A 56799-nucleotide genomic window follows, 5' to 3' on the forward strand; every position below is an offset into this window, starting at 1 on the left:
GGGCCTCGGGCTGAAGGTTCGTGTCCGTGTTCGTTGTCATGGTGACGACGCTACGAATCGCCGGTCCGGCGCGGTATGCGTCTGGGCGCACAGGGGGGGTGGGTCCAGACCCACTCCTCGCCCGAACAGCGCCTCCGCGCCCGCCGCGCGGTGCAGAGTGGGTGCATCGGGACGGACGCGGGGAGGCAGCGGGCGATGAGAGTGCTGGGGTCGTGGGCGGCGGGGGCGGGCGCCGGCTTCGTACGGGCGTGCGCCGTCGCCGCCACCACGATGCTGATCCCCGCCGTGTGGGCGGGCGCGGTGGCCTGGGGCATCGGGTGGGGCGCGTCGAACCCCTGGTCGTGGGTCGGGCCGTTCGTGCTGGTGTGCGCGGGAACGGCCGCCCTGACGCGGCCCGTGTGCCGGGCGGTCCGCGCGCTGGTCGCCCGCTGGTCCGGGACCGACGTCCCGTCCGGCTACCGGACCGCCCCGCCGGTGACGCGCATGGCCACGGGCTTCTGGTGGAACGGCTTCGACTACCACCGCACCCGGCGGGACGCCCTCATGGACCAGCGGTGGCGGCTGCGCTGGAAGGACCCGGCCAACTGGCGCGACCTGCGGTTCACGATGATCGCCCCGTTCACGGCGGGGATCGTGGCGTGCGTGCCACCCGCGGGGGTGGTGTGGGGTGCCGTCGGGCTGGGAACGGGCAGGCCGGTCCGGCTCCTCGGCCTCCTCGTGACCGCCGCCTCTTCCCCGTACGCCTGGCGGGCGGTCACCCCGGTCGCGGTCCGCTTCCTGCGGCCGTCCGCCAGGATGGCGCTCGCCGACCGGGTGGACGAACTCACGGGGCAGCGGGCCGACGCGACGGTGGCCCAGGCCGCCGAGATCCGCCGGATCGAACGGGACCTGCACGACGGGGCGCAGGCCAGGCTCGTCGCGCTCGGGATGTCCCTGGCCACGGTGGAGAAGCTGATGGAGACCGACCCGGACCGGGCCAGGGCGCTGATGCGTGAGGCGCGGGCGGGCGCCACCGCCTCGCTGGCCGAACTGCGGGACCTGGTGCACGGGATCAACCCGCCCGTGCTCAACGACCGGGGTCTGGTCGACGCCGTACGCGCCCTCGCCCTCGACAGCCCGCTCGAAACGGAGGTCGTCGCGGACGTGCCGAAGCGGCTGGACGCGCCCGTCGAGTCGGCCGTCTACTTCGGCGTCGCCGAGTTGCTGGCGAACGCGGTCAAGCACGCCCGTGCGACACGGATGCGGATCACCCTCGCCCAGGACGGGACGGGTCTGGTGGTGGAGGCCGAGGACGACGGGCGCGGCGGTGCGGTGGTCCGGGACGGCGGCGGTCTCGCGGGGCTGCGGCGGCGCCTCGCGGTGTTCGACGGCCGCCTTGAGGTCACGAGTCCGGCCGGCGGGCCCACCCTCGCGAGGATCATGGTGCCATGCGAATCGTTGTAGCCGAGGACCTGTACCTCCTGCGGGACGGCATGGTGCGTCTCATCGAGGCGTACGGACATGAGGTGGTGGGTACGGCCACGACCGGGCCGGAGACGCTGGCCGCGCTGCGCGGGTTTCGCCCGGACGTGGCGGTGGTCGACGTCCGCATGCCGCCGACGCAGACCGACGAGGGCCTGCGCGCGGCCCTCGCCGCCCGCGCGGAGATGCCGGGGCTGCCGGTCCTCATCCTGTCCCAGTACGTGGAGCAGCTGTACGCCCGCGAGTTGCTGGCCGACGGGTCGGGCGGCGTCGGCTACTTCCTGAAGGAGAGCGTGTTCGACGCGGACCAGTTCATGGACGCGGTGGAACGGGTCGCGGCCGGCGGCACGGCCATGGACCCGGTGGTCATCGCGAAGCTCCTGTCCAGCGGCTCGTCGCACCGCCGCCTCGACGGCCTCACCGAGCGCGAGCACGACATCCTGGCCCTGATGGCCGAGGGCCTCTCCAACCAGTCCATCGCGACACGCCTGTTCCTCAGCGAAAGCGCGATCAGCAAGTACACGACCTCACTGTTCGGCAAGCTGGGCATCACGGACGACGGCACGACCAACCGCCGGGTGCTGGCGGTACTGGCGTATCTGAACCACCCCTGACTAAAGCCGGTGGCGCAAATACGTCAACTGCCTCCCACGGGAGCTGACTCGGCGGTCCGAGCCCTAGGCTGACCCGCACAGCCCGACGGAGCGCCAACCACTCGATTCACCTTGAAGAATTCCACGCGCCCGGAGAGAAAGGGACCGTCGTGAAGGGATGGTTCATGCCCTCCTCCGCAGACGAGATCGCCGTCCAGGAGGCGCGGGACATTGCGGATACCCCGTACACACGCCGGTGAGATCTGGTCCGACTGAAGAAGACGCTGAATACGAGCGGGGGCGCCCGGCCCGTACACCGATCCCTGTATGCCGATGGCCCGGCCGGGCCATCGGCATACGACGGATATTTCTACCGGTAGACGTCCACGACCAGACGGTCGGGCTGGGTCAGGGTGAAAACGTTGTAGCGGGTGGAGGGACCGAGCGAGATACCGAACTCGGAGACGCCCGCGTGGTAGCTCGTCAGCTGGACCCCCTTGATCGTGGGCAGGCCCATGTCCTGCACGGGCGGATTCTCGTAATCCCCGCTCACGATGGCCGGATCCATCCTGACGAAAAGATAGGAATCACCGACGGTGACGAGGTGCTCGGTCTGACCGCTCATCGAGAGGTACTCGCCCGTCGTATTCGTCAGCGTCGTGTACTGCGTCTTGTTGGTGAGATCGAACACGAGGCGGTCATATCCCGTGTGCGTCGCGACGCGGATTCCTTGGAGGCACGTCGTCGGGCACGTGGTGATGACCCCGGAGTCTGCCGCGCTTCCCGGGCCGGTCGCGGCGGTCGCTGCGGTGGCCGCGGGCAGGATGAGTGCCGGGACGGTGGCAAGCAGCACAGCGAATCGGACCCGCATGTTTCGAGTGGTGAGCATATCCAGCTTGACCTTTGCGTAGAAATCGATGGACGCATGGCACAAACCCCGTCCCGGGTGACGAGGGTTCGCATTTCGCGGGATCTTCGCTGGATAACGTAATGCCTCCGCGTGCTCACGTAAAGATGAATCCGGAAGCCGGTGCGACAGAATCCCGGAGCCGCCGCACGGAGGAAATTCGACACCGATAACCCACGGGGACGGGTTCGGGGGCATTCCCTTCCGCGATGTACGCGAATCCCGTGGCTTCCGCGAGCGGGATGCCAGGGGGTGTCCAACAATGGCGGGGTCACGTCCGCACACAGAGGGAGGCGTCGCTGGATGCGTGCCGGGCCTGGTGAGAGGAGCGTCCGTGGCGGAGGTGACGGGCGGGACAGCGCACCGGCCACGACGGGCCGCCCCAGGGCGGCGGTGCTGGGCACGGCCCTGCTGCTGTGCGTCGTGGTCGTGGTCCTGCAACTGAGCACCCCGCCCTCCTCGCACATCGCCTCGGTGCTGGTCGCGGTGCCCGCCGTCATCGCGTTCGGGTTCGGGTCGTCGGTGATCATCGGTTCGGCGGTGGTGGCCGCCGGGATCCGCTGGCTGCTCCTGCCCACCGAGCCGCAGCGGATCGGCTCCGCGATCGGCACCACCGTGGTGATCTGCGTGATCGCCGCGCTGACCTGCTTCGTGGTCCGCCGCGGCGAGCGGCAGTCCGCGCAGCTGCGGAAGGTGGTGTCCGTCGCCGAGACCGCGCAACGGGCGGTCCTGCGCCCACCGCCCGGGACGGTGCGCCACTTCCGCACGGCCGCGAGCTATCTGGCCGCCGCGCAGTACGCGCGCATCGGGGGCGACCTCTACGCCGTGGCGGACACCGATTTCGGGGTCCGCGCGCTCATCGGGGACGTACGCGGGAAAGGGCTCGACGCCGTGTCCACCGCCTCAGTGGTCCTCGGCTCGTTCCACGAGGCGGCCTACGAGGAAGAGACGCTGGGCCGCCTGGCCGGGAGGCTCGACACCGGCCTGAACCGCTTCCTGCGCGACGACGAGGCGTTCGTGACCGCTCTCCTGGTCCAGATCGCGCCCGACGGCCACACGGAGGCGTACTCCTGCGGCCACCCGCCCGCACTCGTACTGCGCGACGGTACGGCCCGGGAGCTTCCGGCAGACACCGGCCTCCCCCTGGGGCTCCGCGCCCTCACGAGCGCCCCCGCCGACACGGACGGCCCGCGGTCGGCGGGGGCGCTTCTACGCCCCGGTGACACGCTCCTGCTGTACACGGACGGCATCGCGGAGGCCCGGAACGAGGCCGGCGCCTTCTACCCGCTCACCGGCCGCCTGACGGCCTACCAGCGCGACCGTTCCCCGCCCATGGACCCGCAACACCTGCTCGCCTGGCTCCAGGAGGACGCCCAGGCCTACAACCGCGCCGACACCTACGACGACGCGGCGCTCCTCGCCCTCGCCTGGCCGCCCGGTCCGGGTGAGGGAACGGGCGGCGGCTGAATCACGAGGGCGGCGGGTCACAGGGACGTCGTCGTGGCCCGCCCGCGCGGACCCTCCTTGCCGGAGCGCCCCAGGCGCAGCGCCGAGACGAGGAAGAAGATGCCGCCGGGAACGGCGTAGCCGATCGCACTGGAGAGCGTGGGGTCCTCGGCGCCCGCCGCCCCGACGAACGACGCCCCGGCCAGGACCGAGATGCCACCGCTGAGGATCATCGGCCACTGCCCGCCCATCCGGCGCCGCGGGAGGGCCACGACCAGCTGCACCACCCCCGCGACGACCGCCCACGCCCCCCACACCCGCAGCACCGCGGGAATCCCGGACGCCGAGGCGATCCCCACCCCCACCGCCGCGGCGAGGCTGACCGCCATGTTGACGTAGAGCAGCACCGGCGAACGGGTGGCGCGGGAGGCGTTGGCGTCCACCACGGCCGCGCCCACGTCGAACAGCGGATAGAGCACGAGCAGCGCGGCCACGAACGGGCTGATCCCGTCGGCCGTCGCGAACGTCACGAGGGCCCAGAGGACGGCGAACGCGGCACGGACGAAGTACAGCCGCCGCAGCGCGGAAGCCGTGTTCGTGATGCCCGACGGGGCGGCAACGGTGGTCATGGCGAACCTTTCGACGGGGGTACGGGAACGCGGCGGACCGCCGCCCCGGGCACGTGCGGGCACGGCCTTACCGCCACCCCGCACGAGAACGAACGTTCTGTGCACCAGACTGGCAAGGCCGCACCCCGCTGTCAAGACCGAACGTTCTACCTAGGTGCCACGTAGGCTGAGGCCATGGCGCACAACGAACCCGAGAGCCGCCCGTCCGAAGCCCGGGACCGGCTCCTCAGCACGGCCACCCGGATCTTCTACTCGGAAGGCATCCACTCCGTAGGAGTGGATCGCATCGTCAAGGAAGCGCAGGTGACCCGGGCGACCTTCTACCGCCACTTCCCCAGCAAGGAGACCCTGGTCGTCGCGTACCTGACCGCGGCGGACCGCGCCCTGCGAAGCCAGGCCGAAGCGGTCGTCGCCGCCGGGCTCCCCGCGCCCGACACGCTCCGCGCCATCGGCGCGTCCATCGCGGAGGGCATCCGGTCCCCCGGTTTCCGGGGCTGCGCCTTCCTCAACGCCGTCGCCGAGTACCCCGACCCCGCCGACCCGGTGCACCAGGTCGTCCTCGCACACCGCCAGTGGTTCCTCGACACACTCACCGGGCTCCTGCGCACGATCCGGGAGGAACCGGCGGACCGCGCGGCCCGCCACTTCGTCATGCTGCGCGACGGCGCGATGGCGGCCGGCTGCCTCTTCGACCCGGAGCTGGTGTGCGAGACCTTCCTCAACGGAGTGGAAGGACTCCTCAAGGCCCAGGCGTCGGCATCGTTCACCTGACGACCCGTCCGCCCGCGTCACAGCGGGCCCGGAACGGCGAAATCCCGCCCAGCCAGAGGCTGGACGGGATTTCCCTTGTGCAGTGGACCTGTGGGGATTTGAACCCCAGACCCCCTCGATGCGAACGAGGTGCGCTACCAGACTGCGCCACAGGCCCTTGCGACGTGTGAAACTCTAGCACCCTCCAGGGGGTGCTCGGAAATCCGTTCCGCGCTGGTCAGCCGTGGCGTGGCTCACGACCGTGCGGCGCGGTGTCACTCGTTGGCCGCGCGGGGGCGGTCGCCGCCCTCGTACTGGTCGAAGAGCGGGGTGCGGCCCCGGTCGCGGGAGCGGCGGGACTGCGGGGACCGCTGGCGCGGCGCCGGGTCCACCGGGGGCGCGGCGGGGTCCGGCTGCGCCGGCTCGGCGGCGCTGGAGCGGGCCGCGCTCCAGGTCTCCGGGTTGCCGACCTCGACCCCGCCCGTGGCGCGCGGGGCGACCGGGGCGGTGACATAGGTGGGCAGCGGCACCGGGACCGGCTCCCAGCTGTCGCCCTGGACGCGGCCGCGCTCGCGCTGCTGGTCCACCCACTCCGCGTGGTCCGTCTGCTCGACCAGGGCCCGTCGCCCGGCCTCCTGCGGGGAGACCGTGGGCGTCGGCTCGGGGACCGGGTGGCGCGGCTCGGAGTCCTCGTCGGCCTCGGCCGACGCCGTGGTGGCGGGCTGGTGGCGGCGGGGCCGGTTCTCGCGGAGCCGCTGGGCCGCCACCTCGGCGCGCCGCTGGTCCATGGTGAAGACGAACCGCCGCCGCTCGTGCGCCCTCAGGTGCGCGATGTACGCGCTGAGGAGCACGGCCGGGACCGCGGGCGCCCAGAGGAAGCGGAGCCCGCCGACGGCCGCGACGATCGCACCGAGCGTGAAGCCGAGGAAGAGGATCACGGTGGTGCGCCGACGGCGCGCGAGGACCTGGAGGCGCTGTGCGCGCCGGGCGCGTTCCGCGTCGATGCCACCGGGGCGCGCGCGCCGGGCGGGACCGGGGACGGCGGGCTCGGCACCGCGCCGCTTACGGGGGGCGCGCTCCGGCGTACCGGCCGGGTCGTGCATCCGGGCCTCGGTGTGCGCCGGGGGCGCGGCGAAGGCCCGGACGTCGACGGGGTCCATTCGGTCCGTGTTCGCGTCCGGGTCGGTGTCGGGTGCCGCCTCGTCCTCGGTGCGCTCCTGGAGCCCCTTGGCATACCGGCGCTCCATCGCCGCCCGGCCGGAGAGCAGCCGGATGGCGGTGCTGAAGCGCTCGGTCGGACGCTCTTCGTTCAGCTCGTCCTGCCTGCGGAGCCACATCGGCACCAAGTAGGCGGCCCAGGCCCCGACGATGACTGCGTAGATGAGGCCGCTGCTGCTCACATCTCACACCGTAGAGGGGTTTGCGCGGAGGGATCCGCCAATTGGCGCGGTGTGTCGCGCGATCCGGCCGATATCACGGACTTTTTTGTAAGAGCGCGGATCATCCGATCGAGAGCAATTCGAACAAACTTTTTATTATGTGGGAGGCTCCGGCTGATCCGTACGGGGAAGCGGCCGCGAGCGGTGCCATCTCCGCACCATCCCGTCCGGCACTTCCTCCGCCGTCAGCGCGTAGATCAGGTGGTCGCGCCACGCCCCGTCGATGTGCAGATAACGAGGCCGCAGCCCCTCCTCGCGGAATCCGAGTTTCTCCACGACCCGTCGGCTCGGCCCGTTCTCCGGCCGAATGCACACCTCGATGCGGTGGAGGCCCACCACCTGGAAGCAGTGGTCGACGGCGAGCGCGACGGCGGTCGGCATCACCCCGCGCCCGGCCACCTCGCGGTCCACCCAGTAGCCGACGTGCCCCGAGCACATCGAGCCCCAGGTGATCCCGGCGACGGTCAGCTGCCCGACCAGCCGGCCCCGGTACTCGATGGCGAACGGCAGCATCCGGCCCGCGTTCGCCTCGGAGCGCAGATGGCGGATCATCTGGCGGTACGTGGGCCGCTGGGCGACCGGGCCGCCGGGCGCGGGCGGCGGGACCGTCGCCTCCCAGGGGCGCAGCCAGTCCCGGTTGCGCCGGTTGACCTCACGCCAGTCGCGCTGGTCGCGCAGCTTGATGGGCCGGAGGGCGACGTCGCCGTCCACCAGGATCACCGGCCAGGTCGGGACGTTCAGCTCGGGCTCCCGGGTCGGGCGTGGTCGCCGCCGCGCAGCTGGTCCACCGCGTGCACCAGGAGCCGTCCGAGGACCGCGAGTCCGTCGCGCACCCCGCCGGTCGAGCCGGGGAGGTTGACGATCAGGGTGCGCCCGGCCACGCCCGCCAGGCCGCGCGAGAGGGCGGCGGTGGGGACCTTGTCGCGGCCCTCTGCCCGGATCGCCTCGGGGATGCCGGGCACCTCGTGGTCCAGGACGCGCCGGGTGGCCTCGGGGGTGCGGTCGGTGGGCGAGATGCCCGTACCGCCGGTGGTGACGACCACGTCGTACGCGGATGCCACGGCGGTCCGCAGCGCCCGCTCGACCGGGTCGCCGTCGGGCACGACCTCCGGGCCGTCGACGGTGAAGCCGAGGCCCGTCAGCGCCTCGGCGATCAGCGGCCCGCCCTTGTCCGCGTAGACCCCGGCGGACGCGCGGTTCGACGCGGTCACAACGAGGGCGCGGTACGGGGCGGAGGCGCCGGGGGCGCTCACGCGTCGGTCCCGGGTACCTGGGCGCGTACGTAGTCGCCGGACTTGCCGCCCGACTTCGCCTCGACCCGGATGTCCGTGATGACCGCGGCCTTGTCGACCGCCTTGACCATGTCCACGACGGTGAGCGCGGCGACGGACACCGCGGTCAGGGCCTCCATCTCGACGCCCGTGCGGTCGGTGGTCTTCACCGTGGCGGTGATCTCCACGGCGTCGTCGGCCACGCTCAGCTCGACGCCGACGCCGGAGACCGCCAGCGGGTGGCAGAGGGGGATCAGGTCCGGGGTGCGCTTGGCGCCCATGATCCCGGCGATCCGCGCGGTGGCGAGGGCGTCACCCTTGGGGACCCCCTCGCCCCGGAGCAGTTCGACGACACGCGGCGACACGAGGACCCGGCCGCTGGCCCGGGCGACGCGCGCGGTGACGTCCTTCCCGGAGACGTCGACCATGCGGGCGGCCCCCGCCTCGTCGATGTGCGTCAGCCTGTTCTGCGTACTCAACTCACTCCGCCTAGCGGTAGGGCGCCGGATTCCCCGGGCCGCACCGGGGCGCGGGTCCGGGAGCCGGGGGGTGTCCCCCGGACGGCACAGCGCCAGATACCGTACCGCCACCGGGGCCCGGTCAGCTGAGCAGGACCACCTCGGTGTCGGAGCCGGGTTCGGCGGAGGTGACGTCCTCGCGGAGCACGATCAGGGCGTCCGCCCGGGCGAGCGCGGCGATCAGATGCGAGCCGGAGCCGCCGACGGGCGCGACGGTGCCCGCCTCGGCGTCGTACGTCCCGCGCAGGAACTGGCGCTTCCCTGCGGGTGAGGACAGGGCCTTGTCCGCGACGAGGGCGGCCTTCACCGTCGGGCGGTCGATCGCGGGCAGGCCCATCAGGGCGCGGATCGCGGGGCGGACGAACAGCTCGAAGGAGACGTAGCTGGAGACCGGGTTGCCGGGGAGGGCGAGCAGCGGGGTGTGGTCGGGGCCGATGGAGCCGAAGCCCTGCGGTTTGCCCGGCTGCATGGCGAGCTTCCGGAAGTCCACGCCGCCGCCCGGCTCCTCCTCGTCGCCGACGGAGGACAGGGCCTCCTTCACCACGTCGTACGCGCCGACGCTGACGCCGCCCGTGGTGACGAGGAGGTCGGCGCGGATGAGCTGGTCCTCGATGGTGGCCCGCAGGGTCTCGGCGTCGTCGGCGACGGCACCGACGCGGTAGGCGATGGCCCCGGCGTCCCGGGCGGCCGCGGTGAGCGCGAAGCTGTTGGAGTCGTAGATCTGCCCGCCGGTCAGCTCGCCGCCGGGCTGTACGAGTTCGCTGCCGGTGGACAGGACGACCACGCGGGGGCGGGGCCGTACCTTGACGGTGGAGCGGCCGATCGCGGCGAGCAGGCCGATCTGGGGCGGTCCGATCACCGTGCCCGCCTTGAGCGCGAGGTCGCCGGGGCGCACATCGCTGCCCCGCTCGCGGACGTGGGCGCGGGCCTCGGCGGGGCGGTGGACGCGGACCTCTCCGGCGGCGCCCTCCGGGGCATCGCTGTGGGCGCGCATCGCGGCGGCGGGGCCCTCGCCCGTACCGCCGTCGGTCCATTCGACGGGGACGACGGCCTCGGCCCCCTCCGGGAGCGGGGCGCCGGTCATGATGCGGGCGGCCTCGCCCGCGCCGACGCGCCGGCCGGGGCCGAGGCCGTCGTCGCCGGCCGCGACGTCCCCGATGACGGTGAGGACGGCGGGGAACTCCTCGGTCGCGCCTTCGACATCGGCGACGCGGATCGCGTAACCGTCCATCGAGCTGTTGTCGAAGGGCGGCAGCGCGACCTCCACCACGACGTCCTCGACCAGGACGCAGCCCTGGGCCTCGGGCAGTTGCAGCTCGATGGGTTCGAGCGGCTTCACCGCGGCGAGGATGTCTTCCAGGTGCTCGTCCACCGACCAGATCGTGCTGCTCAACGTGCTACATCTCCTCGGTGACGTACCGGCGGAGCCAACTGCGGAACTCCGGCCCCAGATCATCACGTTCGCACGCGAGTCTGACAATGGCACGCAGATAGTCGCTGCGGTCGCCGGTGTCGTAGCGGCGGCCCTTGAAGACGACGCCGTGCACGGGGCCGCCGGCCTTCTCGTCCTCGGCGAGCAGTTGCAGGGCGTCGGTCAGCTGGATCTCGTTGCCCCGGCCCGGCTCGGTCCGGCGCAGTATCCCGAACACCGCGGGGTCCAGGACGTAGCGGCCGATGATCGCGAGATTGCTGGGCGCGTCGGCGGGTTCCGGCTTCTCGACCAGGCCGGTGACGCGTACGACGTCCGCCTCTGCGGTGGGCTCCACGGCCGCGCATCCGTACTGGTGGATCATCGCGGGCGGGACCTCCATGAGCGCGATGACGCTGCCGCCCTCGCGCTCCTGGATCTCCGTCATCCGGGTCAGCAGCGGGTCGCGGGGGTCGATGAGGTCGTCGCCCAGGAGCACCGCGAACGGCTCGTCGCCGACGTGCGGTGCGGCGCACAGGACGGCGTGCCCCAGGCCCCTGGGGTCGCCCTGGCGGACGTAGTGCATGGTGGCGAGGTCGGTGGACTCGCGGACCTTGCGCAGCCGGTCGGCGTCGCCCTTGCGGGTCAGGGCGCCCTCCAGCTCGTAGTTCCGGTCGAAGTGGTCCTCCAGGGGACGCTTGTTCCGGCCGGTGACCATCAGTACGTCGTGCAGACCGGCGGCCACCGCTTCCTCGACGACGTACTGGATGGCAGGCTTGTCGACAACAGGCAGCATCTCCTTGGGAGTGGCCTTGGTGGCCGGAAGGAAGCGGGTCCCGAGGCCCGCCGCCGGGATGACGGCCTTGCTGATCCTGGGGTTCGACTGGGTCATGCGCCGACCTTAGCGGGGCCACATGGGCGGAAGATGAGGCTCCGGTTAACTTTGTCCTCATATAGCCCTGCCTGAGAGGCCGGTGGATGCCCGTTGAACACCGACATGTCCGCAAAGGCCGGACTGCGGCGTGAACTGCTCGCCGCGCGCCGCCTCCTGACGGATCAGGACGCCGCACGCGCCGCCTCGGTTCTCGCCCGCCACGCGCTCGGGCTGCCGGAGCTGAGCGGGGCCCGCACGGTCGCCGCGTACGTCTCGGTGGGGCGCGAACCGGGCACCCGCGCGCTGCTGGACGCGCTGCGCGCGCGGGGCGTACGGGTGCTGCTGCCGGTGCTCCTCGCCGACAACGACCTGGACTGGGCACCGTACGAGGGCCCGGAAGGGCTCGCGAAGGCGGGCCGCGGGCTGCTCGAACCCACCGGCGGGCGGCTGGGCCCCGACGCCGTGCTGGAGGCGGACGCGGTGCTGCTGCCGGGTCTCGCGGTGGACGCGCGCGGCATGCGTCTGGGGCGCGGCGGCGGCAGCTACGACCGGGTGCTGGCCCGCCTGACGGCGGCCGGTGCCACGCCCGCGCTCATCGTCCTGCTGTACGCGAACGAGGTGACCGCACGGGTCCCGGCGGAGCCGCACGACTTCCCCGTGGACGCGGTGGTCACACCGGAAGGCCCCCGGCGCTTCGGCGTGAGCTGAAGCACCGGGGGCCCTGAGGGGCGCGCCTACGGTTTCAGGGTCAGCGTGTCCGTCGTCGTCCCGGCCACGGCGTTCGTGCCGTAGGCCCAGGGCAGCAGTTCACCGTTGACCCACTTGTCGGTCTGGTCGGTGTAGTGCGCGGCGAACGCGTGCCCGGAGGCTCCGGTGAGGTTGATCCAGCGGGACTTGTCCCAGTCGGCCACGTTGACGACCATCCGCATCGACGGCACCCAGACCACTTCGTAGCCGCCGGCCGCGTTCCAGCCGGTGGCGTCCACCGCGGCCTCGCCGCCGCCGAGGTTCCAGGGGCCCCGGTTCAGGAGCCGCTGGAGGAGTCCGGGGCCCTCGGTGCCCAGGGTCTGGTTCTTGAGGGTCAGCTGGTGGAGCCGGCCCCAGTTCCAGGTGGTGATGTCCTTGCCCATCTTGGCCGTCAGCTCCCAGCGCGCGTCCTCCATGGCGCGGGCGAAGAGCTGGTCGCGGGTCTCGGTCGCCTTGTCCTTGCGGCTCCTGGGCGACTTCCACCACTTGCTGTCCGGCTTGTCCATGAGGTTGGCGACGACCTGGTACCAGCGGTCACCGCCGTCCGGCTGCGCGGAGTCCGGGGAGCGCTGGCCGCATTCGCGCACGAGCCGGTCCTGCTCGTCGGCCGGGCCCGAGTTCTTCGCCGGGGGCACGTTCAGGCACTCGCCCTCGACGCGCATCTCCTTGGGCAGCTTGTCGCCGAAGGCGAGCTTGAGGATGTTGCGCCAGACGCCGTTGAAGTACGCGGCGGCGGCCGAGTCGGCCTCCTGGGTGTAGTCCCAGCCCTCCAGCAGCTTCTGCGCCTCGCGGACGTCCTTGTCGGCGATGTTGATCTTCAGCAGCTCGGGCACCAGCAGCGCGGCGATCTCGCTGGTGTTGTCCATCTGCATCTTCTGCATGTCTTCGGTCGAGATCTTGCCGCCGCCCTTGATCTTCGACTGGATGAGGTCGTTGATCCGCTGGCTGCGGCTGCCGTAGCCCCAGTCCTTGGTGAGCAGGTAGGGGTACTTGTCCTCGTCGATGACCGCCTGGTTGGCGGTGACGATGTAGCCGCGCTCCGGGTTGTACTCGTAGGGCAGCTCGGCGAACGGGATCGGGTCCTTCTTCCAGCCGTACGCCGACGTCCAGCCGGGGCTGGGCGTGGTGCCGTCGCCCTGCTTGCGCACCGGGATCCTGCCGGGGGCCTGGTAGCCGATGTTGCCCTTGGTGTCGGCGTAGATCAGGTTCTGCGAGGGCACCTCGAAGTGCTCGGACGCCTTGCGGAAGCTCGTGAAGTCGTTGGCGCGGTTCAGCTCGAAGACGGCGTCCATGGAGTGGCCGGGCTCCAGCGCGGTCCACTTCAGGGCGACGGCGTAACCGTCGGCGCGGTCCGGCGCCGAGTTGGTGACGGGGGCCTTCTGTCCGACCTTCTCCAGCTCGCTGCTGCGGTCGGAGACCAGCGGTCCGTTGTTGGTCTCGCGGACCGTGATGTGCCGGTCCTTGCCGCCCGCGACCTTGATGGTCTCCTCACGGGTGGTGAAGGGCTTGGTCTTGCCGTCGTACAGGTAGCCGTCGTCGGTGACCTTCTCCAGGAAGAGGTCGGTGACGTCGGCGCCGAGGTTGGTGAAGCCCCAGGCGATGTCCTGGTTGTGGCCGATGATCACACCGGGCATGCCCGAGAAGGTGTAGCCGGCCGTGTCGTACTTGCAGGTTTCGGAGACCTGCCGGCAGTGAAGGCCCATCTGGTACCAGAGGGACGGCAGCATCGGCGCCAGGTGCGGGTCGTTGGCCAGCAGCGGCTTGTTGGTCGTCGTGTACTTGCCCGAGACCACCCAGGAGTTCGAGCCGATGCCGGTGCCGTTCGGGCCGAGCAGCGCGGGGATCTCGTCCAGGGTGTCGGAGAGCGCGCCGAGCTGCGTGTTCAGGCCCTGGGTCGCGTCCGCCACGGTGTTCGCGCCGCTCGCGCCGGTGTCGGTCGCCTTCGGGTCGAACGTGCCGGTGACCGGGGAGATGCCGCCCTCGGTGACGATCGGCTCGTGCTTGTCGTACGGGTACGCGGGGTAGAGCTGCTTGATCTCGTCGGCGTCGAGGCGGCTCGCCATCAGCGAGCGGTCGATCTCGTCCTGCATGTTGCCGCGCAGGTCCCAGGCCATGGCCTTCAGCCAGGCGACCGAGTCGACCGGGGTCCACTCCGACGGCTTGTAGTCGTTGGTGAGGCCGAGCGCGGCGTACTCGACGGAGATGTCCTTGCCGTCGCGCCCCTTGAGGTAGGCGTTCACGCCGTCCGCGTACGCCTGGAGGTTCTTCTTGGTCTCGTCGGACAGGACGGTGTCGTACTCCTCCTGCGCGACCTTGCGCCAGCCCAGCGTCCTCAGGAAGGAGTCCGTCTCGACCTGTCCGGAGCCGAACATCTCGGAGAGCCGGCCGGCCGTCAGGTGGCGGCGTACGTCCATCTCCCAGAAGCGGTCCTGCGCCTGCACGAAGCCCTGGGCGCGGAACAGGTCGGCGTCCGAGTCCGCGTAGATCTGCGGGATCCCGTAGCCGTCGCGCTTGACGTCGACGTTGCCGGAGAGGCCGTCGATGTGGATGGTCCCGTTGGTCTGCGGGTAGGAGGCGCGCACGGTGGACACGGACCAGTACGTTCCGTAACCGATGCCCGCGACGAGCGCCAGCACCAGGACGATCAAGAGCAGGCGGGCGCGGCGCCCCTTCTTCTTCTTGCGCGGCCCGCCACCGGCGGTACCGGTGGATCCGGAAGAGGCGGTTGTTGTGGCGGGCATCGCTGTCCTTCGAGGGCAGGGCGGTCCTGGGAGTGCAGGAGCAACCATAGGCGCAGCGCGTCACCCACTCGGACGCGGTATCAGGATGGCTCGAATTGCGTAGCGATCGTACGAATACTCGAACGCATCAAGAAAACGTTAAAGATTAGGTAAGGTAACGAAGTACCGGCCGCCGGAAGACGATCCGGCAGGCGTACGCAGGGAAAGGACCGGCCACTGACTGTCCACACGCTCAACGAACTCCTGCTCGTCTGCTCACTCGTCCTGCTCGTCGCCGTCGTGGCGGTACGCGTCTCGTCCCGCAGCGGGCTCCCCAGCCTGCTCCTGTACCTCGGCATCGGCATCGCCCTGGGCCAGGACGGCTTCTTCGACGTCAAGTTCGACAACGCGGAACTGACGCAGGTCATCGGCTACGCGGCGCTCGTCGTGATCCTCGCCGAGGGCGGACTCGGCACGAAGTGGAAAGAGATCAGACCGGCGCTTCCGGCTGCCGCGGTGCTGTCGCTCGTCGGCGTCGGCATCAGTGTCGGCGTGACCGCGGCCGGGGCCCACTACCTGGTCGGTCTGGAGTGGCGGCAGGCGCTCATCATCGGCGCGGTCGTCTCCTCGACGGACGCCGCCGCGGTCTTCTCCGTGCTGCGCAAGGTCCCGCTGCCCGCCCGCGTCACCGGCGTCCTGGAGGCCGAGTCCGGCTTCAACGACGCCCCCGTGGTCATCCTCGTCGTCGCCTTCTCGGCCATCGGCGAGGTCGACAGCTGGTACGTGCTGGTCGGCGAGATAGCCCTGGAGCTGGCCATCGGCGTCGCCGTCGGCATCGCCGTGGGCTGGCTCGGCGCGTACGGGCTGCGCCATGTCGCGCTCCCCGCCTCCGGCCTCTACCCGATCGCCGTCATGGCCATCGCGGTGTCCGCGTACGCGGCCGGCGCCATGCTCCACGGCAGTGGCTTCCTGGCCGTCTACCTGGCCTCGATGGTCCTCGGCAACGCCAAGCTGCCGCACTGGCCGGCGACCCGGGGCTTCGCGGACGGGCTCGGCTGGCTCGCCCAGATCGGCATGTTCGTCCTGCTCGGCCTGCTGGTCACCCCGCACGACCTGCTGGACGACTTCTGGCCCGCCGTCGTCGTGGGCCTGGTGCTGACCGTGGTGGCACGGCCGCTGGAAGTCTTCATCTCGCTGCTGCCGTTCCGATTGCCCTGGCAGGAGAAGGCCCTCATGTCGTGGGCCGGGCTGCGCGGCGCCGTACCCATCATTCTGGCGACCATTCCCATGGTGTCCGGAATCGACGGCTCCACCCGGGTCTTCAACATCGTCTTCGTCCTGGTCATCGTCTACACCCTCATCCAGGGCCCGACCCTCCCCTGGCTCGCCAAGGCCCTCGACATCAAGGACGACCCGTCCGAGGCCTCCGACCTGGGCATCGAATCGGCGCCCCTGGAACGGCTGCGCGGGCACCTGCTGTCGGTGGCCATCCCCGCGGAGTCGAAGATGCACGGCGTCGAGGTCGGGGAACTCCGCATGCCCGCGGGCGCCGCGGTCACCCTCGTGGTGCGCGACGACAAGAGCTTCGTACCCGCCCCGTCGACGGTGCTCAGGCGCGGCGACGAACTGCTCGTCGTGGCCACCGACCCGGTGCGCGACGCGGCCGAGGCGCGGCTGCGCGCGGTCGCCCAGGGCGGCAAGCTGGCCGGCTGGCTCGGCACGCCCGGCGGGCACCCCGCCGGAGTGGAGTCCCCCGTGCCCCAGGTGGCCGGGGCGCTCAAAGCGGTGAAGAAGCGCGGCGGCAGAACGGACGAGGGCAAGAAGCGCAACGCGAAGGCACATCACTGAGCACACACAGTGATCACAGGCAGCAAGGGGCGGGGCGGACACAATCACAGGGCCCCCGCCCCTCCTGCCTGTAGCATGAAGGAAACCCAGCACCACCGAATGATCGACCAACTCTGCCTGACGCAGAGCTGGCGCGACCGTATGGCGGTCGTGGCGTCCTCCGCACCGGCTGTGCCCCGCACACCGGCCGCGAGCGCCCGGCATCTACCGCAGTTCCGCGCGAAGAGGACAGCTCTCGGCAGCCCGCCCGGGCCCGCACTCCTGTGCCGGCCGCCCCGGGGGCACGGCCACCAGGCGGCAGAAAGGCAAGGACCGTGGCGTCCACGGTCTCCGAACGCCCCGGATACGGGCAGCTGCTGCGCACCCCCGGGGCGTGGACCTTCGTCCTTCCCGGCTTCGCCGCTCGGCAACCCTTCGCGATGCTGACCATCGGCATCGTGCTGCTGGTCCAGCACACCACCGGCTCATACGGGAGTGCCGGCGCCGTCGCGGCCGTCACCGGGGTCTCCATGGCCCTGTTCGCGCCGCAGACCGGCAAGCTCGCCGACCGCTTCGGCCAGCGGGCCGTGCTGCTGCCCGGCGTCCTGGTCCACGCCGCCTCCGTCTCGCTCCTGGTGACGCTCGCCCTGGCGGACGCACCCCTGTGGGCCCTGTTCGCCGCGGCGGTCCCGACCGGCGCGTCCGTCCCGCAGATCGGCCCCATGGTGCGGGCGCGCTGGGCGGCGATGCTCGGTGCGGCACCGAGCCGCGAGGCGTCCCCGCTGCTGGCGACGGCCGCCGCGTTCGAGTCGGTGACGGACGAGTTCACCTTCGTCATCGGCCCGGTCATCGCCACCGCGCTCTGCACGGGCGTGCACCCGGCGGCCGGCCTGATCGCGGAGGCCGCGCTCACCCTGGTCGGCGGCCTGATCTTCGCCGCCCGGCGCGCCACGCAGCCGCCGGTCCGCGACCGCGCCCTCCCCGGCGCCGAGCGGCACGCCTCCGCCCTGTCCGTCCCCGGTGTGCGGGTGCTGGCGGTCGCCTTCCTCGGCATCGGCTCGGTCTTCGGCGGCATGCAGGTCTCGCTGACCGCGTTCGCCGAGGAGATCGGCAACCCGGGCGCCAACGGCGTGCTGTACGGGATCTTCGCCGCCGGCAACATGCTGGCCGGGATCGCCTGCGGGGCCATCGCCTGGAAGTCCGGCCCCCGTCGCCGCCTGCTCGTCGGCTACACAGCGCTGGCCCTGACCGCTTCGGGCCTGTGGGCCGTCCACTCGGCGCCGCTGCTCGCCGGGCTCGGCCTGCTGGTCGGGCTCTGCATCGCTCCGGCCCTGATCAGCGGCTACACGCTGGTCGAGGCGCTGGTGCCCGGCTCGGCGCGGACCGAGGCGTTCACCTGGCTGACGGGCGCGGTGGCGCTGGGCCAGGCCGCCGCGGTGACGGTGGCCGGCCGGCTCGCTGACGGGCACGGCGCGAGCGCCGGTTTCCTGGTCCCGCTGGTGGGTACGGTGCTCGCCCTGGCGACCCTGCTGACGCTGCGTTCGAGGCTCCTGCCGGCCGGTGCGGGGCGGACCGTGGCGCGTGGTATCGGTCACCGCGGGCCGGTCACGGTGGACTGATCCAGCGGAATACGTCACTATGGAGCGTCGTTAGCACTCATCGAGTCAGAGTGCCAGGAGGAACAAAGTGCCGACCTACCAGTACCAGTGCACCGAGTGTGGCGAGGGCCTCGAAGCGGTGCAGAAGTTCACCGATGACGCCCTCACGGTGTGCCCGAACTGCGACGGACGCCTGAAGAAGGTGTTCTCGGCGGTCGGCATCGTCTTCAAGGGTTCCGGCTTCTACCGGAACGACAGCCGCGGCTCCTCGTCGAGCAGCACGCCGGCCTCGGCCTCGAAGACCTCCGGTTCCGGATCGTCCGCCACCAGCTCCTCGACGTCGTCCGAGACGAAGTCGTCGGCCGCCCCGGCGTCCGCGTCGTCCTCCTCGTCCTCTTCCTCGACGAGCGGTACGTCGGCCGCCTGAGCAGCCGGCTCCACAGCCTTCACGAAGCCCCGCCGTTCCGCTCGGCGGGGCTTTCGCGTCCTCCCGCCCGCCTGAGGGGGCCGCGGGCCCGGCGCCTAGGGTGACCGCATGGCGAACGCAGAGATCGGCGTGATCGGCGGCTCGGGGCTGTACTCCTTCCTGGAGGACGTCACCGAGGTCCGCGTGGAAACCCCTTACGGAGACCCCAGCGACTCCGTCTTCATCGGCGAGACCGGCGGCCGCAGGGTCGCCTTCCTCCCCCGGCACGGCCGGGGCCACCACGTCCCCCCGCACCGCATCAACTACCGCGCCAACCTGTGGGCGCTGCGCTCGGTGGGCGTGCGCCAGGTGCTGGGCCCGTGCGCGGTGGGCGGCCTGCGCCCGGAGTACGGCCCGGGCACGCTGATCGTGCCGGACCAGCTGGTGGACCGGACGAAGACCCGCGTGCAGACCTATTACGACGGTGAGACCCGGGCCGACGGAGTCCTGCCGAACGTGGTGCACCTGGGCTTCGCCGACCCGTACTGCCCCGAGGGCCGCAAGGTGGCGCTCGCGGCCGCGCGGGGCCGGGACTGGGACGCGGTGGACGGCGGAACGCTGGTGGTGGTCGAGGGCCCGCGCTTCTCGACCCGCGCCGAATCGCGCTGGCACGCGGCGATGGGCTGGTCCGTGGTCGGCATGACCGGGCACCCGGAGGCGGTGCTCGCCCGCGAACTGGGCCTCTGTTACACCACGATGACCCTGGTCACGGACCTGGACGCGGGCGCCGAGGCGGGCGAGGGCGTCTCCCACGAGGAGGTGCTGAAGGTCTTCGCCGCCAATGTGGACCGGCTGCGTTCGGTCCTCTTCGACGCGGTGGCGGCGCTGCCGGCGACGGAGGACCGGGGCTGCCCGTGCGGGCATGCGCTGGACGGGCTGGACACGGGGATCGTGCTGCCGTAGGGGCCGTTCCCGCTGCCCGCGTTCCCGCCTGCGGGTGACGGAGTTTTCCACATGCTGTGGGCGGTCCACAGGCTCCGGCGGAATTCGGGGAGCTGGTGGATCGTGAGGGCTGTCCGGCGGCCGGGACCTCAGGGGTTCCGGTGGCCGGCCTGCCCCATCGGCCTCTGACGCAGGCGGTGTTCGCGATGCGCTCGTCCGGTTCCCCCTCCTTCCCCCGGGCCCCTTTCCCCGCTCCGTACGCGGGCGGGCCGCCGGGGCCGTTGCCCGCTCCCCCGCCGTGCGGGGTGCCCGCGTTTCCTCCGCTACGGGTGCGCGGGGGCGCCGGCCATCGGCTGCGCCGCGCGGTGTGGCGGCAGCGCCGGTCGATGGCGGCGGGCCTGGCGCTCACGGCGGCCGCGCTGGCCGTCTCCGGACTGGCCGGGGGCGGCGGGGGCGGGCAGGGCGGTGATACGGCGCGGGCGGTGTCCCGGGAGCGGGCTTCGCCTGCGGTACGCCTGGTGTCCGCGCCGGTACGGATCGCGGACGCGGAGACCGTGCGGCTGTTGCGGCCCGGCGACCGGGTGGACGTGGTCGCGTCGGGGCAGCCCGGGGCGGCGGAGGCCCGGGTGGTGGCGAGGGGCGCGCGCGTGGAGCGGGTGCCGTCGGCGGACGCCGGGGGGCCGTCGGGCGAGGGTGCGCTGATCGTGCTGGCGGTGCCCAGGGCGACGGCGGCGGGCCTGGCGGGGGCGGGGATCTCCGGCGGTTTCGCGGTGGTCCTGTGCTGAGCCGTGCGGCCCGGGCGGCAGGCCGCTGGGTCGCCGCCCGGCCTCAGATGTGGTGCGGGGGCTTCTCGTCCAGGAAGCGTGCGAGGTCCGCGGCGCTGCCGCCGGACGGGGCCCGCTCGCCCCACCCCTGGTCCGTGTCGTCCGCCGACTGCTGGTCCAGCGGATCGTCGAAGATCAGCGCCGGCCTGGGCCTGGGCCGGTCCGGCGTGGTGGGCTCCGCGTCTCGCGGTCCGGGGGCGGGGGCGGTACTCATGCCTCCAGGGTACGGCCGCCCCGCCCCGGTCGGCGGGTCAGCGGTCCTTGGGGTCGAGCAGCCAGAGCCCGAGGACGACGAGGAACGACAGGCAGAGGAAGCCGGCGCCCCACCACGCGGTGCCGGAGTTGCCCTCCATCCACTCGTCCACGATGACCGTCAGGCCCCACAGCTGCCCGATGACGACGGACATGGCCAGCACGAGGCGTGCGGTGAGCTTGGAGGACCGCTCGGGCTCCTGGTCGGTGCCGGCACCGGGCCCGGGCCCGGTGTGGCGAACGCGGGGGTCGCCGTAGCCGCTGGTGGGCCGGATCTGCGGATAGCGCTCGTGGACGGGCCTGTTGAGTTCGGCCCGCGCGCTGCCGGGGTGGTACTCGGGGTAGTGCGGGCCGGGGCGCGGCGGGGGGCCGGGGGTCAGCGGGTCGGGGGCGGGCTGCGGGCCCGGGGTCCCGGGGGGCCGGTGGTCGTCGCTCATGACGGGCTCCCGGGGGTGTCGGACGCGCCTGGTCCGGTGCGCGTACGGGCCGGGCCGGTGGCGACCGGTCCGGGGGCCACCGTGCGGCCGGTCCCGCCGGGGGCGGCGGGTGCTTCGGCGCCGTCGCGAACGCCGGGGCAGCCGAGGCGGGAGGCCAGGTCGGGGCGGTCCTCGCCGAACTGGCGGCACAGCCCGTGCTCGATGCTCTCGCCGGAGCGGGTGGTGCCGACGGCCCAGATGCTGCCGTCGGTCTCCTCGGTGAGCACCACCTTGGGCAGCCCCCGGGGCGGTGGTCCGGCGGTGACCTCGCCGCTGCGGGCGTCGAAGACGCCTTCGTGGCAGGGGCAGTACAGCTCGCCCTCGGTGCCCCGGTCCTTGCGCCAGAGGACCCCGCAGGCGAGGTGGGTGCAGATGGCGGAGTAGCCGACGAGTGTGCCGTCGTTGAGCCGGACGGCGACCGCGCGGTCCTCTTCGTCGGGGTAGTCGAAGGCGATGGACTCGCCGGGAAGGAGCTGGGCGGCGATCTTCTTGGGGGCGGGGGCCTTGCCGTCGTCGGGGTCGCCGTGGCGGGGCAGGATGCCGCCGGCGACGCCGAGACCGCCGATGGCGAGCCCACCGGACACGGTCGCGACGATGCGCAGGTAGTCGCGCCGGGTGGTGAGGGCGTCGGCGGCGATCCGGTCGTGCAGGGCCTCGCGGGGGTCGCCGGAGGACGGCTGCCCGGGGGCGCCGGGCGGCGTGCTGCCGGGGTCGCGGGGCGGGGGCTGCTTCGGGTCCCCGGGGGGCGGGTAGTCGGTCTCGGTCACCGTCGGACGTCCTTCCCGTTGATCTCCACGACGGGCAGGCCGCCGGGGACCGGCCACTGCACCCGGTCGGCGGGCACGACCATCGCGACGCCGGTGCGGACCTCGCTCTCGCCGAAGACGAAGGAGTCGGCGACCTGGACACCGGGCCGTTCGGCCTGGAGCTCCTCAACGGTGCCGTAGAAGAGCGCTCCGGTCGGGCAGACCGTGGCGCACATGGGGGCGAGGCCGTAGGCGGTGCGGTCGTAGCAGAGGTTGCACTTCATCTGCAGCTTCGCCTGGAGGTCGATCTTCGGTACGCCGAAGGGGCAGGCGTTGACGCAGTTGGCGCAGCCGATGCAGCGGGTGGTGTCGGCCTGCTGCACGACGCCGTCGGCGGTCACCAGGATCGCGTCGGCGGGGCACACCTCGGCGCACGGGGCGACGGGGTCCTCGCAGTGCATGCAGACGGTGGGAAGGGAGGCGACGGACTGGCCCTCGTCGGTGTAGTCGAGGTGGATCATGGACTTGCCGCGGTGCGAGTCGCATTCGCGGCAGGCGGAGACACACGCCTGGCAGCCGATGCAGCGGCCCGGGTCGATGAAGATCGTTCGGCCCATCATGCGGGCATCAGCTCCTCTCCGAGGTGCCGCGGCCCTGCGGGGACGTGGGCGGCAGCGGGTCGGTGCGGGAGACCTGGGCCTCCGGGTAGGCGACGTGGCCGGGGGCGACCGGGGGCGCGGGGACCTCGTCGATCCGCTCGGCGTGCTCGATGCGGCAGGCGCACACCTTGTACTCGGGGATCTTGGAACGGGGGTCGAGGGCGTCGATGGTGAGCGCGTTGGCGGCGGTGGGGACCGGCCAGTGGTACGGGATGAAGACGGTGTCGGGGCGGATCGCCTCGGTGACCAGGGCGGGGAAGACCTCGCTGCCGCGCCGGGTGACGACGCGGACCGGTTCACCGTTGCGGAAGCCGTGGGAGGGGTGGACCTCGGCCCAGGGGCGGGGGGTCTGCTCGACCAGGCCGCCGAGCCTGCGGGTCTGGTTGCCGGAGAGGAAGTGGGCGACGGTGCGTCCGGTGGTGAGCGTCATGGGGTGCTCGTCGTCGTACGGATCCATCGGCGGGTGCCACTCGACCACTTGGAGGTGGATCTTGCCGTCGGGGTGGTAGGTCCTGCCGTCCTCGAAGAGCCGGGGGGTACCGGGGTGGTCGGTGGACGGGCAGGGCCAGGAGATGCCGCCGGTCTCCTCCAGCCGCTCGTAGGTGATGCCGTAGTAGTCGTTGACGGTGCCGGCGGAGGCGATCCGCAGCTCGTCGAAGACCTGGCGCGAGTTCTCGAAGGCGAACTTGTCGCCGGCCCCGAGCCGGCGGGCGAGTTCACACATGACCCAGGTGTCCGTCCGGACTCCTGGGGGCGGGTCCTGGGCCTTGTTGTGCTTGACCACCCGGGCTTCGGCGTTGGCCATGACGCCGTCGTCCTCGGCCCAGGTGGTGACGGGGAAGACGACGTGCGCGTTGGCGGCGGTCTCGGAAAGGAAGAAGTCGAATTGGGCGTGGAACTCTGTGGCGTCGTACCCCTCCTTGACCACCTTGTAGTTGGGCAGGGAGACGAAGGGGTTGTTGCAGATGCCGATCAGACCGCGGATCTCGCGGCGTTGCATCTGCCAGACCATTTCCATCATCGACGTTCCGGCGGGCGGGAGTTCGGACTCCTCGATGCCCCAGATCTCGCAGATCTGACGGCGGTGCTCCGCGTTGTTGATGGAGCGTCCGCCGGGAAGGAGGTCGGACTTCTGGCCGTGTTCGCGGCCGCCCTGCCCGTTGCCCTGGCCGGTGATGGTGCCGTAGCCGGCGCCGGGTTTGCCGATGTGGCCGGTGGCGGTGCAGAGGTTGATCACGGTGAGGCAGTTCTCGACGCCCTGCGAGTGGTGTTCGATGCCCCGGGCGTGCCAGGCCATGGCCTTCGGGGCGCGGGCGAAGGTGCGGGCGACCTGGACGATCTGTTCGGCGGGGATGCCGCAGATCTCGGCGGCACGGGACGGCGGGTATTCGGCGACCTTGGCCTTGACCTCCTCCCAGCCGGTGGCGTGGGCGGCGAGGTACGCCTCGTCGGTGAGGCCCTCCTCGATGACGACGTTCAGCACGGAGTTGAAGAACGCCGAGTCGGTGCCGGGCTTGAGGGCGACGTGGATGTCGGCGGTCCGGGCGATGGCCGTCTCGCGGGGGTCGACCACGATGAGGCTGGCACCCCGGTCCCGGGCTCCCCACACGTACTGGGTCATGACGGGGAAGCACTCGCCGACGTTGGAGCCGGCGATGAGCAGGCAGTCGGTGAGGAGGATGTCCGAGAAGGGGTTGCCGGCCCGGTCGATGTTGAAGGCGAGCTTGTTGGCGCCGGCCGCGCTCACCATGCAGAGCCGGCCGTTGTAGTCGACGTGCCGGGTCCTGAGGGCGACCCGGGCGAACTTGCCGACCAGGTAGGTCTTCTCGGAGAACAGGCTCGCTCCGCCGAGCAGCCCGAAGGCGTCGTTCCCGTACGCCTGCTGGATGCGCCGGATCTCGGCGACGGTGAAGTCGAGCGCCTCGTCCCAGGAGACCTCGCGGAAGTCCTCGTCGCGGGAGCGGCGCATCAGGGGGGCGGTGAGCCGGTCGGGGTGGTTGATCTGCTGGTAGGCGTTGATGCCCTTGGGGCACAGGCGCATGCGGTTGATGTCGTGGTTGCGGGGTTCGACGCCGAAGACCTTGCCGCCGCGGTCGACGCGCAGATACATGCCGCACTGGACTCCGCAGAAGCAGCAGTGGGTGGGGACGAGGGTCTCGCCGTTCTGGTCGGCGTGCCACCGGTCGGCGGGGATGCCGCCCGCGTCGCGGAAGGCGCGGGTGCCCGGAGGTGCGAGGGAGGGATCGATGGGAACGACCGCATGCGGTTCGGGCGTTCGCGAGTCCGCGGTCAATTGAAGCCCTTCTTCACCTGGGAGAGGTAGGCGCTGCCTCGCAGCACCCGCTTACAGCGCGGGCAGTATTCGGCCCACTCGTCGAAACCGAGGCTGAGGTCGCGCATGGTGCCGCGAAGGTTGTCGACGTACGGGGCGGTGTCGATCGGTTCCTCGCAGCGGCGGCAGGCGAAGACCTCCTCGTCCTGCCGGCCGGTGTACTTGAACAGCTGCATGCCGACGGCGGCGGGCCGCTGGACGATGTGGAAGAACTTCCCGAACGGGATGTAGATGAGGGTGAAGACCACCGCGACCATGTGGAGGATCGCCAGGAACTCGTAGCCGCCGCCGTGCAGGAAGATCGAGGAGAAGGTGAGCAGCAGCCCGGTCACGGAGATGACGATGAGGGCGATCAGCGGCACCAGGTCGTAGGCGAAGCGCTGGCCGGTGATGGCGGCCCGGTCCTTCATCCGCCGCCACAGGAAGTAGGAGGCGCCGGGGATGACGAGGACGGCGGCGATGTCCAGGCCGTGGAACATCAGCCAGCCGAGGAAGTCGAGGGAGTCGAACCCGAGGATCTTGAAGCCCCAGATGCGCATCTCGTAGCCGGGTCCGGAGCCGGTGCCCGAGGTGAAGGTGAACCAGCCCCAGGTCAGCGGGAAGGTGATCAGGGCGGCGAGGACGCAGCCCCAGAAGATCAGCTGGTGGGCGGCCCAGCGGGCGTGCGAGCGGGCGCCGAGGAACTTCTGGAAGCCGAGGTAGGTGGCGATCATCTTCGGCAGGGCGGTGGGGGCGCGGCGGAAGTTGTCCACCGAGAAGAGGCTCCCCCAGCCCTTCTTGAACAGCCGCTTGGCGCCGGGGGCGGAGACCCACACGGTGTACCGGTACGCGACGCCGAAGGCCAGGAACACCGTGGCGACGGCGTACGGCAGCAGCGCGGAGTCGAAATGCTCCAGGAATCTGCTGCCGAGCACGATGGCCACGACGAGCAGAAGGGAGACGATGACGCCCGCCGCGGTCGCCCGCGCGGTGACGGACCGGGGAACGAGCCCCCCGGCCCGCCCGGACCCGCCCGGTACCGACGTACCGCCGGCCCCGTCGACGGCCCCGGTACGACCCCCGGGTGCGGGCTGCGCGGCTGCGCCTGCGGCTTCAGGTGGCTCGGTCACGGTGCCACGGTAGGTCGGTATAGGGCGATTGGGCCTGTTTTATGGAGCCAGGGGGTGAGCGAGTCGCGGGAGGGCGGGGAGGGGCGGGGGGCGGGGGGCGGGGGGGGCGGGGGGCGGGGCCCCGGGGAAGCCCTCGAAGCCGCAACGCCCCCTCGGCGGTACGTTGGCCGCCCCGCCCCCGCCCCGAAGGAGCCCTCATGACCCGTCAGGACGCCCTCACCGATGTCGCCGGGCTGCGCGTCGGGCACGCCCAGGTTCCCGGGAAGGGTGCTCTCACCGGGGTCACCGTGGTGCTCGCGCCCGAGGGCGGGGTGGTTGCCGCGGTCGATGTGCGTGGGGGCGGACCGGGGACGCGGGAGACGGACGCGCTGGATCCGCGCAACCTGGTCCAGCGCATCGACGCGGTCGTGCTCACCGGCGGCAGCGCGTACGGGCTCGACGCGGCGTCCGGGGTGATGGCCTGGCTGGAGGAGCGGGGGCGCGGGGTGCGGGTGGGCGCCGATCCGGCCCAGGTGGTCCCCGTGGTCCCGGCCGCCTGCGTGTTCGACCTGGGGCGGGGCGGCGACTGGCGGGCCAGGCCGGACGCGGCGACGGGCCGGGCGGCCGTGGCGGACGCCGCCCGCGCGGCGGAGGGCGCCGCGGTCGCCGAAGGGTGCGTCGGCGCGGGCACGGGGGCGGTGGCCGGGCAGCTCAAGGGCGGGGTGGGGACCGCGAGCGTCCTGCTGCCGTCCGGGCTCACCGTCGGCGCGCTCGTCGTGGTCAACGCGGCGGGCTCGGTGCTCGATCCCCGTACGGGCGTGCTGTTCGGGGAGTACGGCGGCGAGGAGCCGGCCGTCGCCCCGCCGGCCGAGGTCCACGAGGCGGCGGGACGGCACCTGGCGCAGGCGCGCGGGGCGGATGCGCGCCCTCCGCTCAACACCACGCTCGCGGTCGTCGCCACCGATGCCGCCCTCACCCGCGCCCAGGCGCAGAAGCTGGCGGGCACCGCGCACGACGGGCTGGCTCGCGCCATCCGGCCCGTGCACCTGATGACCGACGGGGACACCGTGTTCGCGCTCGCCACCGGCCGGCGGGACCTGGACGCGCAGGATCCGGTCGCGCTCAACCCCCTCCTCGCGGCGGCCGCGGACGCGGTGGCCCGGGCCATCGTGAAGGCGGTCCGGGCCGCGAAGGGCGTCGAGGGCCGTGACGGCGGGGGCACTTTCCCGTCGTACGGCGACCTCTACGGGCCGGTCCCGCCCGCGTGAGGAGGTCCGGGCCGCGTGCGCGGAACCTTCCGTGCGCCCCATGCGTTTTTCTGAACCCCGGTCCCGATGTCAGCCCCAGGGGCTACGTTATGCACGCATCGAGTCACACGCGGCGACGGCCTGGAGACAGCACCTTGAGCGATCCGTACGAGACGACCGAGCAGCACCTTGAGCGAATCCTGCGTCGGGCTCTCAATTCGTTCGACCTCCCCGACAGCACGGTGGAGCGGCTGGGCTCCGCATTGGCCCACAGCAGCTCCCTGCACTCCTCGCACCACAGCGCCACCCTGCACCGCGAGACCTATCGCCATGCGTATCTGCTGAGCGACGGCTCCGCGCTGACGCTGTGGGAGCTGGTGCACAGCGGTCCGCGCGGGGACGGCCATCCCGACACCCGGCAGCACGAGCTGTACGACGACGAGGCCGATGCCCACATCGCCGCCGCCCGGCTGACCGGCAGCCTGTGGGACGTCCCCGACTTCTGCGACGACGAGGGGGCCCGGGCCGACCTGGAGCTCATGTCGGCACTGCTGGCCGCTCCCCCCGCCCCGCATCCCCGGATGTACGCGCCGGACAACTCCGCGGACCACGCCCGCCGGGTGCTGCGCCGCGCGGAGAACGGCGACGTGCCGGGCGAGGAGACCGCCCGTCTGCTCCGGGCCGCCTTCGCGCACCACATCACTCAGGTCTTCGGCCGGCAGTGCCGCGTGGAGGGCCGGGACGCCGGTTTCACGCTGTACGAGCACGCGTTCCTGCTCCTCGACGGCAGCGAGACGAGCCTGTGGGAGGTCGAGCACACGGCGACTCCGGACGGCCGCCACATGTGCGAGGTGTACGGCGACGAGGCGACGGCGCGCTGCGCGATGGAAGCCCGTACGCGCATCTGCTGAACGCCTGCCGCATGCCGGTGCCCGCATCCCCCCGTGGGGACGCGGGCACCGGTGGCTCCGCTCCGTACGCCGTCGGCTCAGTGCGTGAGCGCCGGCTCCTTGGCGGGCTCCGTCGCGACGGGCTCGTCCTCCGCCGCGCCCTCGACGTGCTGCTTCGGCCTGGCCGGCAGGGCGAACATCACCACGAAGATCAGCAGCAGCACACCGGCCACCCACCACAGCGACTGCTCGAAGGCGTCCGCGAACGCCGGGCCCACCTGCTCCGGGGTGAGCCGGTCACCGATCGCCCCGTAGAAGACGACCGAGACCAGCCCGAGGCCCAGCGCGTTGCCCATCTGCTGCACGGTGTTGAACAGCCCGGACGCCGAACCGGAGTGCTCCTTCGGCACCTCGGACAGCACCGCGTCGGCCAGCGGAGCCACGATCAGGCCCATGCCGACGCCCATGACGACCAGCGGCAGCGCCATCTGCCAGGGCGTGATGTCCATGCCGTAGTGGTCCGACTCCCAGATGTAGAGGAGCAGCCCGGCCGCCATGAGCAGGGCGCCCGTCTGGAGGACCTTGCGGCCGAAGCGGGGCACCAGCTTCTGTACGGAGAGACCGGCGGCCACCGACACGGAGACGGAGAACGGGACACCGGTCAGGCCGGCCCGCAGCGCGCTCCAGCCGAGGCCCATCTGCATGTACAGCGTCCAGACCAGGAAGAAGATGCCGAGCCCGATGCCGAAGGTCAGCTGCACGGCGGTCCCGGCGGCGAAGCTGCGCACCCGGAACAGCGACAGCTCGATCAGCGGCGACCCGTCCCGGCCGGCCTTGGCGCGCTCAAAGAGCACGAGGACGAGGAAGACGAGGACGCTCCCGGCCATCGACAGGTAGCCCCACAGCGGCCAGCCCAGCTCCCGGCCCCGGGTCAGCGGGTAGATCAGCATCAGCATGCCGAGCGTGACGAGCACGACGCCGACCAGGTCGAGGCGCAGCGCCCTGGGCGACTTGGACTCGGTGATGAACTTGCGGCCCAGGACCAGGCCGAGGATGCCGACCGGCAGGTTGATCAGGAAGATCGGGCGCCATTCGAGACCGGCGATGTTCCACTCGGTCAGCAGCGCGCCGAGCAGCGGCCCGGAGACCGCGCCGAGGCCGACGATCGCACCGAACAGGCCGAAGACCTTGCCGCGCTCGTGCGCGGGGAAGGTGGCGTGCACGATCGACAGCACCTGCGGCACCATCAGGGCTGCCGTGCCGCCCTGGAGGAAGCGGGAGGCGACCAGCATCTCCGGGTTGGCGGCGAAGCCGCAGAGCGCGGAGGCGAGGGTGAAGCCCCCTATGCCGATGAGGAAGAGCCGCTTGCGGCCGTAGATGTCACCGAGCCGGCCGCCGGTGATGAGCCCGGCCGCGAAGGCCAGGGCGTATCCGGCGACGATCCACTGGATGGAGCTGAACGAGGCGCCGGTGTCCCGCTCGATGCTGGGAATGGCGATGTTGACGATCGTGACGTCGACGAGGTCCATGAAGGCCGCGGTCATCACGATGGCCAGGGCGAACCATCGGCGTCGGTCCGAAGGTGCCGCGGGGGACGGCAGTGGTGCGGAGGAAGTCATGGGAAGAACCTAAACAGCCAATAGGACAGTTCATGACCCAATGCGCGCGCATGCTGGATGGCATGACCGATACCCCGGCACGACTCCTGAATCTGCTGTCTCTGCTCCAGACACCGCGCGAGTGGCCGGGCAGCGAGCTCGCCGAGCGCCTCGACGTCAGCCCGCGCACGATCCGCCGCGACATCGACCGTCTGCGCGACCTCGGCTATCCGGTCGAGGCTTCACGCGGTTCGATCGGCGGCTACCGGCTCGTGGCGGGCGCCGCCATGCCGCCGCTGCTCCTGGACGACGAGGAGGCGGTCGCCATCGCGGTCGGCCTGCGGGCCGGTGCCGGCCATGCCATCGAGGGCGTGGACGAGGCGTCCGTGCGGGCGCTGGCCAAGCTGGAGCAGGTGCTGCCGTCGCGGCTGCGCCACCGGGTCTCCACCCTCCAGAATGCGACGGTCCCGCTGGCCAGGGGCGACGGGTCGACCATCGATCCGCAGACGCTGACCGTGATGGCGTCGGCGGTCACCGGTCACGAGCGGCTGCGCTTCGCGTACCGGGCGGGCGACGGCGCGGAGTCGCGGCGCCAGGTCGAGCCGTACCGGCTGGTGAGCACCGGGTGGCGCTGGTATCTGGTGGCGTACGACCTGGGGCGCGAGGCGTGGCGCACCTTCCGCGTCGACCGGGTGAGCGAGCCGTTCGCGACCGGCGCCCGGTTCACGCCGAGGGAGCTGCCGGAGGGGGACGCGGCGGAGTTCCTGTCCAGCTCGATGGCGCGTCGGCAGCCGGAAATCGAGGTGGAGGTGAGCTTCGCGGCGCCGCCGGAGTTCGTCGCGTCGCGGCTGCACGGCCGGATCGGTCCGCTGGAGCCGGAGGGTGAGGGCGGCTGCCGGCTGCGGGCGGTGCTGCGGGACCAGTTGGAGTGGCTGGCGGTGCGGCTGGCGATGGTGGACTGCGAGTTCACCGTGCACCGGCCGCCGGAGTTGGTGGCGTACGTGAGGGAGCTGGGCGGCCGGCTCAGCCGCGCGGGGTCCGGCGGAGCGTGAGGGACACGCGTCCGAAGAGGCCCGAAAAAAGGATGAGCCCCGGCGCCAGGGGGGGGTGGGCGCCGGGACTCAGCTCAGGGGGCCTGCTGAAGCGGCCCAATTCGGAGGTTACTGGACTCGGGCTCAGGCCGCAGCGTCAAAGCCCGTGTCGTGAGCCATTCGCTTCAATTCGAGGAGCGCGTGCTTCTCGATCTGGCGGATGCGCTCGCGGGTGAGGCCGTGCTGCTTGCCGACCTCGGTGAGCGTGCGCTCGCGGCCGTCCTCGATTCCGTACCGCATGCGGATGATCGACGCGGTGCGGTTGTCCAGCTTGCCGATCAGCTCCTCCAGCTCCTCGCTGCGCAGCAGTGTGAGCACGGACTGCTCGGGCGAGATGGCGGAGGTGTCCTCAAGGAGGTCGCCGAACTGCGTGTCGCCCTCGTCGTCCACGGACATGTTGAGGCTGACCGGGTCGCGGGCCCAGTCCAGGACGTCGCCGACGCGCCCCGGCGTCGAGCCCAGCTCGGCGGCGATCTCGGCGTGCTCCGGGTCGCGGCCGTTCTCCCGGTTGAACTCGCGCTGCACCCGGCGGATGCGGCCCAGCTCCTCCACCAGGTGGACGGGGAGCCGGATCGTGCGCGATTGGTCCGCTATGGAGCGCGTGATGGCCTGGCGGATCCACCACGTGGCGTACGTGGAGAACTTGAAACCCTTGGCGTAGTCGAACTTCTCGACCGCGCGCACCAGGCCCGCGTTGCCCTCCTGGATCAGGTCGAGCAGGGGGAGCCCGGCCCGCGGATAGCGGCGGGCGACGGCGACGACGAGACGGAGGTTGGAGCGGATGAATATGTCCTTGGCGCGCTCGCCCTCGGCGACCAGCGCCTCCAGCTCTTCGCGCGAGGCGCCGCCCGCGTCGCTCTCCACCTGGCCGTCGAGGATCTGGTGTGCGTAGACACCGGCCTCGACCGCCTGCGAGAGGTCGACTTCCTTGGCGGCGTCGAGCAGCGGCGTACGCGCTATCTCGTCCAGGTACATGCCGACCAGGTCGCGATCGGCGATCTCTCCGCCCACGGCGCGAACACTGCTCGCCCGGTTGGTCCCGCCGGTGGCGGACGAACGACGGGCGACGGCACGGGTTGCCATGCGTGCTCCCTTGCTGAGTAGGTCGCGACACCCTCTCGGGTGCCCTGCATCCGATGGAAACAACGACTGGAATCCGGACAGAATTCCCATGCCTGGCATTCAATTTCGCGATCATGCAGTACCCTGTTCCGCCACCGGGGCGGGCGCATGCGACAGCCGGGTACAACCGCGCAGGTCAGGCCGGGCACCCGGGTCGCTCCGGGGCCCCTCGGCATCCCCGTACCCCGGAAGACGCCGGGTACGGGTCGCCGGTTGCCCGGACCTTCGTCCCCGTCCCGGCCCCGCGGGTCCCGGTCCGGAGTCCTAGGCCCCATGCCCGGGACCTTGGGACCGCAGTCCGTTACCGGGCGCGCACGGGGTGCCTAGCGTCGCTGTCATGAACGAGACGACGCACCGCACCGACCCCGACAGCACCGGCACCCTCGACGAGGCCCTGGAGCGCCTGCACTCCTCCGGCCCCGAGCGCGACGGCTGGCTGTCCAATCACGCGCCCATGGCCGTGGAGGCCCTGGTCCGCAACGGCCAGGCGGCCACCGTGCACCGCTGGCTCGACCACTACCGGGCAAAGCTGGAGGACATGCCGGACCGTTTCGCCGAGGTCACCCCGGCGAACTGGCAGGAGGCCCTGGGCGACCCCCGCCGCATCGCCGACTGGGCGGTGTACTTCGAGCGGGAGACCGCCGACCGCCCCTGGCGCGACGTGCTCGCCGAGTGGTGGCCCCGGCTGCTCCCGGGCATCGCTGGCGGCGCCACGCACCCGGTGATCCGGGTCGGCCACGGCGTCCGCACCCTGCTGACGACCGAGGAGACCGGGCCCCGCGTCAAGGAGCTGGCCCACGCGCTGGGCTACTGGGCCGCCCGCCACCAGCCGCTGCCCGCACTCACCCCGCTCGCTCCGGTCCGGACCGCCGGTGCGGCCCTGGACGCCGTGCCCCGGGTGCCCGACCAGAGCGGCGGCATCGTCGCCCGGCTGGCCCGGATCACGGGGTTCCCGCAGTGGGAGGGCGCGGCGGCGACCGGCGCGGACGAGGCGCGCGCCGGCCTTGAGGAGCTGGTGGGGGCCGCTGTCCACCGCTATGCGGAGTACGGGCACGGTTCGCCGGTGATGCTGGTGCACGCGGCGACCGCGCCCAACGCCGTACTGCGGACGCTGCCCGCGCTGCCGCGCGAGCTGTGGGCGCCGAGCGTGGGGGCGGCGTGGGCGGCGAGCGCGGCGGTGACCGCCGCCTACTCCCCCGCCGAGGCCGCCGTGCTCCCGGCCGGGTACGGGGCGTCGCTCACGGCCGACGAGGTGTTCGCGCGGGCGGCGGCGCACGGCGACGACCACACCATCAAGTTCACGGACACCGCGCTGGACGTGGGTGACGCGACGGCCCTGGCGGCGGCGCTGCGCTCGGTGGAGCTGAACCCGCCGGTGCTCTGAGAGCCCTTATCCGTACTGCACCGAGCGCTTCGCCAGCCCCATCCAGAAGCCGTCGATCACGCTGCGCCCCTGGCCGAGTTCCTGCTCGGCGGCGCCGAGGGTGACGAAGAGCGGGGCGAAGTGCTCGGTGCGCGGGTGTGCCAGACGGCCCGCCGGGGACTTGTGCTCGAAGTCCAGGAGCGCGTCGATGTCCTGCGCCTGGAGCGCGCGGTTTCCCCAGTCGTCGAACTCCGCCGACCAGCCGGGGACACCGCCGCCGGTGTGGCGCAGGGCGGCGAGGTTGTGCGTGAAGAAGCCGCTGCCGATGATCAGGACGCCCTCGTCGCGCAGCGGCGCCAGCTTGCGCCCGATGTCCATGAGCTTCTGCGGGTCGAGCGTCGGCAGGGAGATCTGGAGCACCGGGATGTCGGCGTCCGGGAACATCTCGACCAGCGGTACGTACGCGCCGTGGTCGAGGCCGCGGTCCGGGGTGTCCTGGACGGGCGTACCGGCGCCGCGCAGCAGTTTGCGGACGCTCTCGGCGAGCTGGGGAGCGCCGGGGGCGGCGTACCTGACCTGGTAGTAGTGCTCGGGGAAGCCCCAGAAGTCGTACACCAGGGGCAGCGTCTCGGTGGCGCCGAGCGCGAGCGGGGCCTCCTCCCAGTGCGCGGACACCATGAGGACGGCGGTGGGGCGCGGCAGCTTCGCCGACCAGGCGGCCAGCTCGCCGGGCCAGACGGGATCGTCGGCGAGCGGCGGGGCTCCGTGGGAGAGGTAGAGGGCGGGCATGCGCTCCGAGGTGATTGTCATGACACTCCCCAACTGCGGCTACTCAAGGTAATTCTTCTGTAGAGGGCTTCGGCAGGAAGGGTTCTTTAATCTTCAAGCTCCTACCTTCAGAGACCTTAGCTCTATCTAGTTCAACTTTCAAGAAAAGGTCGTACAGTGGAGTACATGACCACGGCATCAACCGGTGCGCCGCTCTGGCTCACCGACGAAGAACAATGCGTCTGGCGCGCGTATCTGCACGCCACCACGCTTCTGGAGGATCACCTCGACCGCCAGTTGCAGGCCGATGCCGGCATGCCGCACATCTACTACGGCCTGCTCGTCCAGCTCTCCCAGGCGCCCCGGCACCGCATGCGGATGACCGAACTGGCCAGGAACGCCAAGATCACCCGCTCCCGCCTCTCCCACGCGGTCGCCCGGCTGGAGAAGAGCGGCTGGGTCCGCCGCGAGGACTGCCCCTCCGACAAGCGCGGCCAGAACGCCGTCCTGACCGACGAGGGCCACGCGATGCTGCGCCGCTCCGCACCCGGCCACGTGAAGGCCGTCCGCCAGGCGATGTTCGACCGCCTCACGCCCGACCAGGTGCGCTCGCTGGGGGAGATCATGCAGGTCCTGGCGTCCGGGCTGCAGCCGGAGGGCGCGGACGCCGACCTCCCCTGGCTGCGCTGAATCCCGCCGCGACACACCTCTGCCCCGGTTCCTCCGTACGAGGGAACCGGGGCAGAGACGTATCCGCGCGGGCGGCCGGGGTCAGTGGGCGACGACCGGGACCCTGATCTCGTCCTCGACGCCCTCCGCGTCACCGGAAGCGGAGCCTCCGGTGGTCCCCGCAGAGGTCGGACGGCCCGCGTTGACGAAGGTCAGCGCGATGGCGGAGGCCACCACCAGGATGCCGACGGCCCACCAGATGGCACCGGTGAAGCCGTGCACCATCGACTGGAGCTTCAGCAGCTCCGGGTTCTTGGCGCCGAGCGCGGCGTGCGAGGTGGCGTACGCCGTGGCGGCCGAGGCGGCGATCGTGTTCAGCAGGGCCGTACCGATCGCACCGCCGACCTGCTGCGAGGTGTTGACCATCGCCGAGGCGACACCCGCGTCACGCGGCTCGACTCCGTGCGTGGCCAGCGACATGGCCGGCATGAACGCCGTACCCATGCCCAGGCCCAGCAGCAGCTGGCCGGGCAGGATGACCGCCGCGTACGAGGAGTCGACGTCCAGCTGGGTGAGCAGCAGCATGCCGACGGCGGCGACCAGGAAGCCGGGACCCATCAGCGTGCGGGCCGGGACCCGGGTCATCAGCCGGGCGCCGATCTGCGTGGAGCCGGTGATCATGCCCGCGATCATCGGCATGAAGGCGAAGCCGGTCTTGATCGGCGAGTAGCCCTGGACGACCTGGAGGTAGTACGTGAGGAAGAGGAACAGGCCGAACATCGCGATGACGGCCAGGCCCAGCGAGAGGTAGACGCCACCGCGGTTGCGGTCCATCACGACGCGCAGCGGGAGCAGCGGCGACTTGACCTTGGCCTCGGTGAGGACGAAGGACAGCAGCAGCACGCCCGCGGCGACGAACGAGCCGACGGTCAGCGCGTCCGACCAGCCCGCGGACTCGGCGCGGGTGAAGCCGTAGACCAGCGAGACCAGACCCAGCGCGGACAGGACCACGCCCGGGATGTCGAGCGGCGAGCGGTTGCGGCTGCCGGCGGGCTCGCGGATGACGAAGTACGCACCGGCCGCGGCGACGATCGCGAAGGGGATGTTGACGAAGAAGGTCCAGCGCCAGTTCAGCGTCTGGGTCAGGAAACCGCCGAGGATCAGGCCGACGGCGCCACCGCCACCGGCGATCGCCCCGTAGATGCCGAACGCCTTGGCGCGCTCCTTGGCGTCGGTGAACATCACCGCGAGCAGCGAGAGCGCGGCCGGCGCGAGCAGCGCGCCGAAGACGCCCTGGAGGGCGCGGGAGCCGAACAGCATGCCCTGGTTCTGCGCCGCGCCACCGAGCGCGGAGGCCAGCGCGAAGCCGATCAGGCCGACCACGAAGGTGCGCTTGCGGCCCCAGAGGTCGGCGATGCGCCCGCCGAAGAGCAGCAGCCCGCCGAAGGCCAGGGCGTAGGCGGTGATGACCCACTGCTTGTTCGCGTCGGTGATGCCGAGCGCGGTCTGGGCGTGCGGCAGCGCGATGTTCACGATGGTGGCGTCGAGCACCACCATCAGCTGCGCGAGCGCGATGAAGGCCAGGGCCTTCCAGCGACTGGGATCGGGAAGTCGGAGATCAGGTGTTTTTGACATGGAAGTAGCCACCTAGGAGCGCGTGAGGGCGCGAGAGATCGCGAACCGTGCGTTCCGCTGGTCACGGGCACGGCTGAGGACAGGTCCGGCGGGGAGTCGTCGGGCTTCGGTGAGTCGTCGGGCTTCTGAGTAAGTCGTCGGGCTTCAGAGAAGAGGGGAAAGGCGGGCGCGGATCACGTCACGTGCGGCGCCGCAGGTCCTCCAAGGTCGCCGCCGTTCCGGGGAGTACGGACCGGGCCGGGGCCTCCAGTCCGTCCAGGAACAGCTGGATGTGGCGGTGGGTGAACCGGTCGATGTTCGGGCAGGCGATGCCCGGCAGCGGCCGGGTGAGCTGGGAGAGGGCCACCAGTACGTCACCGACGGCGATGTCGGTGCGCAGGCGCCCCGCGGACATGGCACGCGCGACGAGCCCTTCGACGGCCTCTTCGAGGCGCCGGCGCTCGGCGAGCAGTTCGGGGTGGTCCTTGTCGAAGCCGCCGGAGAGCATGGGGCACAGGGCCCCGATGCGTTCGTCGGCGGCCGCGTGGACGAAGCGGGTGAGCGCGGCGAAGGGGTCCGCTTCTTCGGCGGCTGCCTCCTCGGCGCGGTCGGTGGTACGTGAGGTGACCGCGAGCACGACCTCGTGGATGAGGGCGGCCCGGTCGGGGAAGTTCCGGTAGAGCGTCGCGTTGCCGACGCCGGCGCGGCGGGCGACCTCGTCGAGGGGCACGTCGGGCCCGAACTCCACGAACATCTCGCGCGCCGCCGTCACGATCCGCTCCCGGTTGCGCAGCGCGTCGGCCCTCGGCCTGGGCGTACGGGGCTGCGCGGGTGCGATGGTGGCCACGGCGGTGCTCCTTGTCTTCCGGTCGTCTTCGTCTTCCGGTTCTTCCCTGCGCGGTTCCGGCCGGACGAACAACCGGGGACCGCTTCCCCGTTTCGCGGGGACACGGGTGCAAACGGGGAAACCCTCCCCGGTTATTTCCCGCGAGTTTGTGACCCGCGTCACACACACCGTGCTGCCGGAAAACCAGCCGAACGGCGCACCCAACGAGCGGCCCGCGATCACCCGGAAGAGGCTGACGGCAGAGCGCAGCCGGGGTCGGCCGGCTGCCGCGGACCGGAAGGCGCCTCGATGCAGCAGCCCCGCCACCGGATACGCAAGCACCGCCGCCCGGTCGCCCTGGGCGCCGCAACGGCCCTGGTCATCGCGGCCCTGGCGACCGCGAGCAGCACGCTGCCCCTCCAGAGCCCCGCGTCGGCCGGCCCCACCGCGACGGCTCCCCTGGCCACCGGGCTCGGCCCCTGCCGGATCGCGTCGGCCATGGGCGTACAGATGTCGGAGGGCATGCCGACGCAGCCCGGCTACGCGCGCTCCACCGGCCGCGTCCGCGCGCTGAACCTGATGATCGACTTCCCGGACGCGGAGGGCACCGAGCCGGCCATGGACCGGCTGGCGGAATTCTTCCCGCAGACCACGGACTGGTTCCGGACCAGCTCGTACGGGCGGCTCACCTACATACCGGAGGCGCCGATCCGCTCGTGGCTGCGGATGCCGCTGCCCTTCGAGGAGTACGGAATCGAGCGGGGCTCCCCGTACGAGCCCGGCTACCGCCACCTGGTGCGGGACATCGTGGCGGCCGCGGACCCGCGGGTGGACTTCGACGAGTACGACCTGGTCAACATCCTGGTCACCCCGAACGCCGGGCCGTCCGCCCTGGACACCGTGCTCTCGGTGACCTTCTCGGGCAACGACGAGGCCCCGGTCGCGGACGGGGTGCCGCTGTCCAACACCTCATTCGTCTACAGCCGCCAGGACGACGGCTCCGGCTCCTACGCCCAGACCGGCTACCGGGTCCTGCCCCACGAGAACGGCCACGTCTTCGGGCTGCCCGACCTCTACACGATGGAGGGCGGCGGCTCCGTCGGGCACTGGGACATCATGTCCGAGGACTGGGGCGCCAACAACGACCTGCTCGGCTGGCACAAGTGGAAGCTGGGCTGGCTCGACAACGACCAGGTGAGCTGCGCCGCCCGCCCCGGCACCACGGACCACGTCCTGGGACCCCTGGCCACGCGGGGCGGCCTGAAGCTGGCCGTCGTCCCCCTGACCGCGGAGTCCGGCTACGCGGTGGAGGTCCGCACCCAGGCGGGCAACGACCAGGCGGTCTGCCGCCCCGGCGTCCTCATCTACAAGGTGAACTCCGACGTGGACACGGGCCAGGGCCCGGTCTCGGTGTCCGACAGCACCAAGAGCAGCCCCGGCTGCACCCGCCTCCCCAACGTCCACGCCGAACTCTCGGACGCCCCGTACCAGCCGGGCGACACCTTCACGGACCGGACGAACGGGATACGGATCTCGGTACTGGAGAAGGACGAGAAGGGGGACTACCGGGTGCAGGTGACGCGGTCGTAGGGGGCGTCCCGGGGGAGGCGGGCGGCGACTGCAGCCGACCGCCGCGTGCGCTGAGCCGCGGCAGGCGCTTCGGCCACCTGACCAGGGACTCATCCGGACATTCCTGTAACGACGTCTGCATTCTCGCCACTCCAGCCGGCCGGACTGTGCCAGATGACATTGACGTGGAAGACGTCGCGAATCGTGTCCACGGACCAGTCCTCGGCGGGCGGTTCGGAGAGAACGAGGTAAAGACCGTCGGCCGGCGCGGGCAGCGTGTGGTTGATCTCGAGCAGGCGGGTCGCGCCCGATCGCAGGTCCGCATAGGTGGAGCAGCCCGCGCCCAGGGCCTCGTAGAGGAAGAGACCGTGCTGGGTGACGCAGCTGACATCGACGACCGAGGAGTCGGTCGGTTGGAGGTCCGCCCAGAGAAGTGCCGCCTTCAGCGCGTGGCGGACCGCCTCGTGCTTCTTGCACGTGCGGTCGGCCCCGGCAGCCGCCTCCAGCGCGCGGAGGAAGCCGTCCTTCGTGGTCGCAGCCGGTGTTGCGGCGGTGGTGTCCGCGGTGGTCATCTGCACTTCTTCCTTCTGATCGGGTTGCGGCGGGGCGACGGGCACCGCGTCGTCGGAGCTCGGCTTCGTCGCCACGCCGAAGCGCTCCTGGAGCTCTCGCCGTGCTTCGGCGAGGGGCTCCGCCCAGCCGGAAGCCGCCAGCCCCTCCGCGAGGCTGCCCGCGTCGAAGGTGCCCTCCTTGAGCGCGCGATTGCTCGTCGCGGCGAGGTCGCGAAGGACTCCGAGTCGTTCTCTGTCCGGATCGCCGAGCAGGTGAAGTACGTCGACCCAGTCGGCCTGGTCCCGGCGAAGGACGCGGTTGGCCATTCCCTGGAGTTCGGAGAGGCGACTGCGGGCCTCGGGAACATCGCTGCCGCTGCCGGCCAGCTCTCCCAGCACGTCCAGCGCCGCGAGATAGCGTCCCGCCATCCGCTCCGAGATGGGCGACCGGCCACGCTGATCGGCAGTGACCACTGTCTGACCCGTGTCGTTCGCGAACACCCAGCAGTCCAACTCGTCACCCCGGCGCGGGGGAACCGAGCCCTGGCGGACGGTGAGCACGAGCGGTCGGTCGATCACCGGAGACAGCGGCCTGACCTTGTACCTACCACCGGAGACGTGGCCCACGACCTCGACCCGGACATCGCTTCCGATCCGGGGAAGGCTTGCCGCCTCGCCCGCTGGCCGGGCGTCCGGTGCCGCGGGTTCGGTGTCGTCCACGGAGGCGGTGAGCGCCGCTGGCAGAGGGGCTGTGAGCAGGACGGTGAGGCTCTGGGTGCTGCGGGTGAGGGCCACGTACAACTGGCGCAGCCCGGCGGGACCGCGGTCGGCGATGGTGGCTGGCTCGACGACCAGGACGTGGTCGTACTCCATGCCCTTGACATGAGCTGCGGCCAGCACGGAGACAGCCTCGTCGTTCCGACCGCCGATGTCGCCGTCCTCGGCGATCCTGCGGCTGATGGCGTCCAGCCAGTCCGAGTCGTCAGGAACGATGACGGCCACGGAGCGAGGGGTGCTGCCGTCGCTGGTGTCCATGAGCCGGGCCACGTGGGCGACGGTGTCGTCGAGTAGCTTCCACGGGTCGGTCGCCACGATCCGTACGGCGTCCGCTCCCGCTTCCCGGACGGCCTGCGGGTACGGCAGGGACGGAGCGATCGCGTGTGCGAGCGGGGCGACGAACTCCATGATCTCGGCGGGGACACGGTAGCTGGTGGTGAGCTGAGCCACGCTCCAGTCGCCGTGATCGGAGAGGAGTGCGCCAAGCAGGTCCCAGCTCGTCGGGATGTGGGCGCCCGTCGCCTGCGCGAGGTCGCCCAGGACGGTCATGGAGCCGCCCACGGCGCAGCGCCGCCGCAGGGAGCGGGCCTGCATGGGCGTGAGGTCTTGGGCCTCGTCGACGACGATGTGGCCGTATCGCGGTGGGGTGTCGCCGCTGATCAGCACGCCGAGCTCTTCGAGGCAGACGTGGTCGTCGAGGGTCCACGTATCGGCGTCGGCGCTGGCGGCCCGGGCTCGCAGCAGGGCCGCCTGCTCATCCTCCTCCAGGATGCCGTCGGCGCAGTCCCGCAACAGGTCGGCCGAATCGTAGAGGCTGCGCAGGGCCTCCCGGGGGCCGGGGGACGGCCAGACGCGTTCGACGAGGCGCTCGACCCGGCGGTTGCGCTCCAGGTCACGACGGATCGTGCCGGCCTGCCCGCGGCGCGGCGCGATGTCGGCGAGCTCCTGCAGGAGCCGGTCAACGAACAGGCCGCGGAAGCGGTCGCGCCGCTCCCGGAAGGGCCCGTCGCCGGCGTGGGCCAGGTCGAGGAGGGCGAGGACCTCCGACTTGGGCACGCGAAGGGTCGTGCTGCCGGCGTTGACGACGATCGCGGGTTCGTCGCCCTCGAAGGACGGGTCGACAGTGAGGGCGTCGAGAGCCTCCGGGCGGTAGTCGCTCTCGACGCGACGCAGCAGCACGGCCGCCATGCGGTCGTCCGACTTCACGAGGCGCGCCCTCGGCGAGTCGGTGCCGAGGGTCTCGCCCTCCCACAGCCGGTCCAGCTGGACGGCGTTGACGTCCCGGGTGCCGAGGGTGGGCAGGACCTGCCCGACGTAGTCGAGGAACCGCTGGTGGGGGCCGATGACGAGGATGTCCTGGGCCTTGAAGTGCTCGTTGTTGACGAGCCAGGTCACCCGGTGGAGACCGACCGCCGACTTGCCGGTACCGGGGCCGCCCTGCACGACGAGGATGTCCGAGGGTGAGCCGGTGACCAGCTCCATCTGGTCACGGCGGATGGTCTCGACGATGTCCCGCATCCGGCCGCCGCGCGACCGCTGGAGCTCCCGCAGCAGGAAGTCGTCGGGCTGGATCGCCTTCCGCCGCTGGCGTCGTACGACATCGCCGGGAGTAGCGGCAGGCGCACGCTCCGGGGCAGGGGACGCATCCGCCCCCTCCGCCGCGCTGTCGTCGGCGGCCTGACGGGGCTCCGGTACGCCCGCGAGCTCGTGTACGGCCAAGGGCTCGGGAGCGGGCGCCAACAGGGCGATCTCGTCGAAGTAGCTCTCGACGATCCGCTGCACGCAGCGCAGCTGCCGGCGCAGGACCACCTCGCCCGGGTTCTCGGGCCGCGTCTCGATCCACCTCTTCGCCAGCGGACTGGTCCACAGCAGGACCACCGGATCGTGCGAGGCGCTGTGGACGCCCCGGCGCCCGATGTACCAAGGGCGGGGCTCTCCTCCAGGGTCCTCCGGCGCATCGACGCGGGCGAAGACCAGGGCTTCATTGCCCAGCCCTCCGTAGGCCTCGGCACGGGCCTCCGCCTCGGCCCGGTTGGCGATACCGTCCTTGCCGCACGCCGAGGCGGTGGCGGCCGACGTGCCGCTCAGTTCGGCCAGTTTCGCGGTGTAGCAGTCGTACGCGTGGTCCACCGCCCGCTGCTCGCCGGCGAGGATCTCGTCCCGATTGGTGGTGCCCATGTGCGTCCTCCCTGCGGTGCCGGGGGACACCGCCACGGGCATGTGCCCGTACCCCGCTGAAACAACTATCAGAAACCGGACGCTGACGAACAGTCAGCGGATCAGTTCTCGGACGAGTTCGCCGGCCTCGGTCCGCCAGGCACACACCTGGTCGTACGTGGGCCCGAGCTCGTACAGGTGGTAGTGGCACCCCAGACTCAGCTGGGACCAGAGGGCCTTCGCCCGTCGTGCCGTCTCCCCCGGCACGACGGAGTGCAGGAGGAGCAACTTGCCACGCCCCGTGGTGCGGGACAGGCCGGGCGTCGCGGCTTCCAGCACCCGGTCGACGCGGATCTCCAGTGCGGTCCGCAGCGCGAGGCAGGCGCCGCGGTACCGGCCGGCGGTGGTGGCCTCGGCGGGTCCGCCGTCGAGGAGGCGGTCGGCGGCCAGCAGCAGACCTTCGACGGAAGCGGGAGAGGCGGTGGTCACGCGGTCACCTCCGGCTTGCGGATCTTCTGCGCCAGGTTCTCGACGTCCGTGACGAAGCGGTGGGGGTTAGGGATCGAGGCGCCGTCGGGATGGGCTCCCTTCTGGCACTGCTGGATCAGGGAGCATGCCGGGCTTCCGTAGCGGCGGCGCACCTCCTCCTTGACGTCGCCACCGCGGCTCACGTCGCCGAAGAGGGCGAAGGCCGCGACCTCCTGGAACCTCTCCGCGCTGTCGATCGCGGCCTGAAGGTCGTGTTCCGATCCGCCGGTGCGGTGGTGGCGGATCCACGCGGCCTCCAGGAAGGCGTTCTCCAAGGCGATACGGCACAGGCCGGGCAGCACGTGGCTGAACGTCTCGGAGGGAAGGCCCGGGGTGGCGGCGATGGCCCGGGCGTCACCGATGGCCTGCGCGACCGGGTCGTCGAGGCAGGCGACCTTCACGCGTGACCCCTCGCCCCGCGTCACCTGGAAGACCGTGACCGGCAGTTCCTGATCGGTGAACGCCTTCTGCAGACGAGGGTCGTGGGTGAACACGACGATCTGCCGGCGCCGGCCCATCTCGTGCAGCACCTGGGCGAGTCCGTGCACCTTGGTCGGGTCCATCGACTGCACGGGGTCGTCGATGACGAGGAAGCCGAACGGGCTGTCCGCGGTCGTGGCCCTCGGCAGGAAGAGGGAGAGCGCGAGGGAGTGCAGCTCCCCCTGGCTCATGACGTCGAGCGCCGGGGCGTCCTGGCCGTCGACGGAGGCCGCCATGACGAGCTTGCGGACGCTCGCCTTCTCGCTGCCCTTCAGGCTCACGGCCGTGAGGTCGACGTTGCTCTCCTGCCGCAGGCGCTCCCAGATGGCCTGCGTGGCGTCGGTGAAGCGCTCCATGCGCTGCTCCCGCAGCTCGGTGGAGAGGCTCTTGAGCCACCTCACCGCTTTCCCGAGGTCGGTCCGCACGGACTTGTCCCGTTCGGCCTCACGCGCCTTGTCCGCCCAGGCGGCAAGCCGGGTGAGGAGTGCGCGCCACCGCTCGTCGCGCTCCTCCAGCTCGCGGACCGCGTGCGTCCGGACTGCGTCGCAGGCGTCAGCGAGGCCCGTGGCGGCCTCCTCGGCGCTCCGGGCGAACTCGGAGGGGTCTGTGATCTGCCGGCAGTCGGTCCACGCCTTCCACGGGCCGGCCAACGACGTGGGGATCCGCGCGGGCTTCTCGATGAGGTTCTGGAGGTTCCGCGCTCCCGTCCGTACGGCGGCGTGCGCGTCCGCGGCGGTCTTTGCCTCGCGGCGCAGCTCCGCGATCTGCCGGGAGGCACGGTCGTACCACTCCCGCCCGAGGGCCCGTTCCGTTCCGCAGGCCGGGCAGACGTCGTCGTCGGGGTGCCGGTCGGCGTGGGCGAGGGCCTTCTCCAGCAGGTCGGCGCGCAGCCGGGCGTTCTCGGCGTCGGTGCCGTGGAGGTCCGCCACGTCGGCGAGGGCGGTGCGCAGCCGCTGGACGGCCTCCCCGACCTCCGTCAGGTCGGGCCCCTGCGCCCCGGCCTCGATCCGGAGCGCGGCGAGCCGGCCGTCGTCGGCCGGGGGGAGACCGGCGACGAGCGCGTCGATGGTGTCGAGGTCCAGGGCTCCCGGCGTGTCCACGGCGAGCAGGGCCTGTACGGCGCGGTCGTCGTCCTCCAGCGCGTAGAGGGCGTCCTTCAGGCCGGGCAGGGCATCCCTCGTCTCCTTCGCGGTGGCGGCGAGGGCCTTCTCCCGTGCGCTCAGCAGGCTGGTCGCGGCGGAGAGCTGGTCCATCCCGAGGATGGTGGCGATCGCGTCATACCGCTCGGACGGCTTGCCGTTGAGCATGAGGTCGAGGTCGGTGTACGACAGGAAGGGCCGGTGGTCGGCGAGGGCCGTGTCCCAGCCCGCCTCGGCCAGGGGGACGGCTCCGCGGCCCGGGCGCTTGAAGACGGCCTCGGAGCTGCCGAACTCCTCGCTCGTCCAGGTGCGGGTAAGGGTGCTGCTGCCGGTGTCGCCCTCGATCGCGAGCTTGAGTTCGATCTTGGGGCTTGCGGCGTTGTGGAGGTTGGCCCAGTGGCCGCCACGCGTGGCGTCCAGACCCGGCCGGTGGGCCCGGGTGCCGGTGAAGCCGACCTCGATGGCGTCGGCGAGGCTGGACTTGCCGGAACCGTTGCGCCCCACGACGAGGTTCACACCGGGACGGGGGCTGAGGCTCAGCCGGGCGCGGGGACCGATGCCACGGAAGCCGTTGACGGTGAGGGAGTCGAGGTAAACGCGCCCGGAGGCGGCGGACGACGTGGTGGTGCCGGCGTCGGCGGTGTCGCTGCCGAGTGCGTCGCGGAGAAGGGCCTTGACGGGCTCGGGAAGAGTCGACTCGGCCAGACGCTTCGTCACCGTCTCGGTGAGGGAAAGCGCGGTCTGCTGGTGCTGTTCCGTCTCGGTCACGAGGGGCCTCCTGCACGGTGTGGCGGGGTGGGGCGGTGTCGTACACCACCTGCTGGCAGGACAGAACGTTAGAGAGAAAGTGAGATCGTTCCTCTTCGATTTGCTGATAACCGGGGTTATCAGCTGCTTGAGGGACTGGTTTCTCGATCGCCGGTAGGGTTGGTCATCCGTTGCTTCGCTGACGGCTCTGCCGGAGCTGTAGCGGCGGTCGCGATTCCACGGAACTCCGTGGACGTACACGTAAGCCCACGGGAGGGGGATCGTTGAGCAGCCCGACGCCTGTCGACGACTCCCCCATCCTGCCCGGCCCGCTGTCCTGGCCTATCGGTTACGCCGAGATCGCGGCCCTGGCCCAGGTGAAGCGACCTGTCCCCACCACCTGGAGCCGGCGGCACTCCGACTTTCCCGCCCCGGTGACCCGCGAGAGCGGCAGCCCGCTCTTCGACGCCCGGGAGGTCGTGGACTGGCTGGTCCGGACCGGCCGCGGCAACGCGGAGCCCCGCCGCCTGCGGGCAGAGGCGGCCCTGCACACCCTCTCCGCCTGGCGGTCCTCCGGTCTCTCCGCCCCCGTGCTGGTGGGCGCCCTGACGGCCCTGATCTGCCTGCGGCAGCAGTACGACACCCCCGTCGGGGAGCGTGCCTGGGGCGACCTCCTCTCCCGGGCCGCCGACCTCGACGCGGAGGACACCTTCCTCCTGTCCGAGTTGCGGGCGGTCCCGGGCCCGGACCGCCTCGGCCCGGCCCTGGGAGCGCTCGCCGACGAGCTGACCGAGGCCGCCTACAGCCCCGCCGAAGCCTTCGACTGGGTCCTGGAGGCCCGCCGCCGCCTCGGCTCCCACGATCTGGCCGCCGACGAGCCCACCCCTGCGGTGGCCCGCGCCCTCGCGGCCCTGGCCGGCATCGACAACCTGCCCGACGAGTCCGTCCTCGCCGCCCCGTACGCCCGCAGCGGTGACCTGCTCGCCGCCCTGCACGCGGCGGCGGCCGAGGACGCCGGCCACACGTGCATCGCGGCCGAGCCCGACCCGGCGCTCGCCCGTCTCGTCCGGCGCCGCATGCTCGTCCGGGGCGTGTACGAGTTCTCGCTCGACGTCACCGAGGGCGAGACACTCTCCACGGAGGACTGGGGCGACCCCGACGTACTGGTCTGCGCGCTCCCGTACGAGGCGGGCGAGACCCGCCGCGCACGTGAGGTGCTGGAGCGGGTCCGGGACCTCACCGACTACCTCGGCGACGGCTCGACGGCCGTCGTCCTGGGCCCGGCCGACGCGCTGGTCCGCCCCCTGCCCCGGCACGGAGACGCGGACCGGCTGCGCCGCTCCTTCCTCGACGAGGGCCTCCTCAAGGCGGCGATCAGCCTCCCCGATGGGGTCTTCGCCTACCGCCCCGGCTACCGCACCGCCATCTGGGTCCTGGCCCGCACCCCCGAGCAGGAGCGCACGGGCCGCGTCCTCCTCGCCGACTACTCCGCCCAGCCGCTCACGGAGCCGGTCCTCGACGCACTCGCCGAGGACGTCGCCATCTGGAGGGCTTCGGGATGGCGCGGGGATCGCCGTCACGAGCTCCGCCACGCGGCCGTCGTACTGGCGAAGGAGCTCGACGACCGGCCGGGCTCCGCCTTCACCCCCCAGCACCGCCCCCCCGAGGCCCGGTACACCCGGGCGGTCATGGAACGCCCCACCCGCATCGCCGACGTGGAGCGGCAACTCGCCGAACTCGACGAGCGGGCGACACGCGGGACCGGCGTCGATGGCCCTCTGCGGAGCGGGGCGGTGCTCCGCCCCGAGGACCAGCAGGTCCGCCGCACGACCGTCCGCCGACTTCTCAAGGACCGCCGCCTGCGCCGCCGCCCCGGCCACCGCATCGCCCCCGAACACCTCTCGGCCGACGGCCACTACGCGGTGATCGGTCCGGAGGAGATCCTCGGAGCCACGCGCTTCGGCAGCCGCCGCATCGACCGGGGCCTGCTCCTCACGGCGTACGAGCACGTCCAGTTCACCGAGCCCGGCGACCTCGTCGTCACCACCAGCCCGCGCTTCGGCGTCCACGTCGACACCGAGGGCCTGTCGGTCGTCGTCGCTCCCGCCCGCGTCCTGCGGGTTCACCCCGACGCCGACCCGCCGGTACGCCCCCGGGCTCTGGCGGCCCTCCTGCGGGCCGCCGCCTCCGAGTACGGCCGCACGAGCGGAGCCGTACGCGCCTCGCGGGGCGTCGAGGATCTGAGCGTCCCCGACCTGGGGCGCGAGGAGCTGGAGCGGTACGAGGCCGTGCTCGCCGAGATCGAGCGCCGGGCGGAGCTGCTGCGGCAGCGGTCCGAGGCCCTCGACGACCTGACCCGCATCACGGCCGCCGGCATGGCCGACGGCACCCTGACCATCCAGAACTTGCCCGAGACCGCCAGCTGAAGGAGACGGCCCACCTCATGCCTCCGCGCAAGAAGAAGCCCACCGAGCAGGAGGAGCTGTTCAGCGCCTCCACGCCCAAAGAGATCCAGGCGATCCTCTGGAAGGCCGCCGACAAGCTGCGCGGCTCCATCGACGCCGCGCAGTACAAGGAGTTCGTTCTCGGCCTGATCTTCCTGAAGTACGTCTCCGACGCCTTCGAGGAGCGCCGGGGCGAACTGGCCAAGGAGCTCGCCGAGGACGGCATCTCCGAGGACCAGATCGGCGACTTCCTGGAGGACCGCGACGAGTACACCGGCGCCCACGTCTTCTGGGTCCCGGAGACGGCCCGCTGGTCGTGGATCGCCGCCAACGCCAAGAGCCAGGGCGTGGGCAAGCTCCTGGACGACGCGATGGACGCGGTCATGCGGGAGAACGCCGCTCTGACCGGCGTCCTCCCCAAGATCTTCAACCGCGACAACGTCGACCAGAAGCGCCTCGCCGAGCTCGTCGACCTCATCAGCGACGCGCGCTTCGGCGGTACCGAGGACAAGCCGGCCCAGGACGTGCTGGGCGAGGTGTACGAGTACTTCCTCGGCAACTTCGCGCGCGCGGAGGGCAAGCGTGGCGGCGAGTTCTACACCCCGCAGTCGGTGGTCCGGCTGATCGTCGAGATCCTGGAGCCGTACCACGGGCGCGTGTACGACCCGGCGTGCGGCTCGGGCGGCATGTTCGTGCAGGCGAGCAAGTTCATCGAGGCGCACCGGGGCCGGGGTCACAAGGCCGACATCGCGGTCTACGGCCAGGAACTCAACGAGCGCACCTGGCGCCTGGCCAAGATGAACCTCGCGATCCACGGCATCGACGGCAACCTGGCGGCACGCTGGGGCGACACGTTCGCCGACGACAAGCACCCGGACCTCAAGGCCGACTTCGTCATGGCCAACCCGCCCTTCAACATCAAGGACTGGGCGAGGGACGAGAGCGACGCCCGCTGGAAGTACGGCGTCCCCCCGAAGAACAACGCCAACTACGCGTGGCTCCAGCACATGGTCTCGAAACTGGGCGAGCGCGGCACGGCCGGCATCGTCCTGGCGAACGGCTCGATGAGCTCCCAGTCCAGCGGGGAGGGCGAGATCCGCCAGTCGATGGTGGAGGCGGACCTGGTGGCGTGCATGGTGGCGCTGCCGGCTCAGCTGTTCCGTACGACGCAGATCCCGGCGTGCCTGTGGTTCCTGGCGAAGGACAAGTCTCCGCAGGGAGCGAAGGGGCTGGCGGACCGGCGCGGGGAGATCCTGTTCATCGACGCCCGGAACATGGGTGAGATGGCCGACCGGACGGAACGCGTGTTCACGGAGCTGGACCTTGCGAAGATCGCGGGCGTCTACCACGCGTGGCGGGGGACGGAGTCGGCGAAGTCCGAGGGGCTGACGTACGAGGACGTACCGGGCTTCTGCTTCTCAGCAGGACTGAAGACGGTGCGGGAGCACGGGCACGTGCTGACGCCAGGGCGGTATGTGGGAGCCGTCGAGGCGGAAGAAGAGAACGCGGAGGCTGTGGCAGCGACGATCGCGTCATTGACGGAGGAGCTGTTCGGGCTGTTCGCACGGTCGGCGGAGCTGGAGAAGACCGTACGGGAGCAGCTGGGGAGCATCGGTGTCTGAGTGGGGCCGGGTCCAGTTGGACAGTCTTCTTGCCGAGCCGCTTCGGAACGGTGTCAGTTACCCCTCGAAGCTGCGCGGCAGTGGCATCCCGATGGTCAACATGGGAGAAGCGTTCGCGTACGACGTGATTCGCGATCAGGAATGCGAATTGGTTCCACTGACCGAACGCGAGCAGGATCGGTTCCTCCTGGAGGAGGGGGACCTGCTTTTCGTGCGTCAATCCCTGGTCTATTCGGGAGCGGGCCGGTGTGTATTCGTGGATTCGGGCACGGGCCCACGCACTTGGGAAAGCCACCTGATCCGCGCCCGTTTGGACGAGAGACTCTCAGACCCGCGTTTCGTCTACTACTACTTCCGGTCACCGCAAGGCCGGTCGAACATGGAGACGATCGTCACCCAGGTCGCGGCCGCCGGCATCAGAGGAAGCGATCTCAAGAAGCTTGAGATTCCACATCCCACCCTGTCGCAACAGCGAGGTATCGCGGACGCTCTGCGAGCACTGGATGACAAGATCGCCGTCAATGAGCGCATGGCAACTGTCACGGATCAGCTCGTGTCGGCGATGTTCTCTGCATTGATGGCCGGTTGCTCGAGGCTTGAGGAGGCTGAACTCGGCGATGTTGCATCGGTCAACTCCCGCTCGATCAAGCCGGAGCAGGAAGGGACCCTGCGATACATCGATATCTCGAGCGTCGGAGTGGGCTCTTACGAATGGCCGGAACGGATCGAATGGAGCGAAGCTCCTGGTCGGGCACGTCGATTGGCCGCCCCGGGTTCGACCGTGTGGTCGACGGTTCGACCTAACCGGCGCTCCCACGCTTTGGTACTGGACACGGACGAGGACCTCGTGTTCTCTACAGGGCTGGCGGTTTTGACTCCTGTCTCGGTGGGGCCGGCTTTCCTGTACGAGGTGACGAGGACCCCGGAGTTCCAGTCGTATCTTGAGAGCGTCGCGGAAGGCAGCGCCTATCCGGCAGTCAGAGCCGAGCGATTCAAGCAGGCGCCGCTTCTGCTCCCCATGTCCACGGACCGCGAGAAGTTCGAGGAGGCCGCCATGACATTGCGGCGGCGTGCGCATCGGGCGGCCGTCGAATCCCGCACCCTCGCCAGCCTCCGCGACACCCTCCTCCCCCAGCTCATGTCCGGCCGCCTCCGCGTCAAGGACGCCGAGAAGATTGTCGAGGACCACGTATGACCGACGCCCCCGGCGACAGAAGCCAGAACCACCGCCCCCACGAGTCCGACTGGGAGCTCCTCGCCCTCGATGAGCTGGCCGAGCTCGCCTGGCTGCCTGCCCCCGGGAACGAGTTCGCGCCCGGCTCGGGCCACCGGAAGTCGTGGAAGGACCTGATCCTCTACCCGGACCTCCGCGACGCGATCGAGCGGCTCAACCCGGACCTGCCGCCGGGGGCCGTCCGGGACGCGGTCGGTGCGGCGACGACGCCTGGCTCCCAGGACACGTACCAGGAGAACCGCACCGCCCACGGCCACCTGACCGCCGGCATCCGGTCAGTCACGTACACCGACGCGTTCGGAGCCGAACACAACCCCACCATCCGCCTCGTCAGCCTCGACGACCCGGCCGGGAACGTGTACCGAGTCCTCAACCAGGTCACCGTCATCGACGGCGAGAAGCGCCGCCGCTTCGACGTCGTGCTGTACGTCAACGGGCTGCCGCTCGCCGTCCTTGAGCTGAAGCGCGCCGGCGACGAGGACGCGACGCTCCAGGACGCGCACACCCAGGTGACCCGCTATGTGGAGGAGTTCCCGACCGCGTTCCGGTACAACGCGGTCGTCCTCGTCTCGGACGGCATCACGGCCAAGTACGGCACGCCCTTCACTCCGTACGAGCACTTCGCGCCGTGGAACACGGACGAGTTCGGCGAGCGCGTCGACCCGTTCTCCGCCGAGGGCATATGGGACTCGGGCCAGAATCTGTCCCTGCACGGCCTGTTCACCCAGGACCGGTTCCTCGCCCTCATCAAGTCCTTCATCAACTTCGTGCCGTCGAAGCGGATGAAGCGCATCGCGAAGCCGCACCAGTACCACGCCGTCACCCGCGCCGCCGAGGCCGTACGCGTGGCCGCCGCGAGCGACGGGAAGGCCGGCGTCGTCTGGCACACCCAGGGCTCCGGCAAGTCCGAGGAGATGGTCCTCACCACCACCATGGTGATGAAGGACCCGGCTCTCCTGAACCCCACGGTCGTCGTCATCACCGACCGCACCGACCTCGACGACCAGCTGTACTCGACGTTCCTGGAAAGCGAGATCCTCCCGGAGGCGCCGAAGCAGGTCCTCACCCGAGCCGAGCTGCGCGAGGAGCTCGCGGCCAAACGCGTGGGCGGCATCCTCTTCACGACGCTCCAGAAGTTCGGGCGTACGAAGGAGGAGAAGGAGTCCGGAGCGGACCACCCGCTCCTCTCCGACCGCCGGAACATCGTCGTCGTCGTCGACGAGGCGCATCGCAGCCACTACGACAACCTCGACGGCTACGCCCGACACCTGCGCGACGCGCTCCCGCACGCCACTCTCCTCGCCTTCACCGGTACGCCGATCTCCGAGGCCGACCGCAACACGCGCGAGGTGTTCGGCGACTACATCGACGTCTACGACCTCAAGCGGGCCGCCGACGACGGCGCGACGGTCAAGGTCTTCCACGAGAGCCGGGTCATCCAGCTCGTCATGGACGAGGACGTCGACCCGACGACCATCGACGAGGAGGCCGACCGGATCACCGATGGCCTCGACGACGTCGAACGCACCCGTGTCGAGCAGGCCGTCGCCACGATGAACGCGATGTACGGCGCACCCGCCCGTATCCGGGACCTCGCCGCCGACCTCATACAGCACTGGGAGACGCGCCGTACGGCGATGCAGCCGTTCGTGGGCATCTCCGAGACGGGCGGTGGCGCGCCCGGCAAGGCGATGATCGTGTGCGCGACCCGCGAGATCTGCGTCAGCGTCTACGACGCCCTGCGCGAGCTGCGGGAGGAGTGGCACAGCGACGACTTCGAGAAGGGCGCGATGAAGATCGTGTTCTCGTCGAACACGCGCAAGGACTCCAAGCGGCTCCTCGCCCACGCCCTGAGCGACAGCCGCCGCAAGGCCGTCATCAACCGGGCCAAGGACCCGGAGGACGAGCTCCAGCTGCTCATCGTCAACAACATGCTGCTGACCGGCTTCGACGCGCCGCCCGTCCACACCATGTACCTGGACCGGCCCCTCAAGGGCGCCGGCCTGATGCAGGCCCTGGCCCGCGTCAACCGCCGCTTCCGGGGGAAGGAGGACGGCCTCCTCGTCGGGTACGCGCCGCTCACCGAGAACCTCCAGCGGGCGATCGCCGAGTACACGGACGCCGACCAGCAGGACCGCACGCTCGGGCAGGACCTCGACCGGGCGCTGGACGAGCTGCGCAACGAGTACGACATCCTCAACGACATCCTGCGCGGCTTCGACTGGCGGGCCCGGCTGGAGAGCCCGTCCCCGAAGGCGTTCATCAGCGCCGCGATGGCGACCACCAGCTATCTCCGGGACCCGGCCACGCCCGGCAACAACCCCGAGAGGCTGGACGACCCCCGCCAGACGCTCGGCCGGCGCTACCGCGAGCACGCCCACCGCCTGGAGCGCTTCTACGCGCTCTGCGGCAGCTCCGCCGACATCGGCAGGCGGTTCCCGGACGATCCGGACTGGAAGCGAGACATCCAGTTCTTTGTCGAGGTCCGCGTCTACATGGCGAAGTACGACGCCGAGGACCGAAAGGCCCGCGGCCTTCCCGTCGCCCGTGACGTCGAGCTGTACCTGGCGCAGCTCACCTCCTCGGTCGTCGAGACGGGCGGGGTGACCGACCTCCTCGCCGAGGCCGGCCTGGAGACCGCCGACCTGACCCACCTCAACGACGCGCTCGCCGCGAAACTGCAGAACAGCGAGACTCCGCACCTGGCAGCTGAGGCCCTGCATCGGCTCATCGAGCAGAAGATGCGCGAGGTCACCCGGCACAACATCGTCCGGCGCACGACGTTCTCCGAGCGGCTGCAGGACCTCATGGTCCGGTACATGCGGCAGCAGTGCACGAGCGCGGAGCTCATCGCAAAGCTCGTGGAGATGGCCAAGGAAGTCATGGAGGACGCCCGCCGCGGTGAGAAGTTCGAGCCGTCGCTGGACTGGCGCGAGCTCGCCTTCTACGACGCGGTCGCCGACCACGGCACGGCCCGCTCGGTCATGGGCGACGAGGTGCTTGCCGGCATCGCCCGCGAGCTGGTCGCGGAGGTCCGCAGCAAGCTCAGGCCCGACTGGATCGCCCGCGAGCCGGTCCGCGCCCGCCTCCGCAGCGCCATCAAGCGCCTCCTGGCCCGCCGCAACTACCCGCCGGACGGAACACCGGAGGCCATCGACCTTGTGCTGAAGCAGATGGAGCACTTCGCAAACGAGTGGTCCGCGAACAGCACCCAGGACGACTGACCCACGAGTGGAGCCTCCGGCCGGGTTACCCTCCGCACCCGCCCACCCCCACCCGCTACACTGACGCCGGTACGCCGGTCCGCCGGCGGATGCCTTCGTAGCTCAGGGGATAGAGCACCGCTCTCCTAAAGCGGGTGTCGCAGGTTCGAATCCTGCCGGGGGCACAAGCGAAAGGCCACCTACCGATCTTGGTAGGTGGCCTTTGACATCTACGCCTGACATCAACGGCAGCAGTCACTCACGGCCGGGCTGCCTCTTGAGCAGCCGGTCCATGTGGCTGATTGCCTCGCGCTGCGTGTCCTGGACGACATGCGTGTAGACGTCCATCGTGATGCTGATCTGGCTGTGCCCCAGGATCTCCATCACGACGCGAGGAGCCACACCGGCGGCGGTAAGGATCGTGGCGCAGCCATGCCGAGCATCGTGCAGGCGAATCACCCGGAGGCCGGCGGCTTCTGAAACGCGAGTGAAGGACCGGTAGACGTTCCGCGGCTCCACCGGGCGGCCGGTCCGAGTGACGAAGACGTGCCCGCTTTCCTGCCACGACTCCCCGGCCCGAGCCTTGGCATCGCCTTGCCGCATCCTGTGCCAGCGAAGGGGCGCAATGCACATGGCCGGCAGCGGAACAGCCCGGCGGCGGCGCCCCTTGGGATCGTCGTCGTAGAGAACTCCGCGCCGGCGCTGAGTCTGCTGGCGAACGTAAAGAATTCGGTTGTCCAGGTCCACGTCAGCCCAACGAAGCCCGACCAGTTCCCCCCGGCGTAGCCCCATGGTGATCGCCAGGACGAACGCCGCATAAAGCGGATCCTTGCGGGACGCAGCCAGGAAGGCCAGTGTCTCGTCCAGCGACCACGGACTCAGCTCACGAGACTTGGCCCGCGGCGGCTCAACGAGGCTGGCTACGTTCCGAGTGACCAGCTCTTCCCGGCAGGCTGCGGTAAGGGCGGTGCGTAGCACCCGGTGCGATTCCTTGGCAGTAGCCGCGGTGGTCTTGTTCTGCAGCTGGACCAGGAAGCGCCGGACATCAGCGACACCGAGCGACTCCAACCGCTTCCCGCCGACCATGGGCACCAGGTACAGCCGAACGTGCGCCTCGTACTTGTCGTACGTGCTGAGCTTGCGCCGAGGCTTCACCACGTTGTCCAGCCAGTACGGCAGCCACTCGGAGAGCTTGGCCGACCGCGTGGGCACGGGCACGCCTTGGTCCACCTTGGCGAGCAGGTCACGGCGCTTGGTGTCGCACTCGGCCCAGGTCTTGCCGTAGGCGAATTTGCGGGCGCGGGTGCCGTCCGGCTGAAGGACGTAGACCGCTGCTTGATAGCGGCCGTCCTTGCGCTTGGTGATGGTGCCGGCGCCGTTGGGATTGCGCTTGCGCTGGGGAGGCATCAGGCGGCTTCCTCGATCTCGTTGACGATGAAGTCCCGTACGGCGTCGGCGGGGATGCGTCGAGAGCGGCCGATGGTGATGGAGACGAGCCGGCGGGAGCGGATCAGGTCGTAGACGGTGGAGCGTCCGAGCTTCAGTCGGGCCATGACCTGGGGCACGGTGAGGAGTTCGGCGGTGGCGGTGGTCATGCGTCGGTTCCTTCCAGGGCGAGTTGGTCCATGAGTTCGGCGCGGTGTTCGCGGGCGGTTTCGCGGTTGTGCTGGATGTCGCGGTGGATGTTGGCGGCGAGCCAGGATTCGCCGGGGGTGTGGCCGTTCCCGGCGTAGGTCCAGTGCGCGAGCGTGAGCGTGGTGGCTTCGGGGTGGTCGTCGGGGTCGGGGAGGCCGAGGGCTGCTCGTTGTTCGGCGGCGCGGTAGTCGGCGCGGGTCTGGCGGAGGGCGCCGAGGGTGGTGGAGTAGGCGCGGGACTTGGTGGAGAAGTGGCCGCGGAAGCCGAGCATGTGGGCCCAGTCGCGGAGCTTGCGGTCCGGGTAGGCGTGGTGCAGGTCGAGGCATGCTTCGATGAGTCGGCGGGGGTGCTCGGGTACGTCGAGGAGGATCAGCGCTTCCTTGTTCCCGATGCGGTGGTCGACGGTGCCGGTCGTTTCGGCGGCTTTGGTGGCGTACTTGGCGACGTAGGAGGCCACGGCCTGTTCGGTGAGGTCTTCGCCGTTGCCGAAGGCGCCGATGGGCTGGACGTCGAGCTGGGTGCCCCAGCGCAGCACCCATTCCGAGGGGAAGCCGGCTTCCTCGTTCGCGGGGACGGTGACTTCGGCGCGGGCGGCGGCGGCGCGGATCGCGTCTTCCAGCAGGGTGAGGGTGGCCCAGGCCGGGGGCGGGGTGTCCGGTCCTTCCGGGCCGTCGAAGCGGATCACGGCGTGAAAGTGGACTGCCCCGCGCTTCTGGTACTCCGCGACCTTCCCGAAGGACACCTTGGACTGTTCGCGGGCGGCTTTCTGGGTGAGGCCGGCTCGCTTCGCGATTTCGCGGCGGAGGTAGATCGTGAAGTAGCGCCAGAGGTCGGAGGCGTGGTTGTTCCAGAGCACGGCGCCCGCGTAGTCGTAGCGGTCGGGGTCGAGGGGGGTGCCGAGTTCCGGGGCGTTGTCGGGGTGGTGGGTGCCGCAGCGGCAGGGCCGGTTGCCGGGGCGGTTGTGGACCGGGCCGAACGAGGGGGCGGTGAGGGTGGCGAAGACCCGGGGGTGATCGCGGATCGTGTGTGGGGTGCCTTTGTCGGGGTCGCCGGTGAGTCCGGCGCGGATGAGGTGGTAGGTGTCGCCCGCGTAGGTCCAGGCGCAGGCGGGGCAGCGGGAGGCGCGGCGGTTGCCGCAGGCGATCCGTAACCGGCCGCCGGGCTCGTTGTCGGTCGTGTAGTGGTGGAGCAGGGTGCCGGTTGCCCGGTCGATGGTCTTGGTGGCGCCGGTGAGGTGGATGGGCTGGGCGCAGCCGCCGGTGCGGCGGAGCTGTTCGGTGAGGCGGTCGAAGCCGGGTGACCCGGCCACCCTCAGCAGGTCGGTGAGGGTGGCCGGGTCCAGGCCCGCCGCGGTGGCGGTGTGGATCATGTTCAGCGTCCCGTCCGGTTGTGGGCGGGCCCGTGGTTGGCGGTGTAGCCCTCCACCAGTGCCTTGACCTGTGCGTCGCCCGTGGCGGTGGCAGAGGCCCCGCAGTGGCAGACCGCGGACCCGGTGGCGGGGGCGTTGGGGGACGGCTTGCTGATGTGGAGGCCGGGGCGGTCCGGGGTCGGGGTCAGGTCGGCCATGGCGCTCACGCCCCGATCCGGGCGTGGGTGCGGGCGGCGGGGAGGG

The 56799-nt window shown here is 71.2% G+C and carries 49 protein-coding genes and 2 tRNA genes (2 of these 51 cut by a window edge); 21 read left to right on the forward strand and 30 right to left on the reverse strand.

Annotated features, from left to right (window positions below):
- Positions 1–40, reverse strand: partial view of a hypothetical protein gene (locus tag ACZ6C6_RS21525; RefSeq protein ID WP_469204876.1) — the beginning only. 383 nt of this gene lie to the left of the window's left edge; 40 of the gene's 423 nt are visible here — the first part of the coding sequence; it begins with the start codon at positions 38–40; its stop codon lies beyond the left edge, outside the window.
- Between the two features lie 155 nt (positions 41–195).
- On the opposite strand from ACZ6C6_RS21525, the gene ACZ6C6_RS21530 reads away from it, so the two are divergent.
- Both ACZ6C6_RS21530 and ACZ6C6_RS21535 read left to right on the forward strand, forming a co-directional pair.
- Positions 196–1443, forward strand: coding sequence for a sensor histidine kinase (locus ACZ6C6_RS21530; protein ID WP_469204877.1), 1248 nt, complete (start codon positions 196–198; stop codon positions 1441–1443).
- Positions 1428–2075, forward strand: a complete 648-nt coding sequence (locus ACZ6C6_RS21535) for a response regulator transcription factor (protein ID WP_469204878.1) — start codon at positions 1428–1430, stop codon at positions 2073–2075. The genes ACZ6C6_RS21530 and ACZ6C6_RS21535 overlap by 16 nt, the downstream gene beginning before the upstream one ends.
- Positions 2076–2424: 349 nt before the next feature.
- Here ACZ6C6_RS21535 and ACZ6C6_RS21540 read toward each other — a convergent pair whose 3' ends face one another.
- Positions 2425–2907 (reverse strand): AMIN-like domain-containing (lipo)protein, encoded by a 483-nt coding sequence (locus ACZ6C6_RS21540; protein WP_469204879.1) that lies wholly within the window; start codon positions 2905–2907, stop codon positions 2425–2427.
- 357 nt (positions 2908–3264) lie between these two features.
- Here ACZ6C6_RS21540 and ACZ6C6_RS21545 point away from each other — a divergent pair, with 357 nt between their 5' ends.
- Entirely contained in the window at positions 3265–4428 is a 1164-nt protein-coding gene (locus ACZ6C6_RS21545) for a PP2C family protein-serine/threonine phosphatase (RefSeq protein ID WP_469204880.1), read from the forward strand.
- 17 nt (positions 4429–4445) lie between these two features.
- Here the strand turns inward: ACZ6C6_RS21545 and ACZ6C6_RS21550 are convergent, their stop codons facing one another.
- Complete coding sequence (locus tag ACZ6C6_RS21550) at positions 4446–5036, reverse strand: hypothetical protein (RefSeq protein ID WP_469204881.1); 591 nt, start codon at positions 5034–5036, stop codon at positions 4446–4448.
- A 174-nt stretch (positions 5037–5210) separates the two neighbouring features.
- On the opposite strand from ACZ6C6_RS21550, the gene ACZ6C6_RS21555 reads away from it, so the two are divergent.
- Positions 5211–5807, forward strand: a complete 597-nt coding sequence (locus ACZ6C6_RS21555; protein ID WP_469204882.1) for a TetR/AcrR family transcriptional regulator — start codon at positions 5211–5213, stop codon at positions 5805–5807.
- Between the two features lie 83 nt (positions 5808–5890).
- Here ACZ6C6_RS21555 and ACZ6C6_RS21560 read toward each other — a convergent pair.
- The 7 genes from ACZ6C6_RS21560 to galU all read right to left on the reverse strand — a co-directional run bounded on the left by ACZ6C6_RS21560 (position 5891) and on the right by galU (position 11314).
- Positions 5891–5964 (reverse strand) — tRNA-Ala (locus tag ACZ6C6_RS21560).
- A gap of 97 nt (positions 5965–6061) precedes the next feature.
- Positions 6062–7186 (reverse strand): divisome protein SepX/GlpR, encoded by a 1125-nt coding sequence (gene sepX, locus ACZ6C6_RS21565; protein WP_469204883.1) that lies wholly within the window; start codon positions 7184–7186, stop codon positions 6062–6064.
- 135 nt (positions 7187–7321) lie between these two features.
- The gene (locus ACZ6C6_RS21570) at positions 7322–7945 is read right to left on the reverse strand and encodes a GNAT family N-acetyltransferase (RefSeq protein ID WP_469204884.1); all 624 of its coding nucleotides are present in this window, start codon (positions 7943–7945) and stop codon (positions 7322–7324) included.
- Positions 7946–7962: 17 nt separating this feature from the next.
- Positions 7963–8478: a MogA/MoaB family molybdenum cofactor biosynthesis protein gene (locus ACZ6C6_RS21575; protein WP_469204885.1), complete on the reverse strand. Its 516-nt coding sequence runs from the start codon at positions 8476–8478 to the stop codon at positions 7963–7965.
- Positions 8475–8975: a cyclic pyranopterin monophosphate synthase MoaC gene (moaC, locus tag ACZ6C6_RS21580; RefSeq protein ID WP_469204886.1), complete on the reverse strand. Its 501-nt coding sequence runs from the start codon at positions 8973–8975 to the stop codon at positions 8475–8477. The genes ACZ6C6_RS21575 and moaC overlap by 4 nt, the downstream gene beginning before the upstream one ends.
- A gap of 121 nt (positions 8976–9096) precedes the next feature.
- A complete protein-coding gene (gene glp / locus ACZ6C6_RS21585) occupies positions 9097–10407 on the reverse strand; it encodes a molybdotransferase-like divisome protein Glp (protein ID WP_469204887.1) in 1311 nt (436 codons plus the stop codon).
- 4 nt (positions 10408–10411) lie between these two features.
- A complete protein-coding gene (galU, locus tag ACZ6C6_RS21590; protein WP_469204888.1) occupies positions 10412–11314 on the reverse strand; it encodes a UTP--glucose-1-phosphate uridylyltransferase GalU in 903 nt (300 codons plus the stop codon).
- Positions 11315–11419: 105 nt separating this feature from the next.
- On the opposite strand from galU, the gene ACZ6C6_RS21595 reads away from it, so the two are divergent.
- Positions 11420–12004: a 5-formyltetrahydrofolate cyclo-ligase gene (locus ACZ6C6_RS21595; RefSeq protein WP_469205028.1), complete on the forward strand. Its 585-nt coding sequence runs from the start codon at positions 11420–11422 to the stop codon at positions 12002–12004.
- Between the two features lie 26 nt (positions 12005–12030).
- Here the strand turns inward: ACZ6C6_RS21595 and ACZ6C6_RS21600 are convergent, their stop codons facing one another.
- The gene (locus ACZ6C6_RS21600; protein ID WP_469204889.1) at positions 12031–14784 is read right to left on the reverse strand and encodes a penicillin acylase family protein; all 2754 of its coding nucleotides are present in this window, start codon (positions 14782–14784) and stop codon (positions 12031–12033) included.
- 243 nt (positions 14785–15027) lie between these two features.
- Between ACZ6C6_RS21600 and ACZ6C6_RS21605 the strand changes: the two genes are divergently transcribed.
- The 5 genes from ACZ6C6_RS21605 (at position 15028) to ACZ6C6_RS21625 (ending at position 20321) form a co-directional block, all read left to right on the forward strand.
- Positions 15028–16611, forward strand: coding sequence for a potassium/proton antiporter (locus tag ACZ6C6_RS21605; RefSeq protein ID WP_469205029.1), 1584 nt, complete (start codon positions 15028–15030; stop codon positions 16609–16611).
- A gap of 314 nt (positions 16612–16925) precedes the next feature.
- Positions 16926–18209 (forward strand): MFS transporter, encoded by a 1284-nt coding sequence (locus ACZ6C6_RS21610; protein WP_469204890.1) that lies wholly within the window; start codon positions 16926–16928, stop codon positions 18207–18209.
- A gap of 67 nt (positions 18210–18276) precedes the next feature.
- Positions 18277–18615: an FmdB family zinc ribbon protein gene (locus ACZ6C6_RS21615; protein ID WP_469204891.1), complete on the forward strand. Its 339-nt coding sequence runs from the start codon at positions 18277–18279 to the stop codon at positions 18613–18615.
- Between the two features lie 108 nt (positions 18616–18723).
- The gene (locus ACZ6C6_RS21620) at positions 18724–19557 is read left to right on the forward strand and encodes an S-methyl-5'-thioadenosine phosphorylase (RefSeq protein WP_469204892.1); all 834 of its coding nucleotides are present in this window, start codon (positions 18724–18726) and stop codon (positions 19555–19557) included.
- Between the two features lie 308 nt (positions 19558–19865).
- Positions 19866–20321 carry a hypothetical protein gene (locus ACZ6C6_RS21625; RefSeq protein WP_469204893.1) on the forward strand — a complete coding sequence of 152 codons (456 nt, stop codon included), beginning with the start codon at positions 19866–19868 and terminating at the stop codon, positions 20319–20321.
- Between the two features lie 43 nt (positions 20322–20364).
- Here the strand turns inward: ACZ6C6_RS21625 and ACZ6C6_RS21630 are convergent, their stop codons facing one another.
- From ACZ6C6_RS21630 to ACZ6C6_RS21655, 6 genes are read right to left on the reverse strand one after another with little or no spacing between them, the layout of a single operon-like run.
- On the reverse strand, positions 20365–20574 hold the full coding sequence (locus ACZ6C6_RS21630; protein ID WP_445066461.1) for a hypothetical protein: 210 nt from the start codon (positions 20572–20574) through the stop codon (positions 20365–20367).
- 37 nt (positions 20575–20611) lie between these two features.
- A complete protein-coding gene (locus ACZ6C6_RS21635) occupies positions 20612–21049 on the reverse strand; it encodes a hypothetical protein (RefSeq protein ID WP_469204894.1) in 438 nt (145 codons plus the stop codon).
- Positions 21046–21855, reverse strand: coding sequence for a QcrA and Rieske domain-containing protein (locus tag ACZ6C6_RS21640; protein WP_469204895.1), 810 nt, complete (start codon positions 21853–21855; stop codon positions 21046–21048). Before ACZ6C6_RS21640 ends, ACZ6C6_RS21635 begins: the two co-directional genes overlap by 4 nt.
- On the reverse strand, positions 21852–22454 hold the full coding sequence (locus ACZ6C6_RS21645; RefSeq protein ID WP_360861213.1) for a 4Fe-4S dicluster domain-containing protein: 603 nt from the start codon (positions 22452–22454) through the stop codon (positions 21852–21854). Before ACZ6C6_RS21645 ends, ACZ6C6_RS21640 begins: the two co-directional genes overlap by 4 nt.
- 7 nt (positions 22455–22461) lie before the next feature.
- On the reverse strand, positions 22462–24786 hold the full coding sequence (locus tag ACZ6C6_RS21650) for a molybdopterin oxidoreductase family protein (protein ID WP_469204896.1): 2325 nt from the start codon (positions 24784–24786) through the stop codon (positions 22462–22464).
- On the reverse strand, positions 24783–25934 hold the full coding sequence (locus ACZ6C6_RS21655; RefSeq protein WP_469204897.1) for an MFS transporter: 1152 nt from the start codon (positions 25932–25934) through the stop codon (positions 24783–24785). Before ACZ6C6_RS21655 ends, ACZ6C6_RS21650 begins: the two co-directional genes overlap by 4 nt.
- Positions 25935–26131: 197 nt before the next feature.
- Between ACZ6C6_RS21655 and ACZ6C6_RS21660 the strand changes: the two genes are divergently transcribed.
- Together ACZ6C6_RS21660 and ACZ6C6_RS21665 are read left to right on the forward strand one after the other, a co-directional pair.
- Positions 26132–27181, forward strand: coding sequence for a P1 family peptidase (locus ACZ6C6_RS21660; protein WP_469204898.1), 1050 nt, complete (start codon positions 26132–26134; stop codon positions 27179–27181).
- A gap of 134 nt (positions 27182–27315) precedes the next feature.
- Positions 27316–28071, forward strand: coding sequence for a DUF6227 family protein (locus ACZ6C6_RS21665; protein ID WP_469204899.1), 756 nt, complete (start codon positions 27316–27318; stop codon positions 28069–28071).
- Between the two features lie 77 nt (positions 28072–28148).
- On the opposite strand, the gene ACZ6C6_RS21670 is transcribed toward ACZ6C6_RS21665, so the two are convergent.
- Positions 28149–29669: an MFS transporter gene (locus tag ACZ6C6_RS21670; protein WP_469204900.1), complete on the reverse strand. Its 1521-nt coding sequence runs from the start codon at positions 29667–29669 to the stop codon at positions 28149–28151.
- 62 nt (positions 29670–29731) lie between these two features.
- On the opposite strand from ACZ6C6_RS21670, the gene ACZ6C6_RS21675 reads away from it, so the two are divergent.
- Positions 29732–30700 (forward strand): helix-turn-helix transcriptional regulator, encoded by a 969-nt coding sequence (locus tag ACZ6C6_RS21675; RefSeq protein ID WP_469204901.1) that lies wholly within the window; start codon positions 29732–29734, stop codon positions 30698–30700.
- A 123-nt stretch (positions 30701–30823) separates the two neighbouring features.
- On the opposite strand, the gene ACZ6C6_RS21680 is transcribed toward ACZ6C6_RS21675, so the two are convergent.
- Positions 30824–31822 carry a sigma-70 family RNA polymerase sigma factor gene (locus ACZ6C6_RS21680; RefSeq protein WP_469204902.1) on the reverse strand — a complete coding sequence of 333 codons (999 nt, stop codon included), beginning with the start codon at positions 31820–31822 and terminating at the stop codon, positions 30824–30826.
- A gap of 376 nt (positions 31823–32198) precedes the next feature.
- Here ACZ6C6_RS21680 and ACZ6C6_RS21685 point away from each other — a divergent pair, with 376 nt between their 5' ends.
- Positions 32199–33245: a questin oxidase family protein gene (locus ACZ6C6_RS21685; RefSeq protein ID WP_469204903.1), complete on the forward strand. Its 1047-nt coding sequence runs from the start codon at positions 32199–32201 to the stop codon at positions 33243–33245.
- A 6-nt stretch (positions 33246–33251) separates the two neighbouring features.
- Here the strand turns inward: ACZ6C6_RS21685 and ACZ6C6_RS21690 are convergent, their stop codons facing one another.
- Positions 33252–34034 carry a dioxygenase family protein gene (locus ACZ6C6_RS21690; protein WP_469204904.1) on the reverse strand — a complete coding sequence of 261 codons (783 nt, stop codon included), beginning with the start codon at positions 34032–34034 and terminating at the stop codon, positions 33252–33254.
- A 135-nt stretch (positions 34035–34169) separates the two neighbouring features.
- Between ACZ6C6_RS21690 and ACZ6C6_RS21695 the strand changes: the two genes are divergently transcribed.
- Complete coding sequence (locus ACZ6C6_RS21695; protein ID WP_469204905.1) at positions 34170–34682, forward strand: MarR family winged helix-turn-helix transcriptional regulator; 513 nt, start codon at positions 34170–34172, stop codon at positions 34680–34682.
- A gap of 81 nt (positions 34683–34763) precedes the next feature.
- Here ACZ6C6_RS21695 and ACZ6C6_RS21700 read toward each other — a convergent pair whose 3' ends face one another.
- Complete coding sequence (locus ACZ6C6_RS21700; RefSeq protein ID WP_469204906.1) at positions 34764–36296, reverse strand: MFS transporter; 1533 nt, start codon at positions 36294–36296, stop codon at positions 34764–34766.
- A gap of 178 nt (positions 36297–36474) precedes the next feature.
- The gene (locus tag ACZ6C6_RS21705) at positions 36475–37122 is read right to left on the reverse strand and encodes a TetR/AcrR family transcriptional regulator (RefSeq protein WP_469204907.1); all 648 of its coding nucleotides are present in this window, start codon (positions 37120–37122) and stop codon (positions 36475–36477) included.
- A gap of 288 nt (positions 37123–37410) precedes the next feature.
- Here ACZ6C6_RS21705 and ACZ6C6_RS21710 point away from each other — a divergent pair, with 288 nt between their 5' ends.
- On the forward strand, positions 37411–38691 hold the full coding sequence (locus ACZ6C6_RS21710; protein WP_469204908.1) for a M6 family metalloprotease domain-containing protein: 1281 nt from the start codon (positions 37411–37413) through the stop codon (positions 38689–38691).
- An 89-nt stretch (positions 38692–38780) separates the two neighbouring features.
- On the opposite strand, the gene ACZ6C6_RS21715 is transcribed toward ACZ6C6_RS21710, so the two are convergent.
- The 3 genes from ACZ6C6_RS21715 to ACZ6C6_RS21725 form a co-directional block, all read right to left on the reverse strand.
- Positions 38781–42176 (reverse strand): HelD family protein, encoded by a 3396-nt coding sequence (locus tag ACZ6C6_RS21715; protein ID WP_469204909.1) that lies wholly within the window; start codon positions 42174–42176, stop codon positions 38781–38783.
- Positions 42177–42269: 93 nt separating this feature from the next.
- Positions 42270–42644 carry a hypothetical protein gene (locus ACZ6C6_RS21720; protein WP_469204910.1) on the reverse strand — a complete coding sequence of 125 codons (375 nt, stop codon included), beginning with the start codon at positions 42642–42644 and terminating at the stop codon, positions 42270–42272.
- Entirely contained in the window at positions 42641–45070 is a 2430-nt protein-coding gene (locus ACZ6C6_RS21725) for an AAA family ATPase (RefSeq protein ID WP_469204911.1), read from the reverse strand. The genes ACZ6C6_RS21720 and ACZ6C6_RS21725 overlap by 4 nt, the downstream gene beginning before the upstream one ends.
- A gap of 263 nt (positions 45071–45333) precedes the next feature.
- Here ACZ6C6_RS21725 and ACZ6C6_RS21730 point away from each other — a divergent pair, with 263 nt between their 5' ends.
- The 5 genes from ACZ6C6_RS21730 to ACZ6C6_RS21750 all read left to right on the forward strand — a co-directional run bounded on the left by ACZ6C6_RS21730 (position 45334) and on the right by ACZ6C6_RS21750 (position 53737).
- Positions 45334–47475, forward strand: coding sequence for an N-6 DNA methylase (locus ACZ6C6_RS21730; RefSeq protein WP_469204912.1), 2142 nt, complete (start codon positions 45334–45336; stop codon positions 47473–47475).
- A 17-nt stretch (positions 47476–47492) separates the two neighbouring features.
- Positions 47493–49115, forward strand: a complete 1623-nt coding sequence (locus ACZ6C6_RS21735; protein ID WP_469204913.1) for a class I SAM-dependent DNA methyltransferase — start codon at positions 47493–47495, stop codon at positions 49113–49115.
- Complete coding sequence (locus ACZ6C6_RS21740; RefSeq protein ID WP_469204914.1) at positions 49108–50310, forward strand: restriction endonuclease subunit S; 1203 nt, start codon at positions 49108–49110, stop codon at positions 50308–50310. Before ACZ6C6_RS21735 ends, ACZ6C6_RS21740 begins: the two co-directional genes overlap by 8 nt.
- Complete coding sequence (locus ACZ6C6_RS21745) at positions 50307–53573, forward strand: type I restriction endonuclease subunit R (RefSeq protein WP_469204915.1); 3267 nt, start codon at positions 50307–50309, stop codon at positions 53571–53573. Before ACZ6C6_RS21740 ends, ACZ6C6_RS21745 begins: the two co-directional genes overlap by 4 nt.
- A 91-nt stretch (positions 53574–53664) precedes the next feature.
- Positions 53665–53737: transfer RNA gene (locus ACZ6C6_RS21750), tRNA-Arg, on the forward strand.
- A 70-nt stretch (positions 53738–53807) separates the two neighbouring features.
- On the opposite strand, the gene ACZ6C6_RS21755 is transcribed toward ACZ6C6_RS21750, so the two are convergent.
- The 5 genes in view from ACZ6C6_RS21755 to ACZ6C6_RS21775 are tightly spaced (at most 5 nt apart) and all read right to left on the reverse strand, a layout consistent with a single transcriptional unit that may run on beyond the window.
- Entirely contained in the window at positions 53808–54959 is a 1152-nt protein-coding gene (locus ACZ6C6_RS21755; RefSeq protein ID WP_469204916.1) for a tyrosine-type recombinase/integrase, read from the reverse strand.
- The gene (locus ACZ6C6_RS21760; RefSeq protein WP_469204917.1) at positions 54959–55147 is read right to left on the reverse strand and encodes a helix-turn-helix domain-containing protein; all 189 of its coding nucleotides are present in this window, start codon (positions 55145–55147) and stop codon (positions 54959–54961) included. The genes ACZ6C6_RS21755 and ACZ6C6_RS21760 overlap by 1 nt, the downstream gene beginning before the upstream one ends.
- Positions 55144–56556 carry a replication initiator protein RepSA gene (gene repSA / locus ACZ6C6_RS21765; RefSeq protein WP_469204918.1) on the reverse strand — a complete coding sequence of 471 codons (1413 nt, stop codon included), beginning with the start codon at positions 56554–56556 and terminating at the stop codon, positions 55144–55146. Before repSA ends, ACZ6C6_RS21760 begins: the two co-directional genes overlap by 4 nt.
- Positions 56557–56558: 2 nt before the next feature.
- A complete protein-coding gene (locus ACZ6C6_RS21770; protein WP_469205030.1) occupies positions 56559–56753 on the reverse strand; it encodes a hypothetical protein in 195 nt (64 codons plus the stop codon).
- 5 nt (positions 56754–56758) lie between these two features.
- Positions 56759–56799: the end of a hypothetical protein gene (locus tag ACZ6C6_RS21775; RefSeq protein WP_469204919.1), read on the reverse strand. 145 nt of this gene lie beyond the right edge of the window; 41 of the gene's 186 nt are visible here — the last part of the coding sequence; its start codon lies off the right edge, out of view; it ends in the stop codon at positions 56759–56761.

The sequence above is a fragment of the Streptomyces sp. NPDC041814 genome (assembly GCF_055590565.1).

What these genes read in the sequence shown, in the direction of transcription:
- ACZ6C6_RS21550 (WP_469204881.1), bottom strand. Translation starts at nt 5,036, where the DNA reads ATGACCACCGTTGCCGCCCCGTCGGGCATCACGAACACGGCTTCCGCG.
- ACZ6C6_RS21660 (WP_469204898.1), top strand. Translation starts at nt 26,132, where the DNA reads ATGACCCGTCAGGACGCCCTCACCGATGTCGCCGGGCTGCGCGTCGGG.
- ACZ6C6_RS21545 (WP_469204880.1), top strand. Translation starts at nt 3,265, where the DNA reads ATGCGTGCCGGGCCTGGTGAGAGGAGCGTCCGTGGCGGAGGTGACGGG.
- ACZ6C6_RS21700 (WP_469204906.1), bottom strand. Translation starts at nt 36,296, where the DNA reads ATGTCAAAAACACCTGATCTCCGACTTCCCGATCCCAGTCGCTGGAAG.
- ACZ6C6_RS21595 (WP_469205028.1), top strand. Translation starts at nt 11,420, where the DNA reads ATGTCCGCAAAGGCCGGACTGCGGCGTGAACTGCTCGCCGCGCGCCGC.
- ACZ6C6_RS21675 (WP_469204901.1), top strand. Translation starts at nt 29,732, where the DNA reads ATGACCGATACCCCGGCACGACTCCTGAATCTGCTGTCTCTGCTCCAG.
- galU (WP_469204888.1), bottom strand. Translation starts at nt 11,314, where the DNA reads ATGACCCAGTCGAACCCCAGGATCAGCAAGGCCGTCATCCCGGCGGCG.
- ACZ6C6_RS21670 (WP_469204900.1), bottom strand. Translation starts at nt 29,669, where the DNA reads ATGACTTCCTCCGCACCACTGCCGTCCCCCGCGGCACCTTCGGACCGA.
- ACZ6C6_RS21645 (WP_360861213.1), bottom strand. Translation starts at nt 22,454, where the DNA reads ATGATGGGCCGAACGATCTTCATCGACCCGGGCCGCTGCATCGGCTGC.
- ACZ6C6_RS21530 (WP_469204877.1), top strand. Translation starts at nt 196, where the DNA reads ATGAGAGTGCTGGGGTCGTGGGCGGCGGGGGCGGGCGCCGGCTTCGTA.
- ACZ6C6_RS21735 (WP_469204913.1), top strand. Translation starts at nt 47,493, where the DNA reads ATGCCTCCGCGCAAGAAGAAGCCCACCGAGCAGGAGGAGCTGTTCAGC.
- ACZ6C6_RS21555 (WP_469204882.1), top strand. Translation starts at nt 5,211, where the DNA reads ATGGCGCACAACGAACCCGAGAGCCGCCCGTCCGAAGCCCGGGACCGG.
- ACZ6C6_RS21760 (WP_469204917.1), bottom strand. Translation starts at nt 55,147, where the DNA reads ATGACCACCGCCACCGCCGAACTCCTCACCGTGCCCCAGGTCATGGCC.
- ACZ6C6_RS21690 (WP_469204904.1), bottom strand. Translation starts at nt 34,034, where the DNA reads ATGACAATCACCTCGGAGCGCATGCCCGCCCTCTACCTCTCCCACGGA.
- ACZ6C6_RS21745 (WP_469204915.1), top strand. Translation starts at nt 50,307, where the DNA reads ATGACCGACGCCCCCGGCGACAGAAGCCAGAACCACCGCCCCCACGAG.
- repSA (WP_469204918.1), bottom strand. Translation starts at nt 56,556, where the DNA reads ATGATCCACACCGCCACCGCGGCGGGCCTGGACCCGGCCACCCTCACC.
- ACZ6C6_RS21685 (WP_469204903.1), top strand. Translation starts at nt 32,199, where the DNA reads ATGAACGAGACGACGCACCGCACCGACCCCGACAGCACCGGCACCCTC.
- ACZ6C6_RS21710 (WP_469204908.1), top strand. Translation starts at nt 37,411, where the DNA reads ATGCAGCAGCCCCGCCACCGGATACGCAAGCACCGCCGCCCGGTCGCC.
- ACZ6C6_RS21770 (WP_469205030.1), bottom strand. Translation starts at nt 56,753, where the DNA reads ATGGCCGACCTGACCCCGACCCCGGACCGCCCCGGCCTCCACATCAGC.
- ACZ6C6_RS21600 (WP_469204889.1), bottom strand. Translation starts at nt 14,784, where the DNA reads ATGCCCGCCACAACAACCGCCTCTTCCGGATCCACCGGTACCGCCGGT.
- ACZ6C6_RS21620 (WP_469204892.1), top strand. Translation starts at nt 18,724, where the DNA reads ATGGCGAACGCAGAGATCGGCGTGATCGGCGGCTCGGGGCTGTACTCC.
- ACZ6C6_RS21535 (WP_469204878.1), top strand. Translation starts at nt 1,428, where the DNA reads ATGCGAATCGTTGTAGCCGAGGACCTGTACCTCCTGCGGGACGGCATG.
- ACZ6C6_RS21635 (WP_469204894.1), bottom strand. Translation starts at nt 21,049, where the DNA reads ATGAGCGACGACCACCGGCCCCCCGGGACCCCGGGCCCGCAGCCCGCC.
- ACZ6C6_RS21680 (WP_469204902.1), bottom strand. Translation starts at nt 31,822, where the DNA reads ATGGCAACCCGTGCCGTCGCCCGTCGTTCGTCCGCCACCGGCGGGACC.
- ACZ6C6_RS21715 (WP_469204909.1), bottom strand. Translation starts at nt 42,176, where the DNA reads ATGGGCACCACCAATCGGGACGAGATCCTCGCCGGCGAGCAGCGGGCG.
- ACZ6C6_RS21630 (WP_445066461.1), bottom strand. Translation starts at nt 20,574, where the DNA reads ATGAGTACCGCCCCCGCCCCCGGACCGCGAGACGCGGAGCCCACCACG.
- ACZ6C6_RS21755 (WP_469204916.1), bottom strand. Translation starts at nt 54,959, where the DNA reads ATGCCTCCCCAGCGCAAGCGCAATCCCAACGGCGCCGGCACCATCACC.